Below are 57671 nucleotides of genomic sequence, written 5' to 3'. Positions count from 1 at the left end.
AAAAGCACTTTTGAAACCGTTTTCTAAAGTTTCGACAGTAATTGTCTGGCTCATTTCGACCACTCCTTTTCGTGTGTTTGAGTAACCTAGACGGTTATTCCCAGGTAATCGCTTCAGTATGAAGAGGACGTTGCTTTTGTGTAATCAAGTAGCTGATGGCACCTTTAAATGACAACATACCAACTGCGTCAGATTCCTCGAATTTAATGGTTGAACCTGAAGAAATATGTGCCAAAACATCCTCTTCAGCAGCCTCAAGATCGGTAAATTCGCGATAAAAGGTGATCACACGTCCATTTTCGTACGATAACTTAATTTCAAATTGTTTCACTTTAATAAACCCCTTTCAAATTTTCCACACGTTAATCATATCATATCTTGATAACAGAATATGACTTAATTAAAAACGACTTTTCCCTGCCATTTTGAACATTATGTATAACTTTCACCGTAATATTTTTAGGCTAAATTAGTGCTGATAAGCAACGAAGAAATCTCCTTATACTTTAAGTTTCAAGAACCATAATTTTGCAACGGCGCTTTCAATAATTGTTATAGCCAGCATTCTTTCTTTTGATTTACTTGCTTAAAGCCCCAAGCTTTCGGTATCTGATAGAAACCTAAATTCTTCAAACTTTGTTTACGGCATATAAAAATAATTTATTATTTGATAGTCAAATCATTTGCCGAAATCGTTTTCGCTTGATATTCTTCTAATATAGATTAGTTAATTCTTATGAGTAGGAGGTTTGCACATGGTCGAAATTAAATTGGATCATATTTATAAAAAATATGCTGGCAACGATAATTACTCAGTTACCGACTTTAATTTACATATTAAAGATCATGAGTTCATTGTTTTCGTTGGCCCTTCTGGTTGCGGTAAATCAACAACTATTCGCATGATTGCTGGCCTAGAGGACATCACAGATGGCGAGCTTAAAATGGATGGCAAAGTCATGAACGAGATTGCGCCTAAAGACCGTGACATTGCGATGGTCTTCCAAAACTATGCATTGTATCCCAACATGACCGTCTACGACAACATGGCTTTTAGTTTAAAAATTCAACATGTCAACAAAGCAGAAATCAAAAAGCGTGTCGCTAACGCTGCCGAAATTTTGGGCTTAGAAGCGTTTTTAGATCGAAAACCAGCTGCGCTTTCTGGTGGCCAGCGTCAACGTGTTGCATTAGGCCGCGCCATCGTTCGTGAAGCCAAACTTTTTCTTTTAGATGAGCCCTTGTCTAATCTGGATGCTAAATTACGCGTGTCGATGCGTGCCCAAATTGCGCAGCTTCATCAACGCCTCAAAACTAACATGATTTATGTGACCCATGATCAGGTGGAGGCCATGACTATGGCAGACCGGATTGTGCTTACTAAACAAGGCGAAATTCAACAGGTTGGTACGCCTTCTCAGTTATATAACCAGCCCGTCAATCAATTTGTAGCAGGGTTTATGGGCTCACCATCCATGAACTTTTTTGAAGGTGAGTTACACGAAAATCGGTTCACTACCCTTGACCAGCAACTCACCGTTACGGTTACGGACCAAAAATTACAAAAACTTCGTGATGCAGGCTATGCCAACCAAAAAGTAACCATGGGCATTCGAGCCGAAGACATCCATACTGGTCCGGACCTTCTCGAAAAAATGGCAGATGCAAAAGTGCAGGCCAAAGTCGATGTTGCTGAACTACTAGGGGTAGAAACCATGTTGTATGTGACTAACGGGTATCAAGAATTTGTGGCAAAGGTAAATGCACAAAATACGCATCGCCCTGATGAAATCATTACACTAGCTTTTGATATGAATCGAGCCCACTTTTTTGATTCCCAATCACAAGTTACAATCGCGTAATTTATGTACGGTTCCCCATTGGATTATCAAAGAAGGGAGATTCCTATGCAAGGTGTGAATTCAACCGTCAAAGCAAAGGTCAAATATAAAAAACGGCATCCCAGTTTTGCCTCACGCTTTAAAAGTAACCTACCGTTGCTTCTATTCGTCATTCCAGGTGCCATTTGGATGATCTTTTTCTTCTACATCCCAATATTTGCTAACGTGGTAGCCTTCCAGGATTTCCATTTCTCGGCAGGCGGGTTCCTTGAAAGTTTACGAACCAGCTCTTGGGTCGGGTTCAAAAACTTTGAATTTTTGTTCTCCTCCAATGCCGCCTGGGTGATTACCAGGAATACGTTGCTTTATAACCTGGGATTTATTGTTTTAAACCTTATCATTTCGGTGTTTTTTGCGATTGTAATGAGTCAATTACGTAATAAACGATTAATTAAGGTTTATCAGACTTCGATGTTACTTCCGTACTTCTTATCTTGGGTAGTCATTAGTTACTTCGTGTATGCGTTTATCAGTCCCAATCAAGGCCTAATTAATTCGCTCCTTACAGGTAGCGGTGGCAAAGCCATCAGTTGGTACAACGCCCCACAATACTGGCCGTTCATCTTGCTGTTCATCGGTACATGGAAGAGTATCGGGTACAACAGTATTTTGTACTTTGCCAGTGCCATGGGCGTAGACCCCACGCTATACGAAGCAGCTGAAATAGATGGTGCAAATAAGTGGCAACAAATCAAGCACGTCACTATTCCGGCATTAGTTCCTTTAATGACACTTATGACCATTTTAGCCATCGGAAATATTTTTCGTGCCGATTTTGGTCTGTTCTACCAAGTTCCCCAAAATTCGGGGAGCCTCTACAATGTCACATCGGTCTTAGATACTTATATCTTTAACGGCTTAACTTCTACGGGAGACATTGGCATGTCGAGTGCTGCCGCCTTATACCAGTCGTTTGTGGGTTTTGTCCTTCTTATGATTAGTAACGCGGTCGTGCGCAAGATTGATCCAGACTCAGCTCTGTTCTAGAAAGGAGGATACGGTTATGCGACAACCAAAAAAGCAGATTTCATCCGTTGAAGTTCGCTCGTTCGGCCACAAATCAAATTTGTTCTTTAACATTTTGTTAGCCATCTTCGCTTTTTCGTGCTTGTTACCCCTTATTTTTATCATCATTATTTCCTTAACCAGTGAACAATCACTGTTAGCAGATGGCTACCAATTCTTTCCGAAACACTGGAGTTTGGCTGGTTATGAATATCTCGCTACCATGGGCGGTCAGTTACTCAACGCACTGGGCATCACTGTGTTAGTAACCGTGTTTGGCACCTTAGTCAATGCCACGTTTACTTCAACTTACGCCTACTCCATTTCACGGTCTAGCTTTAAGTATCGCAAATTTTTTACCGTTTTTTGTTTGATCACAATGTTGTTCACACCAGGTATGGTGGCAAACTATATTGTAATGACTAATCTCTTACAATTAAAAGACACGATTTGGGCCCTCATTTTACCTTTGGCAGTGAGCCCGTTTAATATCATTGTGATGCGGACCTTCTTCAAGCGCCAGGTAAATGAATCCATTATTGAAGCTGCCCGAATTGATGGCGCCGGAGAAATGCGGATCTTCTTAAAAATCGTCCTACCGCTAGCCGTTCCCGGAATTGCAACCATTAGCTTGTTTGCTGCTTTAGGCTACTGGAACGATTGGTTCAATGCATTGCTATATATCCAAGATTCACACTTAGTCCCCCTTCAATACTTATTGATGAAGATTCAATCTAACATTGAAATGTTGACGCAAAATGCCGCACAGGGTGCACAGTATGCCGGTGGGATGGCTAATATTCCCCAAGAGGCGACACGCATGGCCATGGTGGTCATTTCGGTGCTCCCAATTGCGATCAGTTACCCCTTCTTCCAAAAATACTTTGTGAAGGGCTTAACCATCGGCGGTGTCAAAGAATAATTGTCCACAAATCATGATTTATAAAGGAGCGTTCAAACTATGAAAAGATGGGTTAAAGGGTTACTTGCAACAGCAGCCGTCCTCGGTGTTGGACTGACGATTGCGGGCTGTTCCTCAAAAAAGGCCGCTGACAGTAGCGACACAAAAACATTAACGATGTATCAGATTGGCGACAAGCCTAAGAACTATGACGCCCTCATGGCAAAAACCAATAAAATCCTGAAAAAGAAAGCCAATGCCAAGTTAAAAATTAACTACATTGGTTTTGGAGACTACGCAAAAAAAATGTCTGTTATTGTGTCATCTGGAGAAAGTTATGACATCGCTAAAGCTGATAATTACGTGGTGAATGCCCAAAAAGGAGCATATGCAGATTTAACCAAGTTACTTCCTAAATATGCTTCAAAAGCTTATAAATCCCTAGATCCAGCTTACATTCAAGGCAACAAAGTGAATGGCAAACTATATGCGATGCCAATTAACGCCAATGTCTACCGGACACAAACCATTGCGTTTAATAACAGTTATCTAAAAAAATATAACATTGATATTAGTAAAGTAAATTCATATAAAACTTTAGAACCTGTTTTAAAGAAAATTCATGCGGTGGAACCAAATGTGGTCGCTTTTAAAGCCACCAAAGGATTTGTAGCAGAATCCGGCTTTGATTACCCACTCACAGACAAAATGCCATTTGCTGTAGATATCACGGATGGCGGCAATGCAAATAAAATCGTGAACCCTTACGACTCAGCTCGTACACAAACCAACTTAGCGTATTTACACAAATTTTATCAAAAAGGTTACATCCCTCAAGATGCCGCAACCAACAGTAAAGAATATGGGTTAAGTAGCAAAACTTGGTTTGCCCGCCAAGAATTAGTGGGCCCGTATGACTACGGTAACCAAGCCTTAAGTACTGCTTCAGGTGAAAAGAATGGCATTGTAACCAAAAAGATTTCAACGCCGCTGAAAACAACTGGCCAAGCGCAAATGTTCAACTGGGTCGTCAGTAACAGTTCTCAAAATAAGGAATTAGCTGTAAAAGTTTTGGGCATTATGAATAGTGATCCCGAATTATTAAATGGCCTGGTTTGGGGCGAAGAAGGCGATGCTTGGGAAAAGACCGATCAAAAAGACAAGATTAAATTACTTAAAGGATATGCTGCTGATCGCAGTATGGGCGCTTGGATGACTGGTGACAACTCTATTTTGTACACCACAACTGATGTGACCGACAAAATGATCAAAGAACGTAAAGATTCCATTGCGTCGGCAAAAACTTCACCAATTTTAGGTTTCAATCCAGACACCTCCAAGATCAAAACTCAGATTACCAATATTCAAAACGTGATGAATCAATATGGTGATCAGTTGAATACTGGAACCGCCGATCCAAAGCCAACCATTAAGAAGATGAATAAAGCTTTGAAGACCGCTGGTTACGACGAGGTTCGCGCAGAGTTACAAAAGCAATACGATAAGTTTCGTCAATCAAAATAAGTCGTTTTTACTGCCAAAAATCTTAAAGGATTTTGGCAGATACATAATCTATAAATGGAGGAAAATAACCATGATTAGCCTTGGCTTACAAAAACTTTTAATTCGTAGTTACGTTGGCATAAAACTGAGTCTCTTATTTTGGCTGTATGCTTTTAGTGGCCTGTTGTTGTTCGGGATTGGCCCAGCTTTGCTTACAGTCGCTGAGCTGTATCACCGCCATCACTGGCACTACGATAAAATCACTTTAGCTGAGGGCTGGCAATTATTTAAATCTCATTTCAAACTAGGTAACTTATATTTTTATCTATTTGCCGGTATCACGATTATTTTAGCTTATAACCTCTTTTTATCTGTCCAGACTCAGGGCTTGATATTTATCATCACCGATTTCATTTTGATCTTTGCCCTTTTAATTCTGGTAAGTATGTTTCACTTTGGCATTTGGCTTCAGGCCCGCTACAAGATTGCGTTGGCCACCACGCTAAAACTTTCGTTCATTCAATTCTTTAATAATTTTTTAGAAGTCCTCAAGTTGTTAGCAGGGTTTGTTGCCATCATGCTGATCACCTATAAATTTCCGGGACTACTCTTATTTGGTACCGTGCCGGCGTTATTGCTCTGGACCGCGTATGTCAGCAAAAAATGGTACACTAAATTAGAAACCGTGATTTAAATTAAAAAGCGTCATATGAATTGAAAGAAAAATCAGTATGACGTTTTTTTAATGTTAATCGACCTCTGACATCTTTTCTCTTTTACAAAAAACTGACATTAATTTCTTTCACTTCTCATCGTCAATTTTCCGTTCATTTAGTTTGATTTCTAATCGTTATTATTAGATATTAATATTAAGGAGGCGATTTAATGTTTTATCACAAGAAAAAATTACAATTTGAAGCAAAACCAGATGCACCTAACCCACTCTATGCCAACTACATTCAAGAACTCATCGGTGGCCAATATGGCGAAATGTCAGTAGCCATGCAGTATCTCTTTCAAGGCTGGAGTTGTCGTGGAGAAGAAAAATATCGTGACATGATCATGGACGTGGCTACCGAAGAATTAGGTCACGTCGAAATGTTGGCCACCATGGTTGCGCGCTTATTGGAGGATGCCCCCGTTGTTCAGCAAGAAGAAGTGATGAAGCAGGATCCGATGGTACAAGCAATTCTGTCTGGGATGAATCCCCAACACGCAATTGTCGCTGGTTTAGGTCCTCGTCCTGCTGACAGTGTAGGTAATCCTTGGAGCGGCGCTTATATCATTGCAAGCGGTAATCTATTAGCTGATTTTCGTGCTAATTTAAATGCCGAATCTCAAGGCCGCCTGCAGGTTGCTCGCATCTATGAAATGATTGAAGACCAAGGCGTCCGGGACTTGCTATCCGTATTATTAGCGCGTGATAGTTACCACCAAAACTTGTGGATGGCTGCCATTAAAGAACTTGAAGAAAAAGAAGGTAGTATTTTGGTTCCAACCACTTTTCCTCGCGATAAAGAACGGTTGGATATCGCCTATGATCTTTACAATTTCTCTGATGGAGAGGCAAGCAAGGATGGCGCTTGGGCAAAGGGTGAAGCATTAGATGGTCAGGGTGAATACAAATGGGTAAAAACGCCTAAACCTGAAGCTAAGGCACCTAAACTCAAGCCTGTAAGTCCTAGAATGTATGGTACCCCTGATTTACCCGACCAAGTTGGCTTTATGAAAGAATAGGTTTTCTAAAGAACCACACCAATCTGAGCACATTGGTGTGGTTTTTGTTTGCAATGATAACCCCTTAGCCGAAGCTGACATATCACATGCCACACATCAGTTAAGAAAATAAACGCCGTAATTGGATTAACAACAAGAAACCATTATTCTCGTCATTAACTAAACACCCTGAAAGGCCTGCTTTTTTTCATAAAAACAAGACCATATCGTGATGACATGGTCTTGCTCAATTCTCTTAATTATTTTTTCTCTCACGTTACTAACTTTAACTAATTCTCTTCTTCTGCCTGACGCATCATGACCCGTTCAGAAATCTTCATAAATGGTAAATAGAAGAAAATCCCGAAAAGAATGGAAATTAATTGAACCACAACGGCGCGCCAATCACCACCAGTTGCCAAAAATCCGTTAATCAAAGGTGGCGTTGTCCAAGGAACCATCACCACAGTTCGGTTCATAAAACCAACTGCTGTACAGAAATAAGCAAACAATAAGGCAATTACCGGTGTTAAAACAAATGGAATTAACAATGGCAAATTAAACACAATGGGATAACCATAAATAACCGGTTCATTAATATTGAATAATCCCGGGACAAATGATAATCCGGTAATTTGACGACTTGATTTCATTCTTGAAAAAATGATTGTCGCAATTAGTAAACAAATCGTACTTCCCGTTCCGCCAAACATTCCAAATGTATCACGAAAAACACTTGTAATGATGTAAGGCACGTGATGACCGGCAGCGAATGCCTGCATATTCTTATTGGTATTAATCAAAAGGACTGGGTCAAGCAATGTCCCATTAATGACAGCTTGATGAATACCAAAACCAAACAATAGGTTACCGACACTATAGATCAACAAGAAGCCCGGTAAACTGGTGTTTACACGTCGTAATGGTTCTTGAATAACCATGGTAATCAACTTAATCATGTCTGTATGTGCCAACACAGTTAATAATGCTGCAATAATAGCTAGTAAACTTAAAACCACAATTGTTGGAATTAACGTCATGAATGAATCGCTAACAGCTGGTGGCACATTCTCACCAAGGTTAATCCGGAATTTCTTTACACGGGATAACCTGATGAATAATTCCGTTGCCACTAAACCAATAATAATACCGGCAAACATACCCGTAACACCAACATTTGAAAATGATAAAAATCCCGTAATATTAACTGACGCTGTTTTTCCAGTCGGAACGGCTTGCAGTGTAACCGGCATCATGACAACCAACCCTGCTAGTGAAATAATCGCTGACCCTAAAACGTTATTGAAACCACGATTTTTCGCTAAACAATACCCAACTACCGGGGCAATCAACAATCCCGCAATATTTAGCGTGCCATTAACCAGCAAATTACCAAATGTTTGAAAATTAGCTAATGTCGTTCCTTTGAAAAACAATGTAAAAATCACATTATTAATAAGAACCCCTATTCCAGCTAAAATAAATAACGGCATAATCATCGCAAATGCATCTCGTAAAGAACGCAAATGAATTTGATTGCCAATTTTTATAGATACCTTGGTAAAATTATCGATAAATTTCTTACCAATCCCATTACTTTTCATATTTGCACCTCACCTTAATTCTTTTTCTTCTGCAATCATTTTCTTAAACCAGTAATAACTTTTTTTAGGTGTTCTGCTTAAATCACGAAGATCATGATTGCCCCGATTGACATATACTAGTCCGTAGCGTTTCTCCATATTCCCAGTCGAACTTGGAATATCAATCAATCCCCAACCAAGATAACCAATCACATCAGCGCCATCGATTTGCATGGCATCTTTCATAGCCTTGATATGTTCTTGATGATATTGAATACGATAATCATCTTGAATTTCATGTTCACCATCCCAGACCTCTTGCGCACCAATCCCATTTTCTACTGGAAAAATTGGAAGTCGATAACGATCAGCCATTTTGGCAATACAATTACGAAAACCTTGGGCGTCAATCTGCCAGCCATATTCTGATGTTGCCAAATTGGGATTCAAGACTTTTCCTTGACTCATATAATAATTGGGCGCCACATTGGGTGCGATCTTTGTGGCATCAATTACTAAGCTATAGTAATAACTAAATGCTAAGAAATCACTTTTAACATGGTTTAATTGGTGTACCTTATCTTCAAGTTGATTGACCAGATCTGTTAATCCATTGGTTTTCATAAATTGAATCACTTCACCAGATCGTTTGCCAGTCGCGAAAAAGGAAAGAAAATCTTCGTTAATAAACTCATTGGCTTTACGTGTAACCATTACATCTTGTGGTTTGGGTGTGTTGGGATACATTTCTTGATAAGCAACCATGCCGCCTACCTGTAACCCATCAAAAGTATGTACATAGTCTGCAATTTCAGCATAAGCAATTAGACTATTAGTTGCGATTTTGTATTGATCTGCCACACTTTTTGGTCCCTTTAAATAGCCACTATTTTGAAAACCTTCTTCAAACATCGTGCAATTCTGTTCATTAAAAGGAATCCAGTACTGTACCTTACTTGCCAGCGCTTTAATAACTATTTTAGAAAATCTGACAAACGCATCGCGCACATAATCGCTAACAAACCCATTTTCTTTTTTGGCAAGCGCCAAGGGCATGTCAAAATGATATAAACATACTACCGGTACCAAATTCCGTTTTAAAAGTGCCTCCACGAACTGAATATAATAATCAAGTCCTGCTTGATTCACCTCACCGTCACCAGTTGGAATTACTCGCGACCATGAAATCTGGAAGCGGTAACAATTCATGCCAGCATTTTTCATTAAATCAAAATCTTCTTCATAGCGATGATATTCATCAATGGCAACTTTCCAGTCAGAAGAAGTTGCTGTGGCTTCTTTCACATCATACACGGATAGCCCTTTGCCATCTTTATCCCAGGCTCCTTCGGTTTGCATACTCGAAACCGAATTCCCCCACAAAAACTTTGAATTTTTCATTGCCTGCCTCCTTTATGATTATCATTTTAACTCATATTTTAAATTTGTAAAGTCAAATATTTATATTGATAACTCAAATAATTCATTTGGATAAATAAATTAATATGCTAAAATTATCATTAGGAAGAGGGTGTGCCTTATCAGTCAATATAATCAAATTGCAAATACGCTAAAAGAACGCATAAAAAATGGTGATTACGTAGCGGGTCAACATCTTCCCAGTCAAAAAGAATTGGCTGATGAATTTCATACCTCACGTGTCACCATTCAAAAGGCACTTGATGAATTATCAAATGCCAATTTAATTTTGCGTCGGCAAGGAAGCGGCACAACCGTTGCTCCCAATTCACGCTCAACGCTTGATATTCTATCTAGTCAATATGAAGGAACCACCAAATTATTTGAGGGTCGTGGAAAAGTAACCACAAAGGTGCTTAAATTTGAAATACGATTGCCGTCTGTCCATGAACAAAAGCGGTTATCAATTTCTGATTCCACCCCTGTTTACGATATTCTTCGGTTACGAAATATTGACAACGAACCCTATGAATTAGATCATTCGATCATGCCGTTATCCGTTATCCAAAACCTAACCGAGAAAATTGCTAGTGGTTCAATTTACACATTTATCGAATCAACTTTGGGCTTAAAAATCGGTAGTTCCATTCGAAAAATCACAGCAGATGTTCCCAGAAAAAATGATCAGGACTATCTAAAATGCACACACAACGAACCAATTCTCCAAGTTTCTCAAACGGTTCATTTATCGGACGGCCGACCTTTCGAATATTCGCAAACACGCCATCGTTATGATAAAGGCGGTGTAATTGTAGTCAACAATACGTTGAGTAGTAATGGGTTACAGATTTAAAAAATCCATAAATTCAAAAAAAGATCCGTTAGAAATTAATAATTTTCTAACGGACCTTTTTATAGAAATGTTTTTATCTATTAATTAAGCTTTCCATTCGACTGACGGGATGGTATTGCCTTCAAATTGCCACTTAATGTAAATGTATTTTCGACAGGTACCATCCCGTTATATCTGGCATTGGCAACTATTTTAATAAATTCATTGCTTGCCGGCAAACTAAGTATTTTGCATATCAAAATCTTAGAATATTTAAAAGCTATTGAGAAATCATATCATTCTTCGTAATAATATACTTTTGCTTCATACGGTCTCAAGTCTCTTTTTAAGTCATCATCGTAGTTGCTTAATAACAACCTACTTTTTTGATCATTATAAACCTTATAATTTCTTTTAATCACATGACTCGTAAAATTGGTAACTATAAATAAATGCTGCTGATCTAGTTGTCGTTCATATGCAAAGGCCTCATTATCCTTTGGATCTAATAGCGAGTAGTTTCCATAAACAATAACATCATATTGGGAGCGTAATTCATTCATCTTTTTATAAAAATAATAAATTGAATTTGGATCATTCAAAGCTTCCGAAACGTTAATTTGTTTATAAGCAGGATTAACTTTAATCCAAGGATTTCCATCTGTAAAACCGGCATTTTTAGTTGCATCCCATTGCATTGGCGTCCGTGCATTGTCACGGGAGGAATGGTGAATATAAGCCATCATTTGTTGTGCAGAAATTTGTTTTTTATCTTCAACAATTTCATGATATGCATTTAGTGTCTCTAAATCTTTGTAATCAGCTATATTATCAAAATGAACGTTCGTCATGCCAATTTCTTCGCCTTGATAAATATAAGGAGTCCCTTGCATAAAATGTAAGAGCAACCCTAACATTTTTGCAGATAGCACACGATATTTGCTGGAGTCATTTCCGAATCGGGAAACAATACGCGGTTGGTCATGATTATTCCAATATAACGAATTCCATGCTTTTCCATTTAAAGCAGTTTGCCAACGTGACATTACCCCTTTTAACTCAATCAATGAAACCTTGTTAGTGCTCCATTTTCCTAGACCACTTTGACTCCAATCTAATCCCATATGTTCAAATTGGAAGACCATCTCTAGTTCGTGGCGATCAAATCCTGTATATTTAATCGCATCCTGCGTTGAAGCAGAGGGCGTTTCTCCCACTGTAATGACATTATATTTAGACAAGACCTTCTGGTTCATTTCCTGCAAATAGTCATGGACTTTCGGGCCATTAGCTACCCAACTCATGGCGTCTTCAACAGCTGTTTTAGAAGCATTAGGATCATCTGGAAGCCCCTGCTTTTTTGAAATTAGATTAATAACATCCATGCGAAAGCCGTCAACGCCTTTGTCTAACCAAAACTTCATGAGATCGAATACTTCTTGACGAACTAAACTATTATCCCAGTTTAAATCTGGTTGCTTTTTTGAAAAGAGATGAAGGTAATATTGCCCAGTCGTTTCATCAAATTGCCAAGCAGATCCACTGAAGTTGCTCTTCCAGTTATTAGGTGGATTACCATTTTTAGAATCTCGCCAAAAATAATAATCTCGGTACTTATTCTTCTTACTTTTTCGACTCTCCATAAACCAGTGGTGTTCATCAGAAGTGTGATTTACCACCAAATCCATCATTATCTTGAGGCCTTTTTCATGAGCTAAAGTCAAAAGCTGATCAAAATCTTCCATAGTCCCAAAATCAGTCATAATTTTTCGATAGTCAGAAATGTCATATCCATTATCATCGTTAGGAGAAGCATATATCGGATTCAACCAAATAACAGTAGCACCTAAATTTTTAATATAGTCCAAATGTTGGATAATTCCTTGCAAATCTCCAATACCATCGCCATTAGAATCTTGAAAGCTGCGTGGATACACTTGATAAACTACTGCCTCTTGCCACCAATGTCTTTGCATGATTTACGACTCCTCCTAATCTAAATATAGTTGTTTTAGAATAAACGATTGTTCTCTTGCCTTTTTTGCTTGCCCGACGGCAATTTCAGCCGATAAGCCAATGTAGTTTTGAGGATCTAACATATTCCGTATTTCTTCATCAGAAAAATACTTTAATAGTTCTAAATCAGATAAAGCAAGATCTTGAAATTTTAAATTTTTTTCTTTTGCATTTTTAACTAATTCACACACAATCTTATGTGCCTTACTTCGACCGGCGACACGTGTCAAATTGATCATAACATTCTCTATATTATCCAAGCCATGCGTTTTATTTGCGTTCTTCCACATCTGATCTACATTTATTTGTAACGTTCGAGTTAACTCCTCAGCTTGTGATAAAATTTTACTTACTAGACTTAATGCTTCGTGTAACTGACCATCCAAAAACATGTTAGTCGAACTATCCGCCTCAAACGGTTTTGCAGAAGCATAATAAAGAGGTCCCACAATGGCATAAAGCTTTTCGGAATTTGCAATAATGTTTCTTGAAAATTTGGGACTCTTCACATTTTCAACCATATTATTGCCGATCTGTTGGCACATCCCCAATTCGGAAAGTTCGTCAAATTCTTCAATTGAAGTTAAATAAACTTCCTCGGCAATTCGATTCAGAGGATTAACTAACATGGCAACTTCATTAATATATTCCAGAATATTAGCATGGATATTACGTGCAGGAACATCCATAGGTGTCAGTCCTAAAATACTTCCCACACGATTATTCAATTCAGGCCCTTTTTCACCTAGCGCATTGTATGCACCAACCGTACCGCCACACATTGAAGTAAATCCATTATTGTGAAAATTCTTCAATCGTTGTGTAGCACCAAGAATGTCGGAAATCCACGTAGCTACTTTGAAACCAAATGTTATTGGAACTGCATGTCTGTCATAAGTTCTCCCGGGCATTACGGTTTCACTATACTTTTCTGCTAACATGGCTAAATTTTCAAGAATATTAGAAATAATAATTAAGAAGCGACGATTGATTTCTTTAGCAATTAATAATTCTCCTGTCTGTCGCACATTTTGAGTTGTAACGCCAAAATGTACATATTTGCCTGCCTCTCCACAAGCCAAGCTAAGCTCCTCAACAAACGGATAAAAATCATATCCCTGTTGGAGAAAAAGTGCATTGATTTTTTCCCAATTAATATTTTGATACTGCGCCTTTTTTTCAATTGCTTTTGCGACATCATTAGGAATAATATTCAATTCACCTTGCGCTTTTGCGATTGCCTTTTCAACTTCAAGCCAAGAGACATACATGGCATCTTTGTTCAGCAATTCACTTATCCCATAATCCTCTAAATTAAGCTTATTAGAATTTACGACCTCTGACATCTTATCCCCGACCTTGCATTATTTATATTTAATGTCTCCCACATTATCTCCATGTTGCACACTACTTTTAATAACTTCTGGAACTTCATTAATTAAATCCATATTGGTATAAACAACTACGACAGTTGCTTCTCGTCCAGAAGCTTTGACAGCTTCAATATCCATTTTTGAAAGTAATGTGTTTTCGGATATTTTCTGTCCTTGTTTGACATAACTCTCAAATGGTTTTCCTTTAAGATCAACCGTATCCAATCCCATATGAACCAGTACTTCTAAACCTTTGTCTGTTGTAATTCCAATTGCATGTTTTGTAGGAAAAATCGTAGACACTACTCCGCTAACGGGTGAGTAAACTTCATTCGTAGTCGGCTCAATTGCATAACCATCACCCATCATCTTCTGAGAAAAAACATCATCTGTAACTTCTGTAATAGGCTCCAACTCTCCATCTACTGCAGCTACTACAAGCTGCGTTTTTTTCTTGCCAAATCCAAACATTTAAAAACCTCCTCATCTTAAAAGCCAAAAATCTACTTATCTTAAAGGGATATTTTCAATAATAAAAATGAACAAAATATATAAATCACGGCACCCATAATCAATGGAAATAGTTGTTTTGAATTAATAAATACTCTGCTTTTAGTTGATATTTCTTTACTTGTAAACAAAGTAACCACACCTAATACCAAACATAGTATGTTTCCAACTAATAGTTGAAGAATGCTTAAATAACCAATTATTCCTTGAAATTTTTTTCGATCATGTAATAAAGTGTCCCTTTCCATCCAGAGAATGTAGGCAAAGATGACGTCCATCGTTGAAATGATAATCATAACTGTGTTAATTGGATTTTTATCCAGAAACGTTCTAAATGTGACTTGGGTTATATTAGCTAAAAAGCTCACGTAAAATACATTCACAAGTGCAAATAATGCTAGAGCACCAATGTAAATATTTAGTGACTTTTTTGCATTATAGTTTAGAGCACGAATAATTTTCTTTCCAATTTTCAAAAAAATATTATTTTTATATGTTGTCATCTCAATAGCTCCTTATCTACTTATTCTTTAGCCAATCTGAATATCCCATCACCAACAAATCGTTTAGTACATACAATCCTGTAAAGAAAATTTCGACATTCTTCAAATTCGAAACTTTCTTTTCGACGACACTATAATACAAGTTAAATTTGCACATTTCTGCCAATGAATTCTGTTTGAAAGGCGTAAACGAAAGTGTAGTAATATTTCTGATTACCGCAAGTTTCAAACTTTTCAGCAACTGTTTATTATTTCCACTGTATGAAATTACCATCAATAAATCATTTGACTTCATTCGTTGTAGCGCCATTTCAAGTTCATCCACGGCAGCCGGCAACGCAAAAACCTTTTTACCTGCTAAAAAGAAATTTCTCTGTAACTGCTCGGAAATGATTTCTTGTTCCCACCCTGTGGAATAGATATAAATATCTTCTGCTTCGTCCAAGCTAGCATATATCTCATTCATTTTAAGCGATTGGAACTGTTGTGTTGCATTTGTGACCGCTTGTATTGTTGCCTCCATATAATTTGTTTCTGGTTCTACTGGGGTTTCGTTCATTTCTTCACGTAAAATGAATTTGAGCTGATTGAATCCATCTAATCCGATTTTTTTGGCAAATCGGAAAACAGACGAACGTGAGACTAAACATTTATTGGCCAACTCTGAAATGCTCATTCGTGCTACATCCATTTTATTGTCAAGAATAAAATCAACAATAGACTTTTCAGTATCATTTAAAACATCAAACTGATTATTTACATACTCTTCAAACTTCATTAATACGCACCCACTCTATTTCTCTATTTGCTCCCGCAAACACAGTATATCAAGTCACAACCCGTCATAATTGTGCAGCCATTGTGTGTGCATAAACATCATGATCCTTAATCTGAATAGTAATTTGGTTACCATTCATCTCGACATCCGTGATTCCTAAATCAAGGCCTAAAAATACTTCCTTAGTATCGACCTGCGCTGGATCAACTACAGATACAACAACACCATTCTCGCTATCCTCTACTTTTTCAACGTTATTGATTGTGCCAACAGAGTCGAGAATTAGGCTTGCATTTTGTTGCATTGGTGTTGTTGCCTGAACAGGTGCTTCATCTGTTACATCATCATGTGTGGTTACACCGACTGGACCACTAGATAAATCCTGCATATTTTCAAGTACTTGCGCAACATCTAAGCCAACGATGACTTGAACAGCTTTTCCGTGGTGCACAACCCCAACTGCTTTATTGGCCTTAAACACCGAATCGGGCGAAAGCTTGTCTGGATCCTTAACAGTAACACGTAGACGAGTGGCACAACTTGTCATTTCTTCAATATTTCCGCTGCCACCCAAACCTTCAAGATAAGCTGATGCACGATCGATATACGGATTGTTTGAAGCTCCGGTTGATTTTTTGGCTTTATATTCTTTTTTATTAATCAACTTAGTATCTTCACCATCGGCTTCACGACCAGGTGTTACAAAGTTGAAACGTTCAATCATGATTTTGAAAACGAAGAAATAAATAACTGAGAAAATTAACCCAATCACTATTTGTGTGACCCAGGTTTGCCAATGATTTGCCCACAATGGAATCCAGTTCTCACTGGCAAAGGCAATAAAGCCACCATCAAATTGTCCAACAACTCCAAACGCATACATAACTGCATCAAGTGTCGCGGCTAAAAATGAATGAACGAACCAAAGTACAGGTGCGGCAAACAAGAATGTAAATTCAACTGGCTCAGTGATTCCGGCAAAAAACGAAGTTAATCCAGCCGGGATAAGTAAAGCTGCAGTTTGCTTTTTTCGATTTTTTCTTGCGGTGGCGTAGAAAGCCAAACAAATTGCCGGAATACCAAACACTTTTTCATTTCCAAATAACTCAAATCCCATTGAAGGCGCCAACGTCTTTAATGGTTGAGTACTTGCAGCAAATTCTGTTAAGTGTTTCAACCACCATGGTTGTAAACCACCAGCGACTGCTGCAGGACCATATTGGAATGGAATATAGATGAAGTGATGGAGACCGGTTGGAATGAGCACACGTTGTAAGAAACAATATACCCAAACACCAACAACTCCAGAAGTACGCATAAATCCTTGTAAACTAGCAATGCCCAACTGGACTTTTGGCCATACAAAACACGTTACAATCGCTAATAAAATCATGCTAACGTAACCAAGAATTACAACAAATGCTGAACCTTGAAATGTTCCGAGCCAATCAGGTAACTTTGTATCAAAGTATCGATTATGTAACCACACAACAATTCCAGCCACGATCAATGCACCAACAATACTAGTATCCAGTGTCTTGATACCTGCAATCATTGTTAAGCCACCATTAGTTGAATTAGCCACAATATCTTTTGCGTAGTTATTAACACCGAAGAACGGTCCCCATTGACTTAAAATTGCACCAACGAAATAATTAAAAGTTAAATAAGTAACTAAGGACTCTAGTGCTGCGCGTCCTTGGGATTTTTTTGCTAAACCAATTGGCAATCCAACTACAAATAGTAAAGGAATTTGCCTAAATATAGTCCAACCCCCTTCTTCAATAACATACCAAACTCCATACCAACCAGTTCCTGGTTGAGCTAAAGTTTTAAAAATCTCAGGATTGGTAAACAAGGAACCAAATGCAACAACTAAACCAGCAAACGAAAACAACAGTACCGGAACAAACATGGCTGCTCCGAATTTTTGTAATTTTTGCATCATAAGAGTTCATCTCGATTTCTTAAATTTAATAATTTTCAAAAATAAGAGGAAAAGCTCCAATATTTACTACTATTGATAAACTTTCCCTCTCTTGTTGTCATTAAGTTTTCAATTACTTAAGTTCTGGCCAGTAATCCTTATTGGCAACGATCATATCATCAAGAATGTCCTTAGCAACACCTGCGTCAGGAACAATCTTACAAAGACTAAATGCTTCCCATAGCTTTGTATAAGAATGTTCTTGCCAAGCGTCAACAGCTAATTTCTCTACACTATTTTGTTCAGTAATCATTCCTTGTTGATAAGTTGCTGCTTTCCCCATTGATAATCTTTCCGGACCGTTTGCGCCAAATAAGCATGGAACTTCAACAGTAGCCGTCGGATCAATGTTTGAAATAGCTCCTTCGTTTGGAATAATTGCTAACATACGCTGATGCGTGTTATAAGCGATAGCGGTACATAGATCTACAATGTACGTGGAGTGTTCGTCTGGTTTAAACTCTGTATCTTTTGCAGTCCCTGCATCCACAATGCGCTTACATTCTCCAAATACCATCTTTTGACGATGTGCTTCAACTTCATCAGTACGTGTATAATTTGGATTCGAATGTTTCACAACCCATGACGGATACATGTAATACTTCAAGTAAGTATTTGGTAATGTTGTAGGATCCAGCTTGTAAACATCTGCTGCTTTCTTAAATGTTTCTTCCCAGCTTTTTTCAGTATGGGCATCATAATCACCGCCAACCCAGTAGCCGTTTTTAGAAACATATTCCTTCAATTTTGGCATCATATCGTTACCTTTTTTATCAGTAACTTCTGTCCACCAGCCAAAGTGGTTTAAGCCATAATATCTGAAGTCCAAATCGTTACGATCTTTAAAACCAAGAATTGCTGCCATACGATCCATAATGTCAATCGGCATATCACAGATGTTAATAATCTTTGAATTTGGACGTTCACGTCGAGTTGCTTCCGCAACGATTGCAGCAGGATTTGAATAGTTCAACATCCAGGCATTGGGCGAGTATTTTTCCATATAATCCACTAATTGAATCACTCCAGGAATTGAACGTAATCCATAAGCAATACCGCCAGGGCCCGTTGTTTCTTGTCCTACAACACCATGTTTCAACGGAATCTTTTCATCTTTACTACGCATTGCATACTTACCAACTCGAATCTGGGCCATAACAAAATCAACGTCGGTAAAAGCTTCTTTAGGATCCGTAGTTGCTTCAAACTCAATTTCAGGTGCTCGTTCCTTAATTAGGATTGCAGTAGCATCTGCAATCTTCTTTTGGCGTTCGCCATCATTGTCATAAAATTTCAGCTTGCGAAGTGGAAATTTATCTAAGCCATTTAATAACGTTAAAACAATTCCAGGTGTATAAGTACTACCACCTCCTGCAATTAAAACAGAAAATTTTCGATCATCTTTTTGTGCAACCATGTGAAACTCCTCCATTCAATTTTGCGTTTTTTAAAACGCTTTCATTTGATTACAAGGACATTATCACATCGCAAACGTTGCTAATCAAGGCGTTTCAGACATTTAGGAATCCGTTTCGTATTTGCAGTTTCGTTTCATTTTCTGAAATATTTTTCAAAAATAATTTCCTATTAAATCAAGGTTTCCTGCTTAATCTAGTTACTAATTTAAAGTATCTTGAAACGTTTTTGCAATTGCTGTCTTATTTAGATTTTCCGTTTTTTATTCTTCAATTAAAAATCCCTGAAAGCTTTCAAGCTTCCAGGGATTCATCGTACCTTGTCTACTAGTACGTCAACTTCAAAGTTAACATATTATATTTACCAATCGTTCCGTCAAATTCAACAGGTTCTTCTAAAGCATTCACAGCTACACCGCGTTTCAATAACGTTTTTGGAATCTTTATTTCTTCATCGGTTGGATTCTGAATTCTGACAACAAACTTGTCATCGTCTGAATAGGCTGGATAAACAGCAGAAACAAGAAGACTACCGATATCAATTACCGAACATGTTGCAGGAAGTGTAGGCTTATATTCCGCCTCCCAAATCTTGTTATCTAATCGATTAATAAATAAATTCAACTTTTGCAACTGATAAGAAACAGATGGCGATAACCATCGGTGAATCTGCTGGCTTACCTGCTGCTCTGAAAAGGCATCTTCTTTAAATGCTAATGCAAATACAAATTTATTTTCTCCAATCTCCTCAGCTAAAGGTGTTTCCATCATTACATGACCCTGATTAGTCGTATCACCAGACGCACGTCCTGGCCGCCAAGCCAAATTAGGTTTTCCTAATTGTCCTGTTGTTGCCATTAACGTAATGTATACACTCTGTTTACGTTCTTCGTACTCTTTCATACCTTTTCCGAAGAAAGTCATTTGTTGTGAAGCATTAGCTATCGTCACAGCTTTATCAAAGTTAAAAATATTTACTGGCTTTTCTACAAATTCCTTTTGCCAATCAGCACTGATCTTTTGATTAGTCGTTTGGACAAATCCATCTTGAATGTGCGCAAATATTTTTTGATTATCAATCTGAGGATTTAACTTTAACCGTAACCTATGAGAATAAATTTGATTATCAAAACTTAATTGGCCATTTAATAATCCTTGATCATCAATACTTAGATTAATTTGATATTTTACAGTTTTCTCAATAGGTTCGGTTGCCACCCTGTCTTCTAGATGAAGTGGCAACTTACTGGAACCGTCTATAACTAATATCTTTGCCTTATTTCCAACCACCTTAGTGTGTGCATTTTGGAACTTAAGCAGCCGTTCTTTATCACCTTTTAAAGGTGAATAATCATACGTATCGCCGGCATTTCCCGAATCTACCAATTGTATGAAATTGGTAATTTTATGAATACCATTCGTATAATTTATTTGACCATTTTCGAAACTTACTCGCTGATTACCTGATTGAATATAATTTGATCCACTTTCAACAGTAACGAACTCATTAACTGCCTCATTTGTTTCTGCAAAATGAATAACTTTGTATCCCAATGGCGGTAGATCAATTTTCCCTTCAAAAGTCATCTGAAAATATTCCGGTTCATCAGTATATTCTTGACCTCTTGGTGTCATCATTAAAATATGGTGACGAACAGGGAAATGCTTGCTTTTTACGATGACAGCTTGTTCCAAGCCATCGAATTTAATGTTCTTAGTACTTGCAACCACACTAATTTGCTTGCTACCTACATAGCGGGTTGTATCTGTATTAAAGATCAAAACGTCATGATCGCCTAGTTTCAAAAATTCTGCAATTTTCTTCTTGATCATATTTTCGATTCCGTCGGCGATTTCATTAGCCTCTTTAAAGCGGTGCTGAATGTCAATTGCAACGTTGTCCGAGACACTGCCACCTAAGGTATCATGTGCTTGGCATTCCAGTAGCTTTTTCCATAACTTTATAAGTAAGCCATTACCAATTTTGATTCCATTTTTACGTGCAATAACCATCAAAGGTTCTACTCTGCGTAGAATTTTTTGTTCTAGATAAAAATTAGATGTTTTAATCTGATGTCTTACAGACCCAATTGTGCGATGTACACGAGCATAAGTTGGTAATCTCAACTCTCCTTGATATTCGGGTAAATCATTACGATTTCGTAATTTAGCAATATATTCTGGATAAGAACTAATAACAGTGTGATTTTCACTTAATTTATTGAGCTTCGCCACTGTCTGACCAATGTTCTTAACGATATTCATCTGATCGATTCCAGAGGGCATAAGTACTTCATCATTTTTAAAATGTGTCATTTCAAATTTGGCAGCCGGATCGAAACGTTTCTCGACAAACTCGCCCAGTTTACGTTTTGATTCCACATCAATTTGTGCAGTAAAGTAGCCAAACGGAAAGTTGGCCGCGTAAACTTCTTTTCCAGAAAGTCCTCGCCACTTAAAATAAACTGAATTCATTTGTCTCTTAAAATTGGTACCTCTCCAAAAAACAAAATTATCAATACCAACCTGCTGAAGTAATGTTGGCATCTGTGCGTTGAATCCAAAAGTGTCAGGGAGATAACCAACCATCATTGGATTACCATACTTAGCCTGGGTATCTTTAATACCAATTATCAAATTTCGTAAAATAGACTCTGAATCTGGAATTAATGCATCTGTTTGCGTGTACCAAGGACCAATAAACAATCGACCCTCCTTAACTAATTTTTGAATTCTTTCTTTTGCTTCAGGATGAATATCCACATATTCGTCCACAATCGAAGTTTGTCCATCTAAACAAAAATTAGCATCCTGATGCGATTCTAACTCATCGAGAACCTCAGTAAACAACTGGTCACTTAATACCAATGCATCCATAGTTGTGAAATACCACTCTCGGTCCCAATGCGTGTGGTTAACGAGATTCGTCTGCGTCATAATTTATCCCTCTTTCACTTCTGAATTATGTCGAGTAAATCTCTTTAAGAAATTTACCAATAATGCTGTAACAATTACACCAACCAAAATTGCGATTGTATACAAAATTATGTTAGATGAAAATGGGATCGCCATCACCGTTGAGAGAGCTGTCTTTTGATATGTGCCAAATAAGGCATTAGTTGCACATCCTGCCGCCGTTCCAACTATAATACTTGGAATGACTCGAACTGGATCAGCTACTGCAAATGGGATAGTTCCTTCTGTGATTCCAACAATTCCCATTACTAATGCTGAACGCCCACTCTCAATTTCGGCGTCACTATATAATTTCTTACCACCAATTAAAGTTGCTACAAACATCCCTAATGGTGGAATACCAATCGCCATCAGCATTGCAGTACTTGCTTGATAACCGCCAGAAGTAAATGCTGCCATTCCGAATGCGTAGGCAATTTTATTAACTGGGCCTCCCATATCAACAGCCATCATTCCTCCTAGAAGGGCTGCCAAAAGAACTGCGTTGGCACCGCTCATTCCTTTGAGCCAAGCTGTCAATGCAACCGTCATTGCTTTAATAGGATCACCAACAACATAAATCAAGAACAATCCGACTACTAACGTTGCCAAGAATGGAATTACGATTAGTGACTTAACAGCAGTTAAATTTGCTGGCATTGGAATTTTTTTAAGCCATCGAACTAAATATCCAACTAACAGGCCGACTAACATACCACCTAAAAATCCAGTTCCCATTGAAGATGCAACCAACCCAACAATAAATGCTGGTGCAAGTCCAGGTCGATCCGCGATTGAAAATGAAATGTACGCTGCAATAATAACGGGAATAAATCCCAAACCAGTTTGGCCCAGAAGCCTCAGATTACCCCAGATATTACTTGTTTGATTCCAAACGTTTTGTCCTCCAAAAATTACCGCAATTGATGTTAACAGTCCGGCTGCAGTAACCAGCGGAATCATATACGAAACGCCAGTTTGAAAATGATTGGCTAATTCTTTACCAAATTTTTTCCAATTCATTCTATTCACTTCCCCTTAGTTTGTCAGTTCAATTGCCTGATCAATAGCTGATTTTCCGTCTTTGACGACCTCTGATGTGCCAACTTTTAAAGTCTTCTTTCCTTCGAAACGGTCAGGTTCTTGTACATTAGTATCTACTGCAAAAATAACGACATCAGCGGCATCAATCTCAGACTGCGAAAGACGATTTTCAACGCCCATTGCTCCTTGAGTTTCAACTTTGATATCATACCCTTCCTTTTTCGCAAATTTTTTCAAATTTTCAGCGGCCATATAGGTATGTGCAATCCCTGCAATACAAGCTGTTACTGCTACAATTTTTTTTGACATGTTTCATTCCTCCAAATAAAAATTAGTTTTTAAGTATTCTTAATACTTCTGTAGTTGTTTCCGCACTCTTTATTGAATCTACAAATTCGTCATCCATCAGTTTCCCTGATAATTTGGCCAGCATTCGTAAGTGATCATCACCCTTCGCTTTTGGTGAAACTGCCATGAGAAAAATGATATTGACTTTGCTTCCATCCAGTGAATGCCATTCTAATGGTTCTGTATTTTTGGCAAATAACATCGTAGATTGGATAACCGAAGCACTTTTTCCATGTGGAATGGCAATGTTATTACCAATTCCGGTAGTCGTTAATGATTCACGATGCAAAACATCTTGATAAAAAGCTTCAGCATCGGAAACGCTTCCATTTTCTTGTAAAATTAACGCTAGTTGATGAATTGCATCTTTTTGATCCTTAGCATGCAGATTCATCACAACATTATTTTCAGAGATAAAATCACTTAATTTATTACTCAATCAATTCACTTCCTAACTTTTTCAAAACTACTTGCGCATTTGTGCATCCCACAAGTTCTTTCAATAATTTCTTATTCTCTAAAATATCATTAAAACGTTTATAGATTTGTTCAATCTTGTTCTGTACCTCTCGATTCATCGCCAGAAAAAAGACAATATTGACTTTGTTTCCTTCCCACATAATTCCTTGGGGATTAATATAAATTGCAATACATGGTTTTAATACAAATTCAATTGGTGCGTGTGGCATGGCAATGTTATCAATTGCTGTACTGGCTAATTTTTCACGATTTAATGCAGCTTCAATAATGCCGTTCTTTCCATAACCTAATTTTTGTAGCTGTTTCCCTATATTTTTGATCACTGCCGCTCGGGTTTCTGTTTTTTTAGCAAAAAATATCAATTGTGAATTTAGAAGACTTCCAAAACTACTTGAATTTTGACGTTCTTCCAAAACTTGGTCTACTACATTGTGGATTTGCTTAGCCGAAGCATTATCTAAGAATGGTGGAACGACCACAACTGGTGTATTAGGAATTTCTATATTGATCGTACTAATTACGAGATCTTCAACAAGCGGATGGTCTTTCAAATCCTGAATTGATGTCACTCTGTTGATCTGAATACTATTTGAAAAATATTTTTTAACTCGTTGTTCAAGTAAGCGAGCAGTTCCTAGCCCAGTGCTACAAACAATAACTGCATTGATCATACTTCTTTGACGTTCTATATACGCTTCAATATGTAAAGCAATGAATGCCACCTCATTTTCGTTCAATGTAATTTCAAATTGCTTTTCAATTTTGGCGCTAAGGTCAATTGCATTATTAAATGCCAAAGGAAAATATTTTTTGATGTCTTCGGTGTATGGATTATGCAAATTTAGTCCTAAAGAAAGCCGTTTTAAAGCCGAGGTTAAATGAACAGTAAGCCCTCTTAGCAAGGTGTCATCAGAACTACGGATATTAGTTGCTAAAAATTTATGAATAACATTTTTTTCGATCGGTGAAGCCATTTTTTCTAAATTGTCTTTTCCAACAGGTTGCCCCTCAGCTGCCAAAATATGAATATTAATATACTGACGTTCATATTGTGGAATTGTGACACCAAATACATCTTCTAAAATTTTAATTAACTGTATAGTATTTGGCTCTAAAGTTACTGGATGTGTGCTTTGGGCAAGTGTTTTTTCCTTAATAATTCTTTCCATTGAAATAATTAAATGAACTGCCAAGGATTGAAATTCATAATCAGTAAAATGGAGTAGGCTTTTCTTTTCAAAGCGATCGAGTGACGTTAAAACCTTTTGGAAGGTATCTTTACTAAAAAAAGATCGCATTTCAAGTGGTATTTTTAATTCTCGGTGCATCTCTCCTTTCTTATTTTCCAAATACATCGTGTCTCCCCAATACATCGTGAGCAACTCCGATATGAGTTTTCTTTTGGCTGATTCCGAAGCCATAACTTGCATACCTTCATGATTTGTTTCAACAAAAGCATTATTTTTTGCAAGGATCCGTTTAACTTCTTTAAAGTCACTTTCAAGAGTGCTGCGACTAACAAAGGTGCTATCAGCTAAATCTTGAATAGTTAACGGTTTATTAGAAAGTAAAAGTTTCGAAAGTATTGCAATAACACGTTCACTTTTTGTGTTGGGTGTATCTGGATAAACTCTTTTTTGTAGCGTAATTTGAAGATCACTTGGGTCTCCTTCGAAATAAATACCAACATTTCGTTTACGAACCAGCTTGACTTGATAATCGCTTAATAAAGTTCCTATATTGTCTAAATATTTCGAAATAGTCTTCCTTGATCTCCCAATCCGCTTGGAAATATCAGAATAATGAACAACTCCGGAATTAAGAATCAATTTGATAATTTGCACTTCTTGATCTGATAAATTTTCAATTGATTCATGCATTTCATTCACCTCCTGAATACGTTTTCAATATAACACGCCATTTCTTTTTGAAATATTCAACAAAGTACACTTACATTAGTGTACTTGATGCGTGCATTAGTATCTCATAGAAAGAGAATGATGGAAATACCTATAAAATACACATTAATCTGTAATTGATAGGATCGTCACAAATTCCCGTATGGTGATTTCTGTTGTAAAAAACCTAATATCTTTGCTAAAACCTAAAAAAAAGATCGATATATTTTATACCGGTCTTTACTAAGAATTAACTGTTGTATTTTTCTGATATTTTTTGAAACTTTTTAAGAATTTCCTCGAAATTATTCACAATTTTATCTGCCGAACTTTGATCGATCTCATAATCTTTCGGTTTTAGTGCCCAGGTTTCCAATCCTGCTCGTTTCGCAGCTGTAATTCCTGTTACACTGTCTTCAATTACAATACATTCTGAAGCTGGTAGTCCAAGCTTTTCCACCGTAGCATGATAAATCATTGGATCTGGCTTGTTACGATCAACCATTTCTCCGCTCATCACCAGATCAAAATAATATTCCAAGTGACACTCTTTTAACATGCGCTTTACTTCATGCAATTCCCCCGCTGAAGCGAGTGCAATTGCAAAGTCCATTTGTTGTAAGTAGCAAAGTAATCCACGTACTCCTTTGTTCAGTATTTTACGATAATCAAGCGGATGTGTTTCCTGATACTTTAAATAGTCTTTTCTTAACTCCTGTCTATATTTAATATTCTGTGGCACAAGTAACTCCCACACTCGCTGATTTGACACCCCTAAGTAATCTTTAAGATTATCACTACCTGGTTGAATACCTTTCTCCGAAAAAAAGTTAAGTCGACGTTCCAAATAAGCACGCTCGCTATTTACCAGCACACCATCCATATCGAATATCACAGCTTGCTTCATAAAAATCACTTCCCCATTTTTCTATAAAATAAAAAAGGGCGATTTGCCCTTTTAATTAAATTAGTATTCCAACTTCCACATATAACGACGTTTACTTAAAGGATGATTCCGTGCAGCAGCTAATTCTTCAGCATATTTCCGGAACACACCAGTTAACAGCATAGGGTTAAAGTAGTCAATCACATTTGGTCCAGCAATTGATGATAAACCAAAGTCTTTTGCGTCAATCAAAGTATATTTAGCATCAAAACGCTGTAAAAAAGTCAGGGCACGCATATCCATCTTCCGAGTTTTACCATCGTTAGCATAAAGTAAGAATGGCGCATCTTTAACCGTCAATTCAAATGGGCCATGGAAGTACTCGCCAGAATTATAATTTGGCGCTGCAATCCATTGCATTTCCATAAACAAGAAGTTAGCCGTAGAATATGCAACATCTTGTGTGGCGCCACTAGCCATCACATAAATGGTCTTCTCATCTTTATATTGTTCAGCAAATTTCTTTGCACTTGGTCCTACATACTTAATTTGGTCTTCAATTAGATCGTAAATACCGTCAAAAGCGGTTTGTGCTTCTTCGTAGTAATCATAACCTTCATATTGGTTGACAATTTCAACAGCTAACTTCAAAGCCAGAGTCATTTTTTCAACTTTTTCTGCATAATTTTTGTCAAAACCATGTACAATTGTGTATTCTGCTGCCTGTACGATTGGTGACCCTTCATTATGAGACAAAGCAATGGTAGTGGCTCCCAGTTCACGGGCATGCTTTGTTGCTTCAACTGACTCTGGAGTTGTTCCACCTAGTGACGCTGAAATAACAATAGTATCTTGCCCTACGTTCTTTGGTGCATCGAAATTAAATTCATTTCCTGTCATGATCGCTGTTTGTAACGATTTGCTTTCGCGAAGTGTGAAATAATATGCAGGATAAAGGTCTGCCATTGACGCACCACAACCAACAAATAGTACTTGCTTAATTGCTTTGTGATCCTTTTTGATTGCCTTAATAATTGACTCTGCTGTATTACTACTCATAATAAATATCCTCCTAAAATTTTTAAAAATTATTACCTAAGTTATTTAAGCGAAAATACCAAGCACACTTAGAACAATTCCGCCAACAATGCTAATAACAAGAATCCAGGTTGTGCTAACTTTCTTTCTTAATAACCAATACATAAAGAAAGTCACAGCCAAGGGAATCATTTGCGGAAAGATAGTATCTAAAGTTTTTTGTAGCTTAAAAGCTTTTCCCATGGCTAATGGTGTCGTAATACCAATCATACTTGCGATCATGGAACCAATTACCATTAGTCCCACAATTGTAACCAAATACATGATACGGTCCATCATGCCAGAAGCCGTTAATTTTTTTAGATATTTTTGCCCTGCCACGTAACCAAGTTGACCGCCGTACCAAGTAAAACCAATGGATGGAATTAACGAGATTACCATTGCCATAATTGGCCCAGCCACACTGCCTTGACGAGCCAAGCTAATACCAAGCCCAAATGCCAATACTCTAAAAGTACCTTGAAATAAAGAATCTCCAATTCCGGATAAGGGCCCCATCAACGATGACTTAACTGCATTAATGGAATCTGGATCAAATGAATCCGGATTTTTGGCATATTCCTCTTCCATTGAAGCCGAAAGTCCTAGCACAAATGAACTTGTTTGCGGTGTACAGTTATAAAACGCCATATGCCTCTGATAAGCTTCCTTTTTCTTCTCAAGTCCACCTGGTGAATTATCATATAATCGGTCGATTGTTGGGGCAATGCCATATAAAAAGCCCATGTTCATTTGCCGCTCATAATTCCATGATGCCTGAATTGCCCATGAACGCCAGAAGAACTGTGATACGCGATGATGAAGTACTTTTTTGCTTTGTTGTGGTACATCTGACATATTAATTACCTCCTTTGTGTACGATTAGCTATAATTCTTCTAAGTCATCATCAGAATTACCAGAATCATCTTCATGAGTATTCCCAGAATTGTCATTTCCGTGGGATTTCGGTAACACTTCATTCAAAACAAAGGCAAGAATTACCGCAAAAATGGCAACTCCTGTGACTGAGAGGCCACCGTATGCTGTGATAAAAAATCCTAACAACAGATAAATAACTGTCTTCTTTGATAACATTGTGGACATCAGCAGTGCAAATCCAAAGGCAGGTAAAATTTTACTTGCTAAGGTTAGGCCATCTGTTAACCACGTAGGAATTTGCTTTACTAAATCAGATACGACGCCTGTTCCGAAATAAATGGCTATGAAAGTAGGAATAAAATACATTAATGAATAAAGCAATGTCCCCCAAAAGATATGATAGTGCAATGCTGTTTTAAACTTTCCATTGTCTATAGCATGTTCTGCTGCATGTGATAGAGAAGACAAAACCATCCGTAGCACAATTCCAATTAACTGACCTAGAACTGCAATTGGCAATGCAATTGTTAATGCCGCCTGTGCAGTTGTGTTAGATAAAATAGCAAACGCTGTTGCAATAACAGATCCCAACACCATATCAGTCGCAACGGCTGCTCCGATATTAACTAATCCCATGGACATCAATTCAAGAGTTGCGCCTACCATCAAGCCTTTGGTAATATCTCCCAATGCAACACCAACCAATGTACTCACGATTAATGGTCGTTCAAAGTTTGATCGCCCCAGTAACCGTGAATCCAACATGGCAAATACACTAATTAACCCAATGATTAGAGCTTTTATAAACATATTGATTCACCCCTTTTACATTTATGAAAACAAACTAAATTTTAGCGTTCAGGCTCTCTCTTTTTGCCGTTGGAATCTGTTGCATATATAAGGTAATTCCCATGTCTTTCAATTCCTTACTCCATTGAACCTCTTCAGGTGTTAAGAAAATTGCATTACTAAACCTTGAAGCCCCTTCTCTATCCTGAATACCTCCGTAATTAATTTCAGGAACCGAGCCAAATGCTTTAATAAAATCATGCGTTTCTTTAACGTTGCTAAAAATAATCATGGTATTGTCTTTTAACGCCTTAATTTTGGGAATTCGTTCAATAGCTTGGGCAACACTGAAAAGACTCAATTTAACATCTGCTGGTTTAGATAATTTCAACGACATTTTTTTAAAATCATCCTTTGCAGTAGCATTATCAATAATAACGATTCGTTCAATTCCTTGAGACTTAGTCCACGCAAAGACGACCTGTCCATGCATCAAACGATGATCAATTCGAATTAACTTAATCATTACAAATCCTCCTCTCCAACTTGCTTTGTAAGTAATGTATTGATATCAACAATTGCAGAGCGAGCATTGTCGATAATTTGTTGAATGGCATCAGCATCCAGTGCCTGTTTTTTGGTTACCAATTCCATCACTAATGGCAAGTTCATCCCGGCAATCAACTGAACATTCTTATGATCACGGAGCAACTGTATTAAATTTGTATTAACTGATCCTCCTAAAACATCAGTTACTACAATAAACTGTTCATTTGGATCTTTTTCAATTTTCTTTTTGATATTATCAACATAAGCCGTTTCATCGCCATTTAAATACGCTGCATATGCAGTCAGATTAGGAGTTTCGCCAATAATGATTCTTAACGTATCTTGCATCCCTAGTGCCAGTCGCCCATGGCTTGCCAAAATAACTTTCATAAATTACACCTCGCTTCCAAAATTCTCTTTACACCTTTATATAATGCAAAAGGCGTGCCAACTTTCTGGCACGCCTTTTGTTTTTTCTTTAAAATGCTTTAAGTTCACAGATTTCCGTGTACAATATCATAAATGTATCCCAGTTCAGCTTTTGGGATTTGGACACTATATTGGGCTTCTATGACACTAAAGGCTTGTTTTAGATCGTCCACTAGCTTAGTGTCATAATTTGGTTCCCAATCGTACGTGGTAATTGGCTCGTTACGAATTAATCTCTCGATCAAACAACTTACATGAACATACAATGCCATCCTTGTTCGATTATTTAGTTGCTTTCCGGAAACTTCACTGTATCGATTTAAGGCAACATCAATACTTTTCATTACTGCATGTGCATCAAGAATAGTTAATGAGTTAATGACTCTTTCAATTGTAAAATTATGCAAAATTGTATCTATCAGCTTTTGTACCTCTTCGGTCGTTGCAATTGGCGCTAGGGCCTCTGCAAATCGCTGTGTATCTTCGCCTAAAATCAATTTTTCAAGTGGAATAAAGGACACATCATCAATTTGAGGATCAACGGTTCCTACGATCGTTAAAATATTAAAAGTATGTGCCAATGTTTTTATCTGTTCCGAAGACTGTAATAACGCATAATCATATGCATTAACTACAATGTTTAATTTTTCTGGAATGCTATTATCTAACAAATTTTTAATTTGTCGTGCAGTCCCGATCCCAGTATTACAACAAGTAATGACAAGATTTTTCTTGTTTTTTTCAGGGTAAATTATTTTGCCGTCTATTCTTATCTTTTTTTGAACATCGTTCACAATATTTTGTAACTCATCATGTTTTAAAATTCTTTCTCCCACCATCAATGCCGATTGTGTAGATACATTTGAAATGACACCAATCGGAAAATCAATGCTAGTATGCAAATATCGATAAATATCATTCAACGATCCCATATCAACCATTAAAATTAATCCTGTTGAAATCGCATTCCTATTAATATAATTTGTAACTTCTTGGCCAATCTCCTCGGGTCCATTAGTTAATGGCATATCAACGAAATCTACAATGCTTCTATTCCCCAACATTTTATTCACTACCGTCGCAATACTGCTAGCAGTTGAGTAGCCATGTGCGAGAATAATACAGCGGATTTGATTAGGATGAACAACTTTTACAACACTATTTAAATATAACTGTAAAAATAAGCGGTCAACCACATCATTTTTTAAATTTAAACTATCTTGGATTAATTCTAGAATTTCATTAGTAAATCCAGATATTTTGGGAGAACTGGTAACCAATCGGTTTGAAATCGTAGTAAGCACTTCATGACTTTTAGAATCTAATACCCAATATGCGAACTGACGATAATAAGAAAAATATGCCAAAACAATAACTGTGTTACCAGAAAATTCAACATCATCGTCTGCTTCAATATTGTTAATCTTGACTTGAAAAAGTCTTTGAAAAAGTTTTAAGGGAACCTCACCGCGTGTAATCATTTTGCTATAAACTAACTCATCACATAAAGTAGTAATGACGGTTGTTGCATTTTCAACAAACGTCTCACACATGCCATATGTTTGAAAAAGTTTAATAATTCGCTTAAAAGCCTGCATAATTGGATTATTTAAAGATGTTTCATCTGTCAGCAATTGTTTAATTTCCATATTTTCAGAAATCGTTATCGTCGTCCTGTCGCCTGTTAGGCGTATACGTTGCCCCTCACCACCATTTTGCCAAACGTGATTTGGTAGGTCACTCACATAAATTGTGATTTGTTGATCATAATTATCACGCATTGTTTTACCTAACGCATTAGCAACAGTCAATGTAATATCATTTTTCAATTGCCCAACATTACTTTCATACCGTTGACCTGTAATTGCCGCTAATACTTGATTCGTCAAAACTATTTTTTTGTTTATTTGTTTAGCTTGTCGCAAAAAAAATAGTTTTGCCAAACTTTCTCTCTCAAATGGCGTGCGTAAATTTAAGCTCGGAATTTTCACCTGCACAGGAACTCTCCGAATAAAGGTCTGTAAAAATGTACTCCCAATATCCTCAGTAGTCGCAAATACTAACCGAACATTAACTTTATGCCCGTTTTTGGTTGACCCAAGAGGAGAAATAGTCCCATTATCCAGATATTCGAAAAGTTTTTCTTGTCCTTTAGCTCCCAATCGATGAACTTCATCCAGGAACAACATTCCGTTATCAGCCTCATCAAATAGCCCAGTCTTATTTTCAGTTGCGCCCGTAAACGCTCCAGATTTGTACCCAAATAATAAACTCGCTAAAAGCTCTGGATTATCTGCGTATTCTGCACAGTTCAGGTGCACAAACTTGCTTTCTGGTTTTAGATATTTCATAGCTACGTTGTAATCATAATAAACTTTCGCAAGATATGACTTTCCAGATCCAGTGGGACCTGTCAATAAAATCGGTAATCCGTTTCCTGGATAACGAGCAGCCGCCTTTAACTGCTTAATTTGAATGAATAAAGATTCGTGAGCACCTATTACTTGGTCAAAAATATCTTTATTTACTTTAGAAGTTGTGAACAAATCAGCTACACCGTTATATTCAAAATTACAACTTGCTCCAAGATAAGTTTCAACCGTTTTTTTATCATAAAATCGAACAGGTCTAGTATTAACCTTAACTACCTTTCCTTCTTTTACTAGTTGATTTAAGTAGTGACTTGCAGTATTGCGTGCAATATCAAATTCTTGTGTAAAAGAATCTGCTGTAATATTTGTGGTTACTAACTTACTATTTTGGCAAAGTTCTTGTAATTTGCTGTAGATTCGTTTTTTGATTTCTAGTGACATTAATTGCCCTCCAATCTTGACCAATCATATAAGAAAACTAGGTAACCGCAGATTAATAAAATTTGCATCGGCCACCTAGTTTTTAACTATTTCCAAAATGTTTCTAAATTAATATGCTACTTTCCACATATAGCGACGAGTGTTATAGTCTTTTGAAGTAACTTTGGAGAGTGCGCGCATATACACATTATTTAAAATAGGAGCAAACAAAATATGATTAAAGTATTCGGAAATACTATCATCTAGATCATTAAGTCCAATTTCTTTACCGTCTAACAGATAAACTTTGTCTCCTCCATACTGTTTTAAGAATCTCACGGCTCGCTCATCCGCGGCTCTTAATCTTCCAACAGAAATCAATTGGAAGACTGAAGTGTTTTTATCCAACACTTCAAATGGGCCGTGAAAGAACTCACAACTATTTATAGTAGGAGATGCAATTTGAAGCATTTCTTCTATGTTGCAAATTGAAAAGATATAAGCTGCACCATATGTAGGTCCGCTCCCCATAACGTAGATTGGATTACGATCCGCATTTTGCTGAGCCCATTTTTGTGCAAGCGGCTTTGTCACTTTAACCGCACGGCGATAAATTGCATCTACAATTTCAAATCCATGCATGGCTTCTTTATAGTTAGGATAACCTTCAGTTTCGTTAACAATATTCATTGCAAGCATTAAACCTATACTTGAATTCACATGTTCTGTACGGCTTGTATCTTCCGCAATGCTTTCATATTTAATATTAAAATCACTAATTTTAGTTAAATCAGATTCAAGTACATACAGCGCAATAACTGTAGCGCCAGCCGCCTTTGCCTTTTTTGCGGCAACACAAGTTTCCTTTGTGCCACGCATCGAACAAAAAATTGCTAACGTATTGTTTCCTACATATTTAGGAATATTCAAAGCAAATTCATTACTAGTAAATGATTCAGAAGTTACCTTAACTGACTCATGATCCATAAAATATTGAGCCGGATAAAATCCGCCAAACGATCCGCCGGCGGCAACCCACACCACATTTTCTAATTTCCCATTTTGTCTTAATTTTTGAGCAGCTTGTTTCGTGATGTCTGCTACTTGTTCCTGTATATTCATTATTTTTCCTCCTTTTAAGCATACAACACCATACATCTAAATTACATTCACATCTTACCACGTTATCAAAAAAAGTACAGCGCTTTCAAAATGTTTCTAAAAATAAATGAACAGTATATAATTGAGCTAATAACTTAAAGAGGAAAATAATATGAATAGAAAACCATTTGGTGACTCATCAATGCTGAAGCCACTTTACGAACAACTGGCAGATAGCTTGTATAAGGATATCCGAAATAATAATTACCCTATAGGTACCAAGCTTCCAACTGAAAAGGAACTGCATTTAAGTACAGGAATGAGCCGCAGTACAGTACGTAAAGCACTAGAATTATTGGTCAAGGCTAATCTGGTCGTTAAAATACACGGTAAAGGAACTTTTGTGTCTGGAACGAAAAAAACTGATAATGATATTGCTCATTTCACAAGTTTAACTGAAAATTTAGCTGAAATGGGCAAGGCTGTTCATAGTAAAGTAGTAAATTATCAATTGGTCACACCAACTGAAGCACAGTGTGCTTTTTTTAATATTTCCCCAACTGAACAATTAGTTGAAATAGAACGCCTTCGTTATCTAGATGATCAACCATTTTGTATTGACACGTCTTGGTTTACAACAACCTACAAATCACTTCTTTATCAAGATTTAACTGGTTCACTGTATGCACTTTTACGAGATAAGTACAAGGTAACTCCGTCTGCAGGAAGAAAAACCTTCGCAATTACCTACGCCAGTCCCAATGCTGCATTTCTATTAGACGTAAAGCCTAATACTGCGTTGATGCTAGTGGAGGATTCTGTCTATGACGAACACCAAAAGCCTCTCCACCTTTCCAATCAACAAATTAGAAGCGACCGTTACAAATATGGCATTAGTCAAAAATCTCTATTGAGATAGTCAAATCCAAACAAAAAAGGATCATTTACAAAACAACATTGTAATTGATCCTTTTTAAATATTCACTTTTTTGCAGACAGAATTTCAAATTTAAATTCCATCTTCATCCACTTGCTCATTTTGAACAACATGTTTAAATACTTTCGTGTTGTTCTTACTTGTCTCTACAAAAGTAGTTGCAACTTCTGAAATTGATTTTGCTTGTAACGCACTACTATTCAATCCTAATTCAAGCAGTGAACCCACGTTACAACCCGCAACTACAGCAACAGTACGCTCTTTATCGGCACTAGCAACTACTGCTTGTTTATACGGGGTTCCTCCGACTAAATCACAAAAGAATAACGTTTTTTCTTCGGTTGAGAGCAATTTTTGGTACTTTTCGGCAAGATCTTTCTCGTTCATATCTCCCGTGAAATCAATATATTTAACACCGTTAATTGATCCGGCAAGCAACTTTATTGTTGATTCAATACCGGAAGCAAAATTCCCGTGTCCTGTAACAATTATTTGCATTTTAAAGCACTCCCATCCAAGAAAGCAGAATTGCCAATACAAAAGTTAGTAAAATCAAAAGCACTGGACTAGTATTCTTTTTCTTCAACAAATAATAGAGTAAGAAAGTATAACCTAATGGCAAAATATTAGGAAAAATTCGATCAAAGAACTGCGTCTGAATCGAAATCGTATGACCAGCAGCAACTGGAATTTTAGTTAATACTTTGATTTGAACATAACTAGCTATCAAGCCGCCAATAACGGTACATCCCAGAACTGAAGCTGCATGTGAAACAATTGCTGAATTTTCACGAATTGATTCAATCGCTTTTGTTCCCGCTGAATAGCCTAAATGTGCGATTGGTATTCTGGCAAAGAATAGCGCCACGTAAACCAAGAAGAAGACCAACGGACCTAAAATACTTCCTTGTTTTGCAAACGATGCCGTAATCCCCGCAACGATTGGTAAAATGGTAAACCATGTAATCGCATCACCAATTCCAGCCAAAGGACCGAATAAAGCAATTCGTAAACCATCAATCGTTGATCTTTGCTCCCCGTTTTCTTCAAGAGAAGCCAATAACCCCATTAGTAACGGTGCTGCATAGTTATTAGTATTAATGAACTGCAAATTGGCACTCATAGCAGCCGCTAAACCATCAGTATCCTCACCATAGACCTTCTTCAGCATTGGTGTCATCGCCAGCGTCCAGCCATCAGACTGCATTCGCTCATAGTTCATAGCGGACTGGTTATAAATAGACCGAACACCTAATTTGGTAATATCTTTACCAGATAATTTTCCTCTTTTGGGAGTCACCGTACTGTTAGATGCCATCGTCTTCACCTCCATTATTCGCATTATCTTGAATTTCTTTTAATTTCTTATCAACTACACTGTTACGACGCGCATGTGAATATTCAATAAAGGCTAGTGCCGCGCCAATAACTGCAACAGGCATCAAGTTTCCGAATTTAATGAAGCAAGCTGCTGTGAATCCAATTAACAAATAAGGAACATATTGCATTTTTAGCATACTCTTCAAAAGAACTCCGAAACCGACGGCAGGAAGAATACCACCGGCAATTTGAAAACCATGACTTAGCCAACCAGGCATGGCATTGACGAGCTCACGCATTGGTGCCTGAGCGCCATAGACACACAAGAAAGCAATAATTGCATATGTGACACCCACAACTACTGTGGGCATAAGGGCTAGTCGCGCAAATTTTTTGGTATTTGCTTCTTTAGCATAATCATCAAGTTTTTTTGTGAAAACTGAAAATGCTGAATAGTAAAACAAAATAATATATTGCATTAAAATACTAAATGGTAATGCCAAGCCAATTGCGGTAGCAGGTGAATGACCGGTTGTATGAGCAATCACAACTGTCATAATACCTGCCATCACAGGGTTAGGTGGCTGAGTGCCACCAACAGGGGTTAATCCAGCAAATGCAAGCTCTGTCAGCCCACCAGCAATGATACCTAATCTCAGGTCACCTAGCATTAACCCTGTGACAGTACAAACAATCATAGGACGAAAAATATAAAAACCTTCAAGCCAGAAATCGATTCCTGAAATTAATGCAAAAAGTGAAACTAACAGACCCTCTCCTAAAGTAACTGTCATCTAGATCACTTCTTTCAATGATTGCTTACGATCTTCTGGTACATCTTGAACGAATACGTCAACACCCGAATTTGCAATTTCGGTTAAGGCATCTTTATCGGCTTGATCCATGTATACTTTTTTAGTAATTTGTTCCTTACCTTCTGAAAAATGCATGTTGCCAATATTTAGCTGCGTGATTGGTACGCCACCCTTAACTAACTTGAGCGCATCCTGTGGATTTCGAACAACCAAGAAAATCTTTTGTCGATCACTGGCACGGTGAATATTATCGATCGTTTTTTGAATCGTCCAAAAACGAATTCCCACACCGGATGATTCTGCAGTGGCAGACATTAATTCCTGTTGTAACTTATCATTAGCTGTATTATCATTTGCAACCAGTAAAAGATTTGCACCGATTGATGAAGTCCAGACGACCCCAACTTGTCCATGTACCAGCCGGTTGTCAATACGTGTAAGTACGATATGTGTTGCCATAATAAATCTCCCTTTAATTTTCATTCATCAATAAGGAACATTGGCAAGGCACCTACCGTAGCGGCTTCTGAATAATAAACAAGATTTTGATGATCCACTCCTTGATCAACAATTTTGATGAGTGGATCGCCTACGTTAGCATCAAATAATTTTCTGGTGCTGGCAGTCACTAATGTGGCACTAGATCGCTTCATAAATTGGATTTGCTTTAACTGATACTTTTTTATTAAAAAAGGAATCAATTCATTATTTGTAATCTCACTCAACTTTATTCCTGGAAAACGACTATATTTTAAGTACGTTCGCTCGAAATACACAGGAGATGCATCTGCATAATATAATTGCTCAATTTTATAAATATAATCGTCATTGGTTAATGACATGAGATCGCGAATCTTTTTTTCTGAACCATCAACAATAATCTGAAAATTTTTCAAAACTATTTTAGGATCCATTCCCATATTTTTGATGGCACGTTCAGTATCCACAAATCTAATCCCTAAATCTTGTTTATCCTTCTTTAAAACAAACGAGCCTTGTCCCTGTTTCTTATAAATGTATTGTCTTTGCTCCAACTCTGCCAGTGCGCGTCTGACAGTAATGCGACTGACTTGATAGTCTTTACCGAGTTGTTGTTCTGAAGGAAGTTTTTCATCTTCCTTAAGCTCACCCGACTCTATTTGCCGTATCAAATCATCAAGCATGGTTTGATAAAGTGGATAATTATTATTTTTGTCCATCTTGATCACCAACTTGTATTGTTGTTATAACAACTACAATCATATTAAACACCCGTCCTTTAAAATTGTCAACGCTTTCAAATAATATTTTTAAATATTTTTCTTCTAACTAAAAGTATACTTTACTAGTCAACTCAATATCGAGTGCTTGCCTATCTAACCAGTCAATACAAAAAAGCCAACGCTGAACACGTTGGCTAAGATAACCTATCTATTAAAAAAATTTGCTTTACTCATTTTAATTTGTTGAATATAAATAATCACCGCAGGAAACTTCATCTTGTACCGTTTGTGAAAAGACGTTATGTCCATCATTCATATTGGTGACAATAACTGGTGTGGTTAATTCATAGCCTGCTTTACGGATGGCTTCAGAATCAAATTTTAAGAGAACTGTTCCTTTCTTAACATGTTCCCCCTCTTTAACCATGGTTTGCATATTTTGTCCATTTAGCTGTACCGTATCAATCCCAACATGGATCAATAACTCAACGCCGTTGTCAGTTCTTAATCCAATTGCATGATTCGTTTTCGTAGTCATAATAATAACCGCATCCGATGGCGCACAGACTGTATCTGTTATTGGTTCAACAGCAAGTCCATCTCCCATCATTTTTTGGGAAAACATTTCATCTTTAACGCTCTGTAGCGGAATTACTTTACCAGAAAGTGGCGCAAAAATTTTCATAGATGCATTTGCTTTTGCTACTTTATCTTTCCGAACTTTACGTCGCGCTAAGACAGTTGTAAATGTAAACGAGCCAATCACTGCAATCAAAATAGTTAAAATGGAGAACCAGAAATTACTATTTAATCCAGAGCCGTCTGTTGGAATAAAAGTAGGAATGGCTGCAATTCCAGGTGAAACAACTGCATATTGTTTTAACTGGACAAGACCAGCAAATACTCCTGCAATACCTCCACCGGCCATGGCTCCTAGAAAGGCACTTCGATAATTAATCAAGACCCCAAAGATTGAAGGCTCTGTAATTCCCATTACCCCAGTGATTCCAGATGACAGTGCTAAAGCTTTCTTATTGGCATCTTTTTCTTGAATAAAGATAGCCAATGCGGCTGCCCCGATCGCCGTGTTGGCAGCTAGCATCCCTGGTAAGACAAAGGAATCATAATTAAATTTAGCCATCATAGCAAACACCAAAGGGAATAGCGCCTGATTTGTCCCAGTCATAACCAGTAATGGTGTGACAGCTCCCATAATCCCAACTGATATCCAGCCAAGATGTTCATACATAAAGGAAAGACCTGCTGCGATCCAGTTGCCAAGTTCAGAACCAATTGGCCCTAAGAAAATCAAGGTAATTGGGACGGTAATCAGGATCACGAGTAGTGGTTTGACAAAAAATTTAACCTCTTTGGGGATATGTTTATCGACCCCCTTATCAATTAAGGCCATAAACAAGACACCTAAAATGACAGGAATTGTTGTTGTATTATAAGTAGTCTGAGGTACTGACATTCCTAAAAAAGACAAATTAGCAATTCCATCAATCGACTTGCTAACTAGGATAGCTCCTAAAAACATTCCCATCATAGAATCAATACCTAATTTGCGAGCCGCACTCCCGCCCAAGAAGATTGGCAAGAAGTAAAACCCCGCATTATTTACGGCATTTAAAATCGTATATGTGCCACTTTTGGTAGGTAAACCACCAAAAGTCACGGCAATATTAAGAACGGCCGAAACCAATCCCGCCGCCACCAAAATTGGTAGAACAGGTACGAAAGTGCCACTAATAAAGTCAACAATGATTTCCCCATAATCTTTTAGAGATTTTTTAGCTTTAATTTCTTCTGAGGTGTCTCGTTTGGAAGGGTCACTTTCTGTTTTGTCTAACTCCTGACTAAAAATGGCGTATACCTTGGGAACGTCAGGACCAATTACTAATTGCAATTCGTTACCGCGGAAGACAGCCCCTAGAATTAATTGATGTGCTTTCAATTTATCAATATTCACTTTACTAGGATTATTAATTTGAATTCGAAGCCTTGTCGCACAATGTGTCACACTTTTGACATTAGCAAAGCCATCAATGTACTTTTCAATGTAGCGTACTAACTCGTCATAATTTTGCATTGCCATCCACACCCCAGTCTTGTCCATTAGACTTAATTAAGTTTGAATACCAATAATACGAGTCTTTAGGAATCCGACGTAAATCACGAACATCACTATCTGTTGTGTTGATAAACACTAACCCATAGCGTTTTGACATACCATTTCCAGTACTTAGTAAATCTGTAAATGACCAAGGATTGTACCCAATAACTTCACACCCGTCCTGAATAGCACGACCAACTTGATAAATTTGTTCACGTAAAAATTGGATTCGTTGTGGATCATGTACTTTTCCGTCTTCAGCAACTTCTTCATGTGCACCATAGCCATTTTCAGTAATAACCATTGGTAATTGATAATGATCCCAAATATAACGTAAACTGTATCGCATTGCGACTGGATCAATCTCCCAGTCCCAATCGGTTGTTTTAACAAATGGATTATTAGTTAGCGCGTATACCCCAGGCACAACAGGAAATTGTAAGTTACCTTTTTCTCCTGATTTATTCAAAATATAATCTTTAGGTTCGGCATCTGGAGCCGCATATTTGGCGGTGTTGGATCGATAACAATTAACACCAAAGAAATCAATTTTGGCTTGAGAAAAATCTTCTAAGTCTTCTGGACGAATATCAGGATCAATATTGTTTTCTCGCCAATAGGACTTGATAAAGCCATTGTATTTTTGGTGTGCGTAAAAATCATTCCACACTTTTTCAGTTAATTCTTCCGCATTTTGAGCAGCAATCTGGTCCTTAGGGTTACATGTTTCTGGGTAAATTGGCACATATCCCGGAACTGGACCGATTTTCCCGCCTTCAACAAGCTCATGACAAGCAATTACAGCTTTTGCATGACAGACATTCATAATATTATTGACTTTCCACTGATCCTCAAACCAGGTTTCGTCATTTTTGCAGACACCAAGCCATTTACCATAACAAATCTGCATGTTTTGTTCGTTAATAGATAACCAGTACTTAACACGATCCCCAAATTCCTTGAAGCAGGTACGTACGTATTGATCAAAGGCTGCAATAATGCCACGGCCATACCAACCGTTATACTTTTTATCTACCCATACCGGCATGTCATAATGATACAAAGTCACAATTGGTTCGATGCCATTTTTAACCAATTCATCAATTAAGTTATTATAAAAATCAATTCCTAATTGATTGGGAACACCACTGTCATCAGGATAGATGCGTGACCACGAAATTGAAAAACGGTAAGATGTAAACCCGGCCTTCTTCATGAGTTCCACATCTTCTTTATAGTGATGATAATGATCTGATGCAATTGAATTATCTGCATATCCCGTTTTCGTTTTAGAGTTTAAATCGATAATTGCGGGAGTCCGACCATCTTCATTTACTGCACCTTCTACTTGCCATGCTGCACTAGAAGCGCCCCACATAAAGCGTGCTGGGAAAATAGGATTCTTTTTGTAATGCATTTTTATCTCTCTTCTTTCTTGTATATATAATCTAAGTAGTCTTTAAATAAGATATCCAAAATAAAATTCATGCCATAGGTATAATAAAGTTGATCATTTATTTTAGAATTTCCTTGTTCACGAAAGTGGTAGATTTTGTCAAAAGTTCGATTAAACGTCACATCCCGTTTTAGGGTGAATAATATTTTTCTCCCTGGAACACTTACCATTGTTTGCCAAATTGAATCTGCAAAAACACCGGTAATTGAAAAAACAATAATTAAACTTTTAGTAGACAAAAATGGTTTAAATGCCTGAATATCTTCCTGTGTATCTGCTATATGAATTGTTAATCCAAAATTAACTAATTCTTGCTGAAAGGCCAGCACCGACGTCGCAACCCGACTTGACGCAAAAATATAAACATCATCGGCATCAAGCATAGATTTAATGATCGAATTTTTTTCAGGCGTATTCATTCGAATGTTTAGTTCAGCCATCATAGAATTTAGCTGCGCCACTAACTTTGTTCGAAAATTATTTCCGCTATAAAAGTGCCGATATTTTTCAATTCCTTCATTGAAGTCTCCGAAATGAGCCTTCATTTCCTTAAAGTTGTTGTAACCTAAGCGATCACAGAATCTGCGAACCGTTGCACGCGACACGTGATTCTGATCAGCAACATCATAAATGTTCATTTTCGAAATGCTCGCATAATTTTTCAAAAAGAATTTTGCGAGTTCGTAATCAGCAGATCCAATTTGGTTCTCATTAAAAATATGTGTCATATTGGACAGTAAACTCAATCTTTCGTTGTTCATCTAATAATCTCCTTGGCCAAGTAAATTACATTCTTAGTATACATAGGAAGCGCTTACCTTTGGGAGACATATTTTGTCCCCTATTAGATCGAAAAATTATACGCATTATATTGTGTTCTAAATCTTACATAAAATCTTCTAAATCGTTATTTTTTGATCAAAAAGTATGACAACACAAAAAATAAGTTATCAACATTAATAACCAATATTGATAACTTATTTCACATCTTTTATTACTAAATTAGTTCTTTCTACTAATAGGTTGTTTCTCACCCTCAAAACGCAGTTTCCACTCTTTTCGTGCCTTACTCATTACAGTCATTACATCTCTAGTCATTTCCAGAGTTGGATTTTTTTTAGTTATAATTGCTCGTTTCATATCCTCAACTTCATACGTAATTGCCTTGCTCATATCACCTGCAGAAATCATCTTCGAATGTAAGTCTGCATCTGTAAAAGTAGCGGTGGTAGCTCGTGCAAAATTTTCAACTGTAAAAAAGCCATTTTCAAAAACTACTAATCCTAATCTAGGCATTCTTGCCGCTAAATTAAGAGCAATTGTGACTTGTTCGTTATTACAATTATCAAGTAAAAAACTAGATTGATCATCCACTCCAGTTTTGTACTTAACCATTTTAGTCCCAATGAGTTCTGGAGTTTCAGACATAAACAAACGAGCAAAACTAAATGCATAAACGCCTATATCCAATAATGCGCCACCACCAGTATCTAGTCCAAGAAGCCTTGGATCATGCTTATGCTGAATATATGATCCCCATGTTACTTGAATTGTTCGTAATCTACCGAGTTGTTTTTCATTTGCAATTTGTGATATTAAAGAAAATAGAGGCATATGAAATATTGTTTGAGCTTCCATTAATATAAGATGTTTCTTCTGTGCGATATTCATCAATTCTCTTAATTCACTAGAATTTAGCGTAATTGCTTTTTCAGCCATTACGTGTTTATTAGCTAAGAGAGCTTTTTTGATACACGTGTAGTGGGCACTTGTAACAGTAGCAACATAAATTACATCAATGTTTTCATCTGCTAACATTTGCTCATAATTATCATAAAACTTTTTTATTCCGTGATTTTTTGCAAATTCTTTAGCATGTGACTTTCCACCCAGATACGAGGCACAACCATATATTTCTTGCATTTCTGGAAAATCATCTGCAAAGGAATTCGCCATTTTTCCGAGACCGACAATTCCCCAATTTACAATCTTCATCAAAGCAATACCTCTTCAAAAAATCAATTTTTCATATTCTGTTTTAATGCAATTTTTTCTGAGTTTTCAATATCCATACGAATAAATGGATAATAGGTAACTAATCCAACCGCAAGTACCAAAGCTTGAACAATCAAAATTTTCCAATCACCAGTAATAAGTACTCCTGAAAAAGGCGCTGGTGTTGCCCATGGCACTTCAGCAAATGGTCGAGCAACAAATCCAATCATCACTGATATATAACCTATCATGCATCCCACAACACCATTGAAAATAAATGGTATCATCAACACAGGATTCATGGCCACTGGAGATCCAAACATAGTGGGTTCAATAATGTTAAAGAATAAAGCAGGTGCTGCAGCAACTCCGAGTGCTCTTTTCCCTTTATTTTTAGATAGTATATACCAAATAACAACTGGAAAAACTGCCCCAATCCAAATAAAACTATATTGAAATGCATTTGTCCAAATATGCGGTAATGGATTCCCAGCAACTTTTGCAGCGGCATTTGCAACTAAATCTGCTGTTGTTATTGGTGTTATAATGGCCCCCAACATGGCCGGCCCGTTTAATCCGATTGACCATAACAAAACTACTAATAAAGTGATTAATGTATATCCCCATAAGGAATCTGAGCCATTCAAAACCGGTGCCAATGCGGTAGTTAGCCATTGTGTAAAATTAAAATTAGCCAAGGTTCTAATTGACCAACATACAACAATAACAACTGTCATAGGAATTAACGATGCAAAAGTACTACCAACTTTGGGTGGCACACTGCTTGGCAATTTAATAGTTATATTATGTTTCAGAAAAACCGCATACAGCTTTACCGATAATAAACTAACAATCATTGCTGCAAATAATCCTGTTGTGCCAAAAAACGTTACCGAAAACATACTTTTTGCATCTGGACCACTATACGTGATAAAGAAAAATGAAATTAATCCTAATAGTCCAGATTGTGTTGTGTCAACATTTAATATTTCGCCATAGGATTTTGCAATCCCATATGCTGCGTACAGTCCAACAAATCCTAAAGTCATGCTATTAACAATATTCAGTTGGGTTGCATATGGTGCTAGAAATGGTAATAAAGCTGTCTTAGAATTACCTAAATCTGGTTGTGCAAAAATTGATAGAATTAGAAATATACTTCCGATTAAGATTGGTGCAGTAGTGGCTATCATTCCATTTTGAATAGCTTCAATCCACGAAACATGAGATAGTTTACCAACAACTCCAGCCATTGACATCATTTTATCTAGTAATTTGTTTGTACTTTTACTATTATTCATAACCCTTTGCCTCCTCATGAACCTTCAACGATTGTTCTTTTTTCCGACGTAATCATTAAAGTGAAATTACCTTCCAATATTACTTTGTCAGTTATAGCAGGAACAATAAAATTATCAGCAAATTGAATTTTTGTTCCATTTAATTTACCGCTGCCCTCACTGACAGTTGTTAGCCAATAGCCTTGTTTACTTAATTCAACTTTTCCTTTTACTGTAATGCTAGTAATAACAAATGACTCATTATTTATATATTCATGCACAGAAACATTATCATTATTAATTAAATCCTTAGCTTTCGGATGTACAAAATTAAGGGTAGTGTTATTTTGAGGATTGCTATTCTTAATACTTTCAATCGCATCAGGAATATCTAGTTGCCGTGCTCTTCCATCTTTTTCTCGTCGTTCATAATCATAAACACGAAAAGTTAAATCGGTTGACTGTTGAATTTCATATGCAATATTTCCCTTACCCAAACCATGAATAGTGCCTGCAGGTATATAAAAGAAATCTCCTTTTTTAGTATCTTGGGAATTAAAAACGTCATTAAAATCTTGATTTTTAATTTTTTTTAATAAATCTGGGATTGGAATTTTCGAACCATAAATTAGTGATGTTTTGGACTCCGTCTTTAATAATACCCAAGCCTCATTTTTGCCATTTTCGTATCCCAACTTCTTTGCTACAGTATCTGTAGGGTGAACTTGAACACTTAAATTATCTACCGGAGCTACAAGAGAAATGATATAAGGAAAATTTTTGTTTTTACTTTGAAACAACTCCGGATATTCTTTCCAAAGTTCCTTTAACCCCAATCCTTTAAAAGAACCGTTCTGACAAATTGTTTCTCCATCTGTCTGAGCAGAAAATGCCCAAACTTGTCCAGTTGTATCTGGTACATCATATCCGAAATACTTTTTCACTCTATTTCCGCCCCAAATTGCTTGCCGAGGAACTACTTTAAAAAACAATAAATTATTTTTCATAAACAATTGCTCCATTTTCTTTGATTAATTTTTGATACCAGAAAAATGACTTTTTTGGTATTCTTTTCATTTTTTTATTCTGCATTGGCGAGATATAAATAAATCCGTATCTTTTTTTCATTTCTTTATGACTGCTCAGAATATCAATAGGTGACCAAATCAAGTAGCCCAACACATCAACCCCATCTAAATTAATGGCATCCATCATATTTTTAATATACTTTTTATGATATTCAATTCGTGGATAATCATTAATAGTTTCCTCGGTCGTTTTCCCTTCTTGCAAACCTATTCCATTTTCTACAACAAATAACGGTTTTTTATATTGGTTGTATAACTGATTCAGTTCTTCGCGAAAGCCAATTGGATCAATTGTCCATCCCCAGTGACTAGCTCCTAATTCTGGATTAGGTTCATCAGGCACTTCAAAAATAATTTTATTAATTTGTTTAATATCAGTAGGTGAAACATTACTTTCAATTACTCTTGTTTGATAACAACTTACAGACAAGAAATCCATATTTTCTGCTGCTATTTTATTTACTGATAAATCATCATTTGAGTAATCAATACCATTGAGATCCAAAAACTTAGTATAAAACGCTGAGTAGTATCCTTTGCACATCAAATCTCCAAAAAGTGTTACGTTAAATTCATTTTTCAAATGTGCAGCAAATCTATCTAAAGAATTATTACGCTTTGCATGAACTTCATTTACTGTTATCATTCCCGAAATTTTTGCTTTTGGTGATAACTCTCTGATACGATTAATAGCTAATGATGAAGCTCGTTCTGTATTATAAAATATATCGTGAAAAAACTGCATTTTACTCATTCCACTGGGTCTTTTGCTGCCAGCCACAAGATATGACATGTTGTCAAAAGGTGCAGTATTTATTTCGTTATACGTAATCCAGTAAGTCACACGATTTTTAAAATGAGTTACCACTTGTTCCACATGCCGTAAATAGAATGAAATTACCTTAGGATTCAAAAAACCATTATATTTTTTTGAAAGAAACGCCGGCATATCAAAATGGACCAATGAAACAATCGGTTCAATGTTGTTTTTTAACAGATAATTTATCATCTCGTCGTAATATTTCAATCCATCTTCGTTCGGTGTTTCTTCATCACCTTTTGGATGAATCCTTGACCATTCAATTGATAAGCGATACGCGCGAAAACCCATTTTTTTCATCAGATCTATATCTTCTTTAAATTGAAAGTAATGGTTTGACGCTATATTAGTATTACCTTGACTAGTTTGACCAAATTCAGGCACTACTTGTAATTGATCGTAAACATTTTCACCTCTGTTACCCTCTAAGATGCCTCCTTCTGCTTGTACATTGCTTATGGCACCACCCCATAGAAAATTGGATTTTAACTCCTTTTTCATTATTATTCTCCTTTCAATTTACCGATTCTATAACAGCGCTTTCATTGACTATTATATATGTATTTTTATATTTGTACAGCTTTTTTTATAATTAATACGTAACAATTTTAAAAAGCGTTGGTATGTATTGGTTAGAATGCTATAATAATTAACATATGAGAACAATTAATTCTAAGTCCTTATTAAATATCGAGGTGAAGTTTATGAAGTACATGCTTGTTGTAGAACATATAAGAGAAGGAATAGAAACTGGGAAATATAGTTATGGAATTAAAATGCCCACCATAAATGAACTTGCAAAAAAACTTAATGTCAGCGCAATGACAGTAAAAAAAGGCCTTGATATTGCACAAAGTAGAGGATATATTGAGCGGCGCCAAGGTAGTGGTATTTATGTAAAAATGAATACTCAAGGAAAAAAGAAAAGTATTCCGTTATCTGGTAACTCTTCACGCTTTTCTAAAAAAGATTTGCACACTAAGATAATACACTTTAGTGTTGATCGCCCTTCCAAAGAAGCAGCAAAGAAGCTACAAATCTCATCTACAGATTTTGTCTATAACATTGAACGGGTTCGTATTTTAAGAAACAAGCCGATTATTATTGAGTATGTATACATGCCAATTAATGTAATTCCAGGACTAACAGAGAAAGTGTTAAAAAATTCAATTTATGAGTATATACGGCACACTTTAAATAAAAGAATTTCTAGCTCTGACTTTTTAATAACTGGTGTTCGACCAAATGAAGATGACAAAAAATTTCTTAATTTGACAAACAAGGATTTTCTCATGCAAATTATGCAAACTGTTTACCTAGATGACGGAACTGCATTTGAGTATTCAGTTGATAAACATATTCCGGAAGTTTTTGAGTACCGGTCTGTTGAAACTGATATTTAGACAAAAATAAGGTAGCCTTACAATTTCAAGTACTTGTAAGACTACCTTATTTTTAATTTTTCAACATGCTCAACACATGTTCCTATACATTCAACTTATTCAACCGTACCGACCTTATCACCATGACTAACCTCACCGGAGTCATAATTCAAAGACCGTTTTTCCAAATTAGTAAAAATCACCATAATATCATCGGGCTTATTTTCACTTGCCAAGTATTTCAAATCCACATTAGCCAATTTGGTTTTGGGTGACACCACGTCGCCTTCTTTAACGAAAACTTCGAATCCTTGACCATTTAGTTCGACCGTATCAATACCCAAATGTACCAATACTTCCAGTTTGTCTTTTTTGTCTTTTGTTTTCAACCCAATGGCGTGTTTCGTTGGAAATACCGAAGTTACTGTGCCATTTACAGGCGCATAAATCTCACCATTTGAAGGTTCTACAGCAAAACCATCCCCCATTGCTTTACTTGCAAAAACTTCGTCACTAACCTTTTCAATTGATTTAAGCACACCCGTAACTGGCGCAAATAAATCAACCGGGTGCTTTTTATTAAACAACAATCCCATATATAATTTCATTCCTTTCCTCACTAGGGAAGTAATATCGGGACGTGCTTCCTAATTTTTTCGTCATTTTTATCGGAAATTAAAATGACATCCTTTAGGTCAAATGCCCGGACAGAAGAAATACGATGAAATTTACTACTGTCGCAAAGTAAATAAGTTTGTTTAGCATTGGCCTTGATCAACCTTTTTTTGGTTGCTTCTGCAATATTAGGCGTTGTGATTCCTTTTTCATCATCTACACCATTTACGCCCAAAAAAGCACGGTCAAAATAAAGATCACGTAAATTATTTTCCGTTAACGTCCCACTTAGCGATGATATTGCTGGATTATAAAGGCCACCCAGTAATATGACCGCTGCCTTTATTTCCCTAGTTATATTAAAAATTGTCGTGTTCGTTGTATAAATCGTAATATTTCTATCCAATAACTGATCTAATAACAATGAATTACTGGAACCAGAATCTATATAAATACTTTCATGATCACTAATTTCATCAACTGCCCGTTTTGCAATCAACTTTTTTTGCTTTTCGTGTAACGTGGCCTTTTCCACCATTGGAATTTCACCCGTGGTATTTGTAGATTTTATGGCACCACCCACTAAGTATTCAATGCGACCACTAGTTTCAAGAGTTTTCAGGTCTCGTCGTAAGGTTGACATTGAAATGTCAGGCAAATCCGCATGTAATTCATCAATTTTAACCAGGTCTTTGTCTGTCAATATATGCAGTATCTTTGTTTGTCGCTCATATGGAATCATTTTAATCCTCCATCTTTATCCCGTTTTATTTTAATTGTTATTTTTACAGTAACGAATAATGATGGATTTTTCAATGATACAAACAAATTAAGCTAACTTCTCATCACGATTAGTGAAAATATAGGCTAATACAGCAGCTACGACAGCGGAAATGCCTAAACCAATCAGCGCATTCAAGAAATTGCTACCATTCTTTTCAATAAATGCAGGGAACGTTGTGACACTTCCAAACACAAACGCATTAGTGACAACTTTGGTTAGTCCTAAGTAGGCACCACCAACTGCACCACCGATTATCTGTGCCAACCAAAGTTTACGATTCTTAACTAGCAATCCAAACAAAGTTGGTTCAATAATTGCAGAAAGCACGATCGTAATGAATCCTGTAGCTGCAAAACTACGAAGCTTAGTGTCACGGGCTTTTAAGATCACACCGATTGTCATACCAATTACGGCGAAGTTGCAGGCAAAAGTCCAAGGACAAATATAATCAAAACCATTATTTGCAATATTATTAATCATAATAGGATTAATTGCCCAATGAATACCCATACTTACAAGGACACTCCAGCCACCGCCAACAACAACACCAGCTAAAATACTGCTTCGTCCGATCAGCCAGTTCACAAACCAAGCAATTCCTTCACCACTATAAACACCAAGTGGTCCAATCACAATGATGGTAAGTGGCAACATAACAGCTAAAGAAACTAAAGGAAGCACTACTAACTTCAAATTTTCCATAATGTGGCGATCTAACCATTTATACAAGTATGAATAGGCCCAAATGGCCAAGATAATTGGAACAACGGTAGAATTATAGTTCATTAAAACAGTAGGAATACCAAAGAAATTGGTCATTGCACCATTCCCTGTTTTACCCATCAAGCTAATCAGATCTGGATACAGGAGAGCCGCACCGATCAATGCAGATAAATAAGGACTTGCTCCAAACCTTTTAGCCGAAGTAAAAGCCAAAAGCACAGGCAAAAAGTAAAAAACACTCATCGAAGCTGCATATAAAATGGTATAGGTACCACTACCCGTCTTAATAAAATTAACTTGTACAGCTAAAATCAAAAGCCCACGTAAAATTCCCGAACCGGCTAAGGCTGGGAGTAACGGTGCAAAAATGGCAGAAATGGCAGAGAACATTCGGCTAACAATGCTGCCTTTTGCTGCTTTTTCCTGATCCTCGGTTAGTTCTGCAGGTGCATCACCGCGTGCCACATTAACTAATTTTTCAAATTCTGCATAAAGTTTTGGGACTTCTGTACCAATCAATATCTGATACTGTCCTGCTTTATAAACAACATTTAAAACTCCAGGAATTGCTTCGATTTTTGCATCGTTTGCAAGCGAACGATCAACTAAATTCAACCGTAATCGGGTCGCACAATGACTCATGTTGCCAACATTATCTGCGCCACCGATATTTTCTAAAATATCTTTAGCCGCTTGTTTAAAATTCATACTCATGTTCTTCACTCCTCATATGAGTTACGCAGGGTTACTCAAAAATTTCATTAATAGTTTATGCGCTGCAATAGCATCATTCTGGTCAATAACCTTTTGAATTTCGTCTAAACCAACATGATCAATCAATGAACTAAGATGCTTGATCATTTCAATATTCTGTTCACATTCATCTGTCGCACCCTCAATCACAGGGAAAGTATCAAAGTAAATCATGCCCCCGTATGAATGCTTCTTGAGATAGTACAAGAACTCCAACGTCTTAAAAGGACTAGCAGTTCCAATCATCAGACCATCGTCATTCATTCCATAGCCATCATTCAAATGAATCCCAAATAATTGCTTACGTCCACCAAAGATATCAGCAGCCATTGCTGGATTTTCATGTTTCATTAACATATGACAGTAGTCCAAAGTGACCCCTACATTTTTTCGATTAATTTCACTTAACATCATTCCAGTGACGCCCATGCTGTCAATAAAGGCATACGCCCTTGGCTGAAGTGGCTTATATTCAATGCTAAATTGTAAATCCGGTGCATAATCCGCCATTGCTTGAAATGCCTTAACTAATTGGTTCCATACATTTGTATAGTCAATTTGGAAGTTATAATCGAAGCCATCATGTGCTAACCAAACCGTAACGACATGTCCGCCAACTGCGCGACAATAATCTGCTGCATCTTTGCAAAGTTGTAATCCTTTTGCTGCAATCTCTTGATTTGGATTACCAATTTCTCCGCTTATGTAATCTTCTTTAAAACGTAAAGCCACACCATTTAACTTCAGATCGTTTTCTTCGAGAAGCGTTTTCATTTTTTTCGAAGAGATTCCTGTTACATGTTCTGGATAATTTAAGTCCACATAGTTCAAACCTAACAATTTGAACTTTTTAAAGACCTCACCCAAATCATTATTGCTAACTGGTAAAAAAGAATTAATTCTTGTTGCTAATTTCATTTGTAAGCCCTCCCATTTATTTAACAAACTCAGTTTAGCACCACGTAGAATCATTTGCAACCACAAATATTCAAATATATTCATTTATTTTCACAAAAAAACTCCTTTAGTCATGTTTGCTCTACATTCTTCGACGAGCATCTATAACTAAAAGAGCTAAAACCTTTACGAATCTATTTATAAAGATTCCTATCACGTAAAAGCTTTTTAGTTGTCGAGATGATTTCTATTTCTTAGATCCGAAACAATTTCATCATAAGGTCTATTTTTTCCAAATAAGGCGGATGTCCCAACGATAAAACCGTCCACACCCATTTGAGATAATTGACCGATTTTATCAGGCGAAATAGCGCCATCTACCATTAATTTAAATTGTCTTTCTTTTTTTAAAATGGTTAACGTCTGAATTTTAGGGATCACATAATCCAAAAAAGGCTGACCAGCAAATCCAGGATTCACCGTCATAACAAGAACATAGTCAACTAAAGGTAATAGCTCTTGTATCTGGGAAACAGAAATTGCTGGATTAATCGCGATTCCCGGATGAATTCCTTTCTCTTTTATTTGCTCAAGGGTCCTTGTAATCATGGGAGTGGTATCCGGATGAACATAAATAATATTAGGACCTAAGTCTGAAAAAATGTTGATATATTGATCAGGGTTAGACACCATAAGATGTATGTCCATTGTTGTATTTGTATTTTTTCGAATTGCTTTATAGTCTTCTACTCCCAGGCCAACATTCGGTACATAATGACCGTCCATGACATCCATATGAAAAATATCAACTCCGGCCTTATCTAAACGATTAACCTCTGTTTTAACATTTGAAAAATCCGCGCACATCATTGAGGGACAAATTAATACTGACATATGTAACCACCCATTCTTTTTAATTTGAGAAAACGTTTACTCACACAAACGTATATTAAGCGTTTACTTTTTGATTGTCAATCGATTTTTTAGAAGATCTAACCAATCAAAGCCAAACTTTTAACGTTTTTTCATTTTAATCATTCAAAATCCGATTAATAATACGTAAACGTTTTCTCTTGAAACAAAAAAAGAGCCTTAATATCCAAAATGATTTTTCATCTAAAGAATATTAAGACATTTCCACTACGTTATATATATTAATTTTTCATCAATTCATTTAAACTGTTGAGCGGTTCACCAATGACACATCCACTAGTTTATTAATAGAGCTATTCTGTTCTGTTTTACCTTGAATAGCTGAAACAAGATACGACGTTGCACGGACAGCAATTTCATCCGTGTTTTGTCGAATAGTTGTGAGTTCTGGATAACAATATCTTGCAATTGGGGCATCATCAAATCCAATCACTTTTAAATCGCTAGGAACACTAATAAACATACTGTGTGCTGCAATCAACACATCGGCTGCTAATGTATCACTAACGGCAAAAATTCCAATTGGGGGTTGGCTTTTTGTCATCAGTTTTCTTAAAATTTCTCGTAGGGCACTCCGCCTAGTATCCGGTGTTTGTTCTTCCTCTTCGGTTAAACGAATAACCGAAGTATTATCAGCTGGCAGTTCATTTTTAGATAATGTATCCTGATATCCTTTAATTCTGTCAATTAAAGAAGGTGAATCTCGTGAACCAGCAAGTAATACTGGGTTCGTTTTAGCACTGATAAGCTTTTCAGTAGCAAGTTGCGCACCTTTGTAATGATCAGAACCAATGTACTTAATTTTATTTGTATTTGGCTTTCTATCAATGCAGACAATTGGCACATGGCGAGAAAGTTGTTGACTATCGAATTCTTTCAGACCTGAAATCACAATCAAACCATCCACAAGTTTAGCCTCCAGCATTTTCAAGTATCCGGCTTCTTTATATGGATCCCTGGCCGTGTCACAGATAATTGTAGAATAACCCGTCTCAAAAAGTTGTTGCTCTATTTTTTCGACCAAATCGGCAAAAAAACTGTTATTTAAGTCAGGTACAACGATGCCAACTGTGTTTGATTTACGCATACGAAGACCTTTTGCCATAGCATTAGTTTCATATCCCTGCTCGCGGATAACGGCCATCACTTTTTGTCGAGTAGTTTCGGAAAAGCGCCCATTATTATTGATTACTCGTGACACTGTCGCCACAGACACACCACTTAGCTCGGCTATTTCACGTATTGAGACTTGTTTTTGTGCCATATTTTTCCTCCGAACGTTTATACACTCATATTAAGTAGTATATCGCAAAAAATCTATTTTTAAAAAGTCATGCCGTTACTTCACTCGCAAACAGCCCAACCAAGACTATTGTCAAAGTTGGGCCGTTCATTTTTACCATGTTATTTTACAACATAAGCTCGCTTTAAATACGTGCCACCATCCGTTGTAGTCGAAGCATTTTTTACTTTTCGATTGTGCAGATAAGTTGCAGCGCCTTGATCAACCATTGAAACTGCCTGTTGTTTCATCAATACCTTTTCGGCTTTCACATAGTCTTCATAACGTGCTTGATTGTTATTTGCATCCTTACCAATTGCTGCTTTCATATAATTGTCAAAATTCTTATTACTAAATGAGCCAAAATTATAAGGATTTCCAGTCTGCTCAAGCTGTAAAACATCCATTAAGTCATGAAAATCTGGACTCCATCCAGTCAAAGCCATGTCAAAACCAGTGTGTGCTGACATTTTCGTAATTGCGGATTTCTTTGGCATGACATTAACTTTCATATTGGCGCCTTTAAGATATTGATTTACTTGACTCTGCATGTACTCACCAACTTTAGAATTTGAGCCCTCATCCCAGCACATCAACTGAATTGTAAGTTTAGACTTACCAAGTTGCTTCATTCCCTTTGCCCAGTACTTTTTTGCCAACGCCACATTGCGATTAACAGTGTTTGGGACCGATGCCTCAGTCGCAAAGTCCGTACCATTATTAGGATTAGTAGTAAATTTTGCGGGAACAAAGCCTTTAGGTGCAATTGAACCATCCGATAGCACTTTGCTAGCCAATTGTTTACGATTTACAACCAATGAAAGTGCCCGCCTAATATTAATATTTTGCATTGATTTGTATTTGAAATTATAAACAGCATAACTCATCTGATTATCAAGGGATGAGTAAAAATCCTTATTATTTTTCTCTTGTGTAGCCTGTTCACCCTCAAGCGAAATATCATCCAATTTTTTTGACTGATAGAGGTTTAACGCCGTGCTCGGATTCTGAACAACTTGCATATTAACAGTAGCTAAACGAACCACTTTTCTATTCCAGTAGTGACTATTTTTCTTAAGTTTCCATGATAGATTTGACCCCGTCCATCCAGTTTGAATAAATGGACCATTGTACACAGACTTATCACTCTTTGTGCCATAGGATTTTCCATATTTTTCAACTACTTTTTGATTTTGTGGAAAGAATGCAGGCATCGAAGTTAACTGTTTCAAATAAGGTGCTTCTTGCGATAATTCAACTTCAAAAGTTGTTTTATTAATGGCTTTCACACCTAAAGTTTTAGGATTCTTCTTACCCGACATAATGGCGTTGGCATTCTTAACAGGTGCATACAAAAACGCATTTGGAGCTTTTGTCTTTGGGTTAACCGTGCGCTCCCATCCGTAAACAAAATTTTGTGCTGTGACGGGATCTCCATTGCTCCACTTCATCCCTTTATGTAATGTAAATGTATAGGTTAAGCCATCCTTGCTGATCTTTGTTTTCGTAGCAGCTTCAGCAACTAATTTACCATTGCGATTAGGATGATATAATCCTTCATTCGTATTATTAAGCTGGGTTAATGATGCTGAATCATCAGCTAGGGACGGATCCATCGTTTCCACTTCAGTGTTTGCCATTAAATTATAGCTTTGCTTTGCTGCATAATCATGAGTTCCCGCGCTGGCACTTTTTCCACATCCTGCCAATACCATACTGGTCATGATGAACAATGTTGAGACTTTCCACTTCTTATCCATAAACATTCCTCCTATTTTTGCATAAAAAAGCCCACTGTACTTTTGTTAAGCACAGTGGGTAACTCAATTTTTCTTTTGTAAAGATGCTAAAAAAGTTATTAGCTAAGAAATTGAAGTCACAGAACTGTGCACTTTAATTAATAAACTAATAATGACTAAAATAGATAAAATAGTTTGTGCAAATTGTGTCATGTGACTTCACTCCTTTTCTTTATGCCGTTTATTATAGTTTTATTTAATCAAAAGTCAATATAATTTTCATTTTATTTTAATCCAGGACTTTCAAATTAAAAAAGTCAATACCACATCCTTGTGATGAGAGGTTAGTACAACAGCCAGTTTGGAAATACATTCTATGAGTGCACTCGACCTCCACCCAAGGGAAAAGCAATACACTTGCAGCTTTGTTCCTGACAACATAGCGTTCCTGATAATTGACAACACTTTAATTTTCTTCTGAAACATAATAAATCATTTGTTGTGCGCGCTTTAATTTTCGAGAGGCTCTATAAACTTTTTTATCATTTTTCCAGAATGCATATGTAGTTATGAACCAGTTTAGTTCGCTTATGGTCAACGCCTTCTGTTTTATTAACATGTAACTGAAAAATTTTTGTTTTTTACTTATTTTTTAACCAACGTAGTATAAAAAAGCCAGCTTTTATTCGCTGGTCTACTTTTTATCAAGTCACTTAATTTAAATAAAATAGTCACAAATTGCAAGAACAAGTTAGCCACCCCGCAGGCGAAGTTGCGGGGCGTGTCAGAATATCTATTGAAGATTGGAATAAATGATTAAGCAATGCGAGCGTGCGCTGCTTCAATCTGAAAAGCTTTTTCAGG

At 36.8% G+C, this 57671-nt stretch carries 52 protein-coding genes (1 of these 52 running past the window's edge); 9 read left to right on the top strand and 43 right to left on the bottom strand.

Features of this window, described 5'->3' with window-relative positions:
* Both IV80_RS07660 and IV80_RS07655 read right to left on the bottom strand, forming a co-directional pair.
* Positions 1–42: the 5' portion of a galactokinase gene (locus tag IV80_RS07660; RefSeq protein WP_371861652.1), read on the bottom strand. 1137 nt of this gene lie to the left of the window's left edge; only the first 42 of its 1179 coding nucleotides appear in the window; its start codon is at positions 40–42; the stop codon falls past the left edge of the window.
* A gap of 52 nt (positions 43–94) precedes the next feature.
* Complete coding sequence (locus tag IV80_RS07655) at positions 95–331, bottom strand: hypothetical protein (protein ID WP_057751755.1); 237 nt, start codon at positions 329–331, stop codon at positions 95–97.
* 424 nt (positions 332–755) lie between these two features.
* Between IV80_RS07655 and IV80_RS07650 the strand changes: the two genes are divergently transcribed.
* From IV80_RS07650 to IV80_RS07625, 6 genes are all read left to right on the top strand, one after another.
* Positions 756–1862, top strand: coding sequence for an ABC transporter ATP-binding protein (locus tag IV80_RS07650; protein ID WP_057751753.1), 1107 nt, complete (start codon positions 756–758; stop codon positions 1860–1862).
* 45 nt (positions 1863–1907) lie between these two features.
* Positions 1908–2888: an ABC transporter permease gene (locus IV80_RS07645; RefSeq protein ID WP_083490566.1), complete on the top strand. Its 981-nt coding sequence runs from the start codon at positions 1908–1910 to the stop codon at positions 2886–2888.
* Between the two features lie 16 nt (positions 2889–2904).
* Entirely contained in the window at positions 2905–3828 is a 924-nt protein-coding gene (locus IV80_RS07640) for a carbohydrate ABC transporter permease (protein WP_057751750.1), read from the top strand.
* Between the two features lie 39 nt (positions 3829–3867).
* On the top strand, positions 3868–5331 hold the full coding sequence (locus tag IV80_RS07635) for an ABC transporter substrate-binding protein (RefSeq protein ID WP_057751749.1): 1464 nt from the start codon (positions 3868–3870) through the stop codon (positions 5329–5331).
* Positions 5332–5401: 70 nt separating this feature from the next.
* Positions 5402–6004: a YesL family protein gene (locus IV80_RS07630; RefSeq protein ID WP_057751747.1), complete on the top strand. Its 603-nt coding sequence runs from the start codon at positions 5402–5404 to the stop codon at positions 6002–6004.
* Between the two features lie 191 nt (positions 6005–6195).
* Positions 6196–7047, top strand: a complete 852-nt coding sequence (locus IV80_RS07625; protein ID WP_057751744.1) for a manganese catalase — start codon at positions 6196–6198, stop codon at positions 7045–7047.
* A 269-nt stretch (positions 7048–7316) separates the two neighbouring features.
* On the opposite strand, the gene IV80_RS07620 is transcribed toward IV80_RS07625, so the two are convergent.
* Both IV80_RS07620 and IV80_RS07615 read right to left on the bottom strand, forming a co-directional pair.
* A complete protein-coding gene (locus tag IV80_RS07620) occupies positions 7317–8630 on the bottom strand; it encodes a PTS sugar transporter subunit IIC (protein ID WP_057751742.1) in 1314 nt (437 codons plus the stop codon).
* Between the two features lie 9 nt (positions 8631–8639).
* On the bottom strand, positions 8640–10010 hold the full coding sequence (locus tag IV80_RS07615) for a glycoside hydrolase family 1 protein (protein ID WP_057751739.1): 1371 nt from the start codon (positions 10008–10010) through the stop codon (positions 8640–8642).
* 130 nt (positions 10011–10140) lie between these two features.
* On the opposite strand from IV80_RS07615, the gene IV80_RS07610 reads away from it, so the two are divergent.
* Complete coding sequence (locus IV80_RS07610) at positions 10141–10881, top strand: GntR family transcriptional regulator (RefSeq protein ID WP_236699590.1); 741 nt, start codon at positions 10141–10143, stop codon at positions 10879–10881.
* Positions 10882–11156: 275 nt separating this feature from the next.
* Here IV80_RS07610 and IV80_RS07605 read toward each other — a convergent pair whose 3' ends face one another.
* The 20 genes from IV80_RS07605 to IV80_RS07510 all read right to left on the bottom strand — a co-directional run bounded on the left by IV80_RS07605 (position 11157) and on the right by IV80_RS07510 (position 34691).
* Positions 11157–12839, bottom strand: coding sequence for a glycoside hydrolase family 13 protein (locus IV80_RS07605; RefSeq protein ID WP_057751737.1), 1683 nt, complete (start codon positions 12837–12839; stop codon positions 11157–11159).
* A gap of 12 nt (positions 12840–12851) precedes the next feature.
* A complete protein-coding gene (locus IV80_RS07600; RefSeq protein ID WP_057751734.1) occupies positions 12852–14222 on the bottom strand; it encodes a lyase family protein in 1371 nt (456 codons plus the stop codon).
* Between the two features lie 18 nt (positions 14223–14240).
* Positions 14241–14720, bottom strand: a complete 480-nt coding sequence (locus tag IV80_RS07595; protein WP_057751732.1) for a PTS sugar transporter subunit IIA — start codon at positions 14718–14720, stop codon at positions 14241–14243.
* 41 nt (positions 14721–14761) lie between these two features.
* The gene (locus tag IV80_RS07590) at positions 14762–15262 is read right to left on the bottom strand and encodes a hypothetical protein (RefSeq protein WP_057751730.1); all 501 of its coding nucleotides are present in this window, start codon (positions 15260–15262) and stop codon (positions 14762–14764) included.
* Positions 15263–15278: 16 nt separating this feature from the next.
* Positions 15279–16040, bottom strand: coding sequence for a MurR/RpiR family transcriptional regulator (locus tag IV80_RS07585; protein WP_057751727.1), 762 nt, complete (start codon positions 16038–16040; stop codon positions 15279–15281).
* 64 nt (positions 16041–16104) lie between these two features.
* Positions 16105–17988, bottom strand: a complete 1884-nt coding sequence (locus IV80_RS07580; RefSeq protein WP_057751725.1) for an alpha-glucoside-specific PTS transporter subunit IIBC — start codon at positions 17986–17988, stop codon at positions 16105–16107.
* 112 nt (positions 17989–18100) lie between these two features.
* Entirely contained in the window at positions 18101–19444 is a 1344-nt protein-coding gene (locus IV80_RS07575) for a 6-phospho-alpha-glucosidase (RefSeq protein ID WP_057751722.1), read from the bottom strand.
* 325 nt (positions 19445–19769) lie between these two features.
* Positions 19770–22379: a glycoside hydrolase family 38 N-terminal domain-containing protein gene (locus tag IV80_RS07570; protein ID WP_057751720.1), complete on the bottom strand. Its 2610-nt coding sequence runs from the start codon at positions 22377–22379 to the stop codon at positions 19770–19772.
* Between the two features lie 3 nt (positions 22380–22382).
* The gene (locus IV80_RS07565) at positions 22383–23420 is read right to left on the bottom strand and encodes a PTS fructose transporter subunit IIC (protein WP_057751717.1); all 1038 of its coding nucleotides are present in this window, start codon (positions 23418–23420) and stop codon (positions 22383–22385) included.
* Positions 23421–23435: 15 nt separating this feature from the next.
* On the bottom strand, positions 23436–23750 hold the full coding sequence (locus tag IV80_RS07560; RefSeq protein WP_057751715.1) for a PTS fructose transporter subunit IIB: 315 nt from the start codon (positions 23748–23750) through the stop codon (positions 23436–23438).
* 22 nt (positions 23751–23772) lie between these two features.
* On the bottom strand, positions 23773–24228 hold the full coding sequence (locus IV80_RS07555) for a PTS sugar transporter subunit IIA (RefSeq protein WP_057751712.1): 456 nt from the start codon (positions 24226–24228) through the stop codon (positions 23773–23775).
* Positions 24221–26149, bottom strand: a complete 1929-nt coding sequence (locus tag IV80_RS07550; protein WP_057751710.1) for a BglG family transcription antiterminator — start codon at positions 26147–26149, stop codon at positions 24221–24223. The genes IV80_RS07555 and IV80_RS07550 overlap by 8 nt, the downstream gene beginning before the upstream one ends.
* Positions 26150–26417: 268 nt before the next feature.
* Positions 26418–27074 (bottom strand): HAD family hydrolase, encoded by a 657-nt coding sequence (locus IV80_RS07545; protein ID WP_057751707.1) that lies wholly within the window; start codon positions 27072–27074, stop codon positions 26418–26420.
* A 60-nt stretch (positions 27075–27134) separates the two neighbouring features.
* Positions 27135–28115, bottom strand: coding sequence for an SIS domain-containing protein (locus IV80_RS07540; RefSeq protein ID WP_196755575.1), 981 nt, complete (start codon positions 28113–28115; stop codon positions 27135–27137).
* A 42-nt stretch (positions 28116–28157) separates the two neighbouring features.
* On the bottom strand, positions 28158–28988 hold the full coding sequence (locus IV80_RS07535) for a PTS system mannose/fructose/sorbose family transporter subunit IID (protein WP_057751702.1): 831 nt from the start codon (positions 28986–28988) through the stop codon (positions 28158–28160).
* 28 nt (positions 28989–29016) lie between these two features.
* Positions 29017–29820, bottom strand: a complete 804-nt coding sequence (locus tag IV80_RS07530; protein ID WP_057751700.1) for a PTS mannose/fructose/sorbose/N-acetylgalactosamine transporter subunit IIC — start codon at positions 29818–29820, stop codon at positions 29017–29019.
* 34 nt (positions 29821–29854) lie between these two features.
* On the bottom strand, positions 29855–30325 hold the full coding sequence (locus IV80_RS07525) for a PTS sugar transporter subunit IIB (RefSeq protein ID WP_057751698.1): 471 nt from the start codon (positions 30323–30325) through the stop codon (positions 29855–29857).
* Complete coding sequence (locus IV80_RS07520; protein ID WP_057751696.1) at positions 30325–30738, bottom strand: PTS sugar transporter subunit IIA; 414 nt, start codon at positions 30736–30738, stop codon at positions 30325–30327. The genes IV80_RS07525 and IV80_RS07520 overlap by 1 nt, the downstream gene beginning before the upstream one ends.
* 104 nt (positions 30739–30842) lie before the next feature.
* The gene (locus IV80_RS07515) at positions 30843–33590 is read right to left on the bottom strand and encodes a sigma 54-interacting transcriptional regulator (RefSeq protein ID WP_057751694.1); all 2748 of its coding nucleotides are present in this window, start codon (positions 33588–33590) and stop codon (positions 30843–30845) included.
* A gap of 108 nt (positions 33591–33698) precedes the next feature.
* On the bottom strand, positions 33699–34691 hold the full coding sequence (locus IV80_RS07510; RefSeq protein WP_057751692.1) for a phosphoheptose isomerase family protein: 993 nt from the start codon (positions 34689–34691) through the stop codon (positions 33699–33701).
* A gap of 151 nt (positions 34692–34842) precedes the next feature.
* Between IV80_RS07510 and IV80_RS07505 the strand changes: the two genes are divergently transcribed.
* Entirely contained in the window at positions 34843–35589 is a 747-nt protein-coding gene (locus IV80_RS07505; protein ID WP_057751691.1) for a GntR family transcriptional regulator, read from the top strand.
* Positions 35590–35679: 90 nt separating this feature from the next.
* On the opposite strand, the gene IV80_RS07500 is transcribed toward IV80_RS07505, so the two are convergent.
* The 12 genes from IV80_RS07500 to IV80_RS07445 form a co-directional block, all read right to left on the bottom strand.
* Entirely contained in the window at positions 35680–36105 is a 426-nt protein-coding gene (locus tag IV80_RS07500; protein WP_057751690.1) for a PTS sugar transporter subunit IIA, read from the bottom strand.
* 1 nt (position 36106) lies between these two features.
* Positions 36107–36925, bottom strand: coding sequence for a PTS galactosamine transporter subunit IID (gene agaD, locus IV80_RS07495; RefSeq protein WP_057751688.1), 819 nt, complete (start codon positions 36923–36925; stop codon positions 36107–36109).
* Positions 36915–37721 carry a PTS galactosamine transporter subunit IIC gene (gene agaC / locus IV80_RS07490; RefSeq protein ID WP_057751686.1) on the bottom strand — a complete coding sequence of 269 codons (807 nt, stop codon included), beginning with the start codon at positions 37719–37721 and terminating at the stop codon, positions 36915–36917. The genes agaD and agaC overlap by 11 nt, the downstream gene beginning before the upstream one ends.
* Entirely contained in the window at positions 37722–38201 is a 480-nt protein-coding gene (gene agaB / locus IV80_RS07485) for a PTS galactosamine transporter subunit IIB (protein WP_057751683.1), read from the bottom strand.
* A gap of 20 nt (positions 38202–38221) precedes the next feature.
* Positions 38222–38941, bottom strand: a complete 720-nt coding sequence (locus IV80_RS07480) for a GntR family transcriptional regulator (protein WP_057751680.1) — start codon at positions 38939–38941, stop codon at positions 38222–38224.
* A gap of 238 nt (positions 38942–39179) precedes the next feature.
* A complete protein-coding gene (locus IV80_RS07475) occupies positions 39180–41042 on the bottom strand; it encodes a glucose PTS transporter subunit IIA (protein WP_236699589.1) in 1863 nt (620 codons plus the stop codon).
* A complete protein-coding gene (locus IV80_RS07470) occupies positions 41023–42477 on the bottom strand; it encodes a glycoside hydrolase family 1 protein (RefSeq protein ID WP_057751676.1) in 1455 nt (484 codons plus the stop codon). Before IV80_RS07470 ends, IV80_RS07475 begins: the two co-directional genes overlap by 20 nt.
* Positions 42478–42479: 2 nt before the next feature.
* Positions 42480–43277: a MurR/RpiR family transcriptional regulator gene (locus IV80_RS07465; protein ID WP_057751674.1), complete on the bottom strand. Its 798-nt coding sequence runs from the start codon at positions 43275–43277 to the stop codon at positions 42480–42482.
* Positions 43278–43518: 241 nt separating this feature from the next.
* Positions 43519–44511, bottom strand: a complete 993-nt coding sequence (locus IV80_RS07460; protein ID WP_057751672.1) for a Gfo/Idh/MocA family protein — start codon at positions 44509–44511, stop codon at positions 43519–43521.
* A gap of 23 nt (positions 44512–44534) precedes the next feature.
* Positions 44535–45812 (bottom strand): PTS sugar transporter subunit IIC, encoded by a 1278-nt coding sequence (locus IV80_RS07455; RefSeq protein WP_057751671.1) that lies wholly within the window; start codon positions 45810–45812, stop codon positions 44535–44537.
* A gap of 14 nt (positions 45813–45826) precedes the next feature.
* On the bottom strand, positions 45827–46798 hold the full coding sequence (locus IV80_RS07450) for a type I phosphomannose isomerase catalytic subunit (RefSeq protein ID WP_057751668.1): 972 nt from the start codon (positions 46796–46798) through the stop codon (positions 45827–45829).
* Positions 46788–48200: a glycoside hydrolase family 1 protein gene (locus IV80_RS07445; RefSeq protein WP_057751665.1), complete on the bottom strand. Its 1413-nt coding sequence runs from the start codon at positions 48198–48200 to the stop codon at positions 46788–46790. Before IV80_RS07445 ends, IV80_RS07450 begins: the two co-directional genes overlap by 11 nt.
* A gap of 203 nt (positions 48201–48403) precedes the next feature.
* Here IV80_RS07445 and IV80_RS07440 point away from each other — a divergent pair, with 203 nt between their 5' ends.
* Positions 48404–49102 (top strand): GntR family transcriptional regulator, encoded by a 699-nt coding sequence (locus IV80_RS07440; RefSeq protein WP_057751662.1) that lies wholly within the window; start codon positions 48404–48406, stop codon positions 49100–49102.
* Between the two features lie 95 nt (positions 49103–49197).
* Here IV80_RS07440 and IV80_RS07435 read toward each other — a convergent pair whose 3' ends face one another.
* The 7 genes from IV80_RS07435 to IV80_RS07405 form a co-directional block, all read right to left on the bottom strand.
* A complete protein-coding gene (locus tag IV80_RS07435; RefSeq protein WP_371861650.1) occupies positions 49198–49689 on the bottom strand; it encodes a PTS sugar transporter subunit IIA in 492 nt (163 codons plus the stop codon).
* Between the two features lie 11 nt (positions 49690–49700).
* Positions 49701–50438 carry a DeoR/GlpR family DNA-binding transcription regulator gene (locus IV80_RS07430; protein WP_057751659.1) on the bottom strand — a complete coding sequence of 246 codons (738 nt, stop codon included), beginning with the start codon at positions 50436–50438 and terminating at the stop codon, positions 49701–49703.
* An 87-nt stretch (positions 50439–50525) separates the two neighbouring features.
* On the bottom strand, positions 50526–51911 hold the full coding sequence (locus IV80_RS07425) for a PTS transporter subunit EIIC (RefSeq protein ID WP_057751897.1): 1386 nt from the start codon (positions 51909–51911) through the stop codon (positions 50526–50528).
* 27 nt (positions 51912–51938) lie between these two features.
* Entirely contained in the window at positions 51939–52874 is a 936-nt protein-coding gene (locus IV80_RS07420; protein WP_057751894.1) for a sugar phosphate isomerase/epimerase family protein, read from the bottom strand.
* A 207-nt stretch (positions 52875–53081) separates the two neighbouring features.
* Complete coding sequence (gene rpe / locus IV80_RS07415) at positions 53082–53747, bottom strand: ribulose-phosphate 3-epimerase (RefSeq protein ID WP_057751656.1); 666 nt, start codon at positions 53745–53747, stop codon at positions 53082–53084.
* Positions 53748–54027: 280 nt separating this feature from the next.
* Positions 54028–55050, bottom strand: coding sequence for a LacI family DNA-binding transcriptional regulator (locus IV80_RS07410; RefSeq protein ID WP_057751654.1), 1023 nt, complete (start codon positions 55048–55050; stop codon positions 54028–54030).
* Between the two features lie 140 nt (positions 55051–55190).
* Positions 55191–56828 (bottom strand): peptide ABC transporter substrate-binding protein, encoded by a 1638-nt coding sequence (locus IV80_RS07405; RefSeq protein WP_057751652.1) that lies wholly within the window; start codon positions 56826–56828, stop codon positions 55191–55193.
* Positions 56829–57671 lie beyond the last annotated feature (843 nt).

The sequence above is a fragment of the Pediococcus cellicola genome, from assembly GCF_001438655.1.
Classification (GTDB): Bacteria; Bacillota; Bacilli; order Lactobacillales; family Lactobacillaceae; genus Pediococcus; species Pediococcus cellicola.
This window is presented reverse-complemented; position numbering and strand designations above follow the sequence as displayed.

Bases quoted from the DNA above. Each gene is read 5' to 3' on its own strand.
- IV80_RS07445 (WP_057751665.1), bottom strand. From the start codon at position 48,200: ATGAAAAAGGAGTTAAAATCCAATTTTCTATGGGGTGGTGCCATAAGC.
- agaC (WP_057751686.1), bottom strand. From the start codon at position 37,721: ATGACAGTTACTTTAGGAGAGGGTCTGTTAGTTTCACTTTTTGCATTA.
- IV80_RS07600 (WP_057751734.1), bottom strand. From the start codon at position 14,222: ATGTCAGAGGTCGTAAATTCTAATAAGCTTAATTTAGAGGATTATGGG.
- IV80_RS07525 (WP_057751698.1), bottom strand. From the start codon at position 30,325: ATGATTAAGTTAATTCGAATTGATCATCGTTTGATGCATGGACAGGTC.
- agaD (WP_057751688.1), bottom strand. From the start codon at position 36,925: ATGGCATCTAACAGTACGGTGACTCCCAAAAGAGGAAAATTATCTGGT.
- IV80_RS07520 (WP_057751696.1), bottom strand. From the start codon at position 30,738: ATGAAAGTTATTTTGGCAAGCCATGGGCGACTGGCACTAGGGATGCAA.
- IV80_RS07475 (WP_236699589.1), bottom strand. From the start codon at position 41,042: ATGGCAATGCAAAATTATGACGAGTTAGTACGCTACATTGAAAAGTAC.
- IV80_RS07505 (WP_057751691.1), top strand. From the start codon at position 34,843: ATGAATAGAAAACCATTTGGTGACTCATCAATGCTGAAGCCACTTTAC.
- rpe (WP_057751656.1), bottom strand. From the start codon at position 53,747: ATGTCAGTATTAATTTGTCCCTCAATGATGTGCGCGGATTTTTCAAAT.
- IV80_RS07580 (WP_057751725.1), bottom strand. From the start codon at position 17,988: ATGATGCAAAAATTACAAAAATTCGGAGCAGCCATGTTTGTTCCGGTA.
- IV80_RS07430 (WP_057751659.1), bottom strand. From the start codon at position 50,438: ATGATTCCATATGAGCGACAAACAAAGATACTGCATATATTGACAGAC.
- IV80_RS07435 (WP_371861650.1), bottom strand. From the start codon at position 49,689: ATGAAATTATATATGGGATTGTTGTTTAATAAAAAGCACCCGGTTGAT.
- IV80_RS07560 (WP_057751715.1), bottom strand. From the start codon at position 23,750: ATGTCAAAAAAAATTGTAGCAGTAACAGCTTGTATTGCAGGGATTGCA.
- IV80_RS07515 (WP_057751694.1), bottom strand. From the start codon at position 33,590: ATGTCACTAGAAATCAAAAAACGAATCTACAGCAAATTACAAGAACTT.
- IV80_RS07625 (WP_057751744.1), top strand. From the start codon at position 6,196: ATGTTTTATCACAAGAAAAAATTACAATTTGAAGCAAAACCAGATGCA.
- IV80_RS07510 (WP_057751692.1), bottom strand. From the start codon at position 34,691: ATGAATATACAGGAACAAGTAGCAGACATCACGAAACAAGCTGCTCAA.
- IV80_RS07545 (WP_057751707.1), bottom strand. From the start codon at position 27,074: ATGAAGCAAGCTGTGATATTCGATATGGATGGTGTGCTGGTAAATAGC.
- IV80_RS07425 (WP_057751897.1), bottom strand. From the start codon at position 51,911: ATGAATTTTAAACAAGCGGCTAAAGATATTTTAGAAAATATCGGTGGC.
- IV80_RS07630 (WP_057751747.1), top strand. From the start codon at position 5,402: ATGATTAGCCTTGGCTTACAAAAACTTTTAATTCGTAGTTACGTTGGC.
- IV80_RS07470 (WP_057751676.1), bottom strand. From the start codon at position 42,477: ATGCATTACAAAAAGAATCCTATTTTCCCAGCACGCTTTATGTGGGGC.
- IV80_RS07575 (WP_057751722.1), bottom strand. From the start codon at position 19,444: ATGGTTGCACAAAAAGATGATCGAAAATTTTCTGTTTTAATTGCAGGA.
- IV80_RS07465 (WP_057751674.1), bottom strand. From the start codon at position 43,277: ATGAACAACGAAAGATTGAGTTTACTGTCCAATATGACACATATTTTT.
- IV80_RS07585 (WP_057751727.1), bottom strand. From the start codon at position 16,040: ATGAAGTTTGAAGAGTATGTAAATAATCAGTTTGATGTTTTAAATGAT.
- IV80_RS07530 (WP_057751700.1), bottom strand. From the start codon at position 29,820: ATGTTTATAAAAGCTCTAATCATTGGGTTAATTAGTGTATTTGCCATG.
- IV80_RS07450 (WP_057751668.1), bottom strand. From the start codon at position 46,798: ATGAAAAATAATTTATTGTTTTTTAAAGTAGTTCCTCGGCAAGCAATT.
- IV80_RS07650 (WP_057751753.1), top strand. From the start codon at position 756: ATGGTCGAAATTAAATTGGATCATATTTATAAAAAATATGCTGGCAAC.
- IV80_RS07410 (WP_057751654.1), bottom strand. From the start codon at position 55,050: ATGGCACAAAAACAAGTCTCAATACGTGAAATAGCCGAGCTAAGTGGT.
- IV80_RS07460 (WP_057751672.1), bottom strand. From the start codon at position 44,511: ATGAAGATTGTAAATTGGGGAATTGTCGGTCTCGGAAAAATGGCGAAT.
- IV80_RS07615 (WP_057751739.1), bottom strand. From the start codon at position 10,010: ATGAAAAATTCAAAGTTTTTGTGGGGGAATTCGGTTTCGAGTATGCAA.
- IV80_RS07535 (WP_057751702.1), bottom strand. From the start codon at position 28,988: ATGTCAGATGTACCACAACAAAGCAAAAAAGTACTTCATCATCGCGTA.
- IV80_RS07570 (WP_057751720.1), bottom strand. From the start codon at position 22,379: ATGACGCAGACGAATCTCGTTAACCACACGCATTGGGACCGAGAGTGG.
- IV80_RS07420 (WP_057751894.1), bottom strand. From the start codon at position 52,874: ATGAAATTAGCAACAAGAATTAATTCTTTTTTACCAGTTAGCAATAAT.
- IV80_RS07550 (WP_057751710.1), bottom strand. From the start codon at position 26,149: ATGCATGAATCAATTGAAAATTTATCAGATCAAGAAGTGCAAATTATC.
- IV80_RS07645 (WP_083490566.1), top strand. From the start codon at position 1,908: ATGCAAGGTGTGAATTCAACCGTCAAAGCAAAGGTCAAATATAAAAAA.
- IV80_RS07405 (WP_057751652.1), bottom strand. From the start codon at position 56,828: ATGGATAAGAAGTGGAAAGTCTCAACATTGTTCATCATGACCAGTATG.
- IV80_RS07455 (WP_057751671.1), bottom strand. From the start codon at position 45,812: ATGAATAATAGTAAAAGTACAAACAAATTACTAGATAAAATGATGTCA.
- agaB (WP_057751683.1), bottom strand. From the start codon at position 38,201: ATGGCAACACATATCGTACTTACACGTATTGACAACCGGCTGGTACAT.
- IV80_RS07635 (WP_057751749.1), top strand. From the start codon at position 3,868: ATGAAAAGATGGGTTAAAGGGTTACTTGCAACAGCAGCCGTCCTCGGT.
- IV80_RS07440 (WP_057751662.1), top strand. From the start codon at position 48,404: ATGAAGTACATGCTTGTTGTAGAACATATAAGAGAAGGAATAGAAACT.
- IV80_RS07590 (WP_057751730.1), bottom strand. From the start codon at position 15,262: ATGACAACATATAAAAATAATATTTTTTTGAAAATTGGAAAGAAAATT.
- IV80_RS07565 (WP_057751717.1), bottom strand. From the start codon at position 23,420: ATGAATTGGAAAAAATTTGGTAAAGAATTAGCCAATCATTTTCAAACT.
- IV80_RS07500 (WP_057751690.1), bottom strand. From the start codon at position 36,105: ATGCAAATAATTGTTACAGGACACGGGAATTTTGCTTCCGGTATTGAA.
- IV80_RS07620 (WP_057751742.1), bottom strand. From the start codon at position 8,630: ATGAAAAGTAATGGGATTGGTAAGAAATTTATCGATAATTTTACCAAG.
- IV80_RS07595 (WP_057751732.1), bottom strand. From the start codon at position 14,720: ATGTTTGGATTTGGCAAGAAAAAAACGCAGCTTGTAGTAGCTGCAGTA.
- IV80_RS07640 (WP_057751750.1), top strand. From the start codon at position 2,905: ATGCGACAACCAAAAAAGCAGATTTCATCCGTTGAAGTTCGCTCGTTC.
- IV80_RS07480 (WP_057751680.1), bottom strand. From the start codon at position 38,941: ATGGACAAAAATAATAATTATCCACTTTATCAAACCATGCTTGATGAT.